We start from the raw sequence: 57,671 nt of genomic DNA, 5'->3' as shown, positions 1-57,671 counted from the left end.
AGAGCTGGAGTACGTACTTGACGAAATGAAATCGCCTTTACTCGAATTGAAAACGTGATAACTAGGTAAAGGTGGGAAAGCTAAGCCGAAAAAACAGCCCTCCATGGTGAGAAGGGCTGTTAAATGGCATTTAGAGAATTGCTTCCGCAATAACTTTATCAAGTTTGCGGATATCAACTTTCTTAGCCAAGTTCAATTTAAACTTGCCAGCTTTCGTCCAAAGCTCCAGTTCGGTGTTCAAATCAAACGTGCCGGCATTTTCCGAAGAGTACATGATGATCGATTTGAAAGGAATCGTGTAGACTTCGACTTTCTTGCCAGTCAATCCCTGTTTGTCGGAAATGATAATGCGCTTGTTCGTCACGACTGCTGTGTCGCGCACCGTCTTATAAGCGATTTGCGCTACTTCCCCTGGAACCAGCAATTCGTTGACCGAAGACGGCACATCGATTTCTTGCGTAAACGAAACTGTTAAGTGATGCAACTCAGCTTGTAAGGAGATCTGGGCTAATTGGCTCAATTACTTTCGTTTGAAATGAGCAGAACCGGGTTCCAGAAGACGACACACACCTAAAGCCATATCTCCTATGATTTTCAATTTCATGATACCAGCCTATACCGATGATTCACCTAACTATGGAAAGAACCTGTTGGACGCTTACGTACAAATCACTTGGGAATTGTGTTGCTCCCAAGTACAAGACATAACACACTAGAGAATTGCTCCTTTCATTAAAATCGTCATCAATCCAAATAGTTTAACGGTATACTATTTCATGGTAAACTAAATATATTCTTAAATAGTTAAGGGGAGATCATTATGAAATTACAGGACAAAGTAGCAATCATTACAGGCGGTGCTGGCGGCATTGGGAGTGGCATGGCGCTCGCTATGGCAAAAGAAGGCGCTAAAGTTGTGATCATTGATGTGAATGAAGAGCAGGGACATGCAATGGAGCAGGAGCTGCAGGGCATTTCTGCGGATTCGCTTTTCATCAAAGCGGATTTGACTGATCATGCGAATTTGAAGACGGTCGTGGAAACAGTTGTGGAGAAATACGGCAAGCTGGATGTTCTAGTGAATAATGCGCATGCTTCCCGCCAGACGATGTTTGCAGATGTGCCGACAGAAGAATTGGAGCTGTCGATGAATACAGGATTTTACCCGACCTGGTATTTGATGCAGGCGGCCTATCCTTATCTGAAAGAAACAAAAGGCAATGTCATTAATTTTGCATCCGGTGCTGGATTGAATGGCCATGAAACGCAGGCTGCTTATGCCGCTGCAAAAGAAGCGATCCGTGGCATTTCACGGGTAGCGGCAAACGAATGGGGCAGAGACGGCATCAATGTCAACATCATCAGTCCAATCGCTGACTCGCCAGGCGTTCGCGCATGGGCAGAAGCGCAGCCGGAATATTATGAGGCAGTTGTATCCAAAATTCCGATGGGCCGTTTTGGCCATGTGGAAGAAGACATCGGCCGCGTCGCTGTCTTCCTGGCAAGTGAAGATTCCAAATACATCACAGGCCAGACGATTATGGTCGACGGCGGATCCATTCAACTTCGGTAAACCACAGGAGGACTTGAAATGGAAAAAACGAATATTTTTCAACTCATTAACGCAATCGAACAATTGAACAATGGGAATATTGTCCTCTTCACTCGAAAGTTTTCCTACCCTTTGGGGATTTCGCCCATTTTGGTATTGGCTGAGTTAAAGAATAAAGGACCCCGCAAACAAATCGAGCTGGCCGAATTGGTCGGTTTGACCAAAGGGGCATTGACGAATATTTCAACCAAACTTGTGGATTTGTCGCTGGTTGAGCGTCTTTATGAAGAAGAAGATCGCCGCACCATCCGGTTAAAGGTTACGGAAAAAGGATTGGCGGCTTTGGAAGAAGCTCAGGCAATTGGCAATGAAATCTATACCGAGCTGTTCGAAGCTTTTTCAGAAGAGGAACTCAATGAATACCTGCGTCTGCAGAACAAATTGATTCGCAGCCGTTTAACTAATTGGGCGTAATTTTAGTGAATCCACCGTATTTTGTACAGTCAAACTAAATTTTTTGGGGGTTTTATTATGCGTTTGGAAAATAAAGTGGCCATCATTACAGGTGGTGCAAACGGAATCGGAAAAGCGATTGCCGCGGCTTATGCAAAAGAAGGTGCGAAAGTTTCACTTGCTGATTTCAATGAAGAAGCGTTGAATAATACGGTTGCAGAATTTAATTCGCAGGGATTTGAAGCCTTTGGCGTGAAAGTGGATGTCTCTTCTGAAGACGACATTCAGCGGATGGTGGACGATTCGGTGGGCCATTTCGGACGTGTCGACATTCTCGTGAACTGTACAGGGGTACTGGACAACATGCAGGCGGCGCATAATGTGGAAGATGCCATCTGGAACCGCGTTATGGATATCAACGTAGGCGGCGTGATGCGCGGATCCCGAAAAATCATCCCGCTCTTCACTAAACAAGGCGGCGGCATTATCGTGAACCTGGCTTCAATCTGCGGAATCACAGGCGGACGCGGCGGTCTAACGTATACAGCGGCGAAACATGCAGTTGCCGGCATGACGAAGAACATTGCTTCGACTTACGGTGCACAAGGCGTTCGCTGCAATGCAATCGCACCAGCACAGGTTGATACGGGGTTAACGCAGTCCATCGACAATTACGATATGTTCGGCTTGAAGCAAGCAACCCGCGGAACAGGCACGATGAACCGCAGCGCATCACCGGACGAGATCGCCAGCATCGCCCTTTTCCTGGCAAGCGGCGAATCTTCCTACATCAACGGCGTGGTCCTTGCAGCAGATGCAGGGTGGAGCGCTTACTGAGTTAGTTTTTTATAAAGAAAAATGTAAGACCTGCCATCCGATTTTAGGTGGCAGGTCTTTTTTGTCTACTGCTTTTCCATTTCTTGTTTCTTCAAATGAATTTTTGAGATTTTACCTGCAGCTGTCATGGGGAATTGCTCAAGAAATTCGAGTTCGCGTACTTTTGAATAATGGACAACGCGTTCATTCGTATAGTTTATGAGTTCTTCTTCAGACAAGCAGCTGCCTGGCTTTAAAATAACGAAAGCTTTCGGGATTTCACCAAATTTTTTCGCCGGTTTCCCAATGACAATGGCGTTTTGCACGGCGGGATGAGAGACGATAACTTCTTCGATCCGACTTGGATAAACGTTGTATCCATTGTAAATCAGCATTTCTTTTTTACGATCGACAATCGCGAGATAACCGTCTTCATCGATAATACCGATATCGCCGGTATGCAGCCAGCCATTTCGAAGTGTTACAGCTGTTTCTTCCGGCTTATTAAAATAACCCTTCATGACTTGGGGGCCATAGATGCAAATTTCTCCGGCCTGTCCTGAAGGCAGAGCTTCTTCGCTCGCCCCGTCGAGCGCTACGACTTTGATTTTGGTATTGTAAGTCGGCAATCCAACTGTTCCTGCTTTATGAACACCGCCGGCTACTATGACGCTTCCTGCGACAGAGGCAGTTCCTTCCGTCAATCCATACCCTTCACCTACACGAGCATTGGGGAACATTTCTTTTAGCAGTCCCAATTCTTTTTGTGAAAGGGGAGCCGCACCAGAACTGATGTTGCGGATTGTCGAAAAATCATACGAGTCGATTCCGGGTAAATTGAGCAATATGTTCCACATGGCGGGTGCTCCGTTAATCGAAGACACTTTGTACTTCTCGATTAAATCAAGAAATTGTGCAGGGACAAAACGATCAGGCAATAAAGTCGTAACGCCCTGTGCCATTGGAGAAACGATCATCCCGATGCCTCCTGTTATGTGAAACAAAGGAGAAGGGCTTAATCGTACTTCTTCCGCGAATGGGATGGAGTATTTTATCTTATAGGCTTCAAGGTCCTGCTCCACGGGTGCGAAACGGAGTGCGCCATCTTCATCCAAGATAGGCAAAGCACCAGCTGTCCATGCAGCGATTTGAGTGATGTTACTGACTAAATTTGCGTGTGTAATCATGACACCTTTTGGACTGCCAGTGGTTCCCCCCGTATAGGCGATATGCACAAGATCGTTTTCTGGATCAATGCCGGGATCGAATTCTTCGTCTGAAGCCGCTGCTTTTAATGCAGCAAAACTATGCCATTTTTCGTCTGCTTCCAAATTCACAGGGGTTTCGTTCGTGAAAATTTCAGAATCTCCAGTGACAATGACATGCTTGACTTGCGTATCTGCCAGTACTTCGCGTATGGAATGTGCGACGGATTCGTGTGTCACCACTACTTGAGTTTGTGAGTCGTTCAATTGATGCGTTAAATCTCCTGCTGGCAAATAAGGGTTGAGCGGGGAGTAGACCGCACCTGATAAAATAATTCCGTAATAGGCTGCGAGGTATTGAGGGCATGTCGGCAAATGAGTCGATACAACCATCCCGCGGCCAATGCCGAGTTTCCGCAATGCATTTGCAAAACGCCTGGATTGTTGATGGATCTCATTATAGGTAATTGGCGTATCACGGTATATATAAGCATTCTTTTTACCGAATTGTTTAATGCTGCCTTTTAAAATGGCGCCGGCTGATACATTTGGAATATCGAGAAAATCAGGTAAATCCGGATCATAGTTTACTGTGCTGGAAAGCTGGACATTCATCTGATCACCGCCTGTTTCAGAGTTTTAATTCAATCACGCAAGATTTTTCGCGGGAATAATCCGCAATGGAGTCTGTACCGAAGCCACTGTTTTTCGTGCCGCCAAATGGAAGTTCCGGTCCGACACGTGCGTACGTATTGACCCATACATTTCCAGCATCGAGCGCGGAAACCATACGATGCGCAAGGCTCAAGTCTTTTGTCCAAACACCTGCAGCGAGGCCGTATTCTGTGCCGTTGGCAAGGTTTAATGCCTGTTCTTCAGTGTTAAACGGAATCATCACTGCGACGGGTCCGAAGATTTCTTCCTGGCAGACGCGTAGCGTATTGGATTCCGCTTTTAATAATGTGGGCTCAATCCAGTAGCCTTCTGCTAATTCACTATGATCAGGCGCTACTTCAGCTCCTCCGGATCGGCCGCCGTAAAGCAATTCCGCGCCTTCATCCAGTCCGACTTGGATGTAGTTTCGGACGATGTCAAATTGAGATTTATTGGCCATGGGTCCGGTTGTGGTCGATGGGTCCAGTGTAGGCCCGTACATTTTATACTGTGGGTTTTTTAATCGTGAAATAACGGCTTCCGCGACTTTATCAAAGATGGCACGGTGAACGAGTAGGCGGGAACTTCCGACACAGATCTGTCCGGAATTGCCAGTAAAGATGCTGTACGTACTTATTGCGTCAGCGACTGCATCAATGTCTGCGTCCTCGAAGACAATATTGGCAGATTTTCCGCCGAGTTCTAAAATGAGCGGCTTCGGTTTGTCCGCTGTAGCCCGTGCAATAGTCGAAGCGGTCCGGCCGGATCCCGTTAAACTAATTTTATTGACGTCAGGATGACTCGTTAATACGTCACCAAGCTCAGTTCCATATCCGGAGATGACGTTAAAGACTCCACGGGGAAAAACGTCTTTTAACAACTCTGCTAAATACAATGAGGAAGCGGAAGCTTGTTCAGACGGTTTGATGATCACGGTATTTCCTGCGGCAATGGCGTTAGCGGCTTTGATTGAAAGCGTAAATAATGGAGCATTCCATGGTGTGATTCCGACAACGACTCCATACGGTTCGCGAAGCGTATAACCGAAACTGGCAGATGGCAGCGGAACGGTTTGGCCGCGATTTGCCTCCAATGCACCAGCTGCGGCGTTAAACCAAACTTGCTGCAATACGGGGATTAAGCCATATGACGTTTCTCGGATGACCCAGCCGATGTCTTGTGTTTCAAGAGCTGCCAGAGCTTCTGCGTTTTCGCCGATAAGTTCAGCGGCTTTTCGTAAAGCTGCCGCCCGTTCTTCCGCTGTTGTTTTTTTCCAAGCCGGGAAAGCGTGCTTGGCTGCGGCAACTGCCGATAAGGCATCTTCCTGGGAACTTTGAGGTATGGCTGCCCATACTTTTCCGGTAGAAGGGTCTATACTGTCAATTCTTTCGCCACCGCTTGCATCACGCAATTCGCCGCCAATTAAGTTCTTATAAACTTTTAAATCTGTTGATACGGTCATTTGGTATTCTCCTTCTTAACTAAACTTTACTTTGACTTTAGCTATATAAGTTGAACTAAAAAACTATCCTTTTATATCCCGCTTCGGTCGCTTTGGGCAGGGCTCCCGCGATGAGTCGAGAAGGCCACTCGTCTCATCGCTCCGCCTAGTCTCTGGACGCGAGCCCGAGGAAAGTGCAGCTGTTTTTTGGAATATCGGCAAGTGAAAATCATTAATTCAACATCTATAGTTTTTAAAAAACAGGTACTGGAGTTTGTTTGGTAGATTTCGTGTGCCATCCGAGTGAGTGTGCCGTTTTTTTGCGTGAGTCGCGAACAGAACCAAAATAGTTTTCGTAATAACGCGCACGTTTTAGATAAAGTTGAACATCGAGTTCTTCTGTAAATCCAATCCCACCATGAAGTTGAATGGAGTCGGCTGCTGCTTTAATGTAAGCTTTTGAAATAAAAGATCGAGCGCTATGTACAGCTGTTTGTTTATCTGCCGTATCATTTTCTACAGCCCATGCTGCGTAATAAGAAAGAGAACGCGCTGTTTCTAAATCAAGCTTCATATTAACAATGCCGTGTTTGACCGCTTGGAATCTACCGATGGGTTGATTAAACTGAACACGAATTTTTGCATATTCTGTAGTTGTATGAACAAGTTCATCCATTCCACCTACCATGCTGGAACAGAGAGCCGCGTTGAAATGGAGTAGTGCATCATCCAACATTTGAGTTGCTTCACCGAGTTCACCAAGTAATTCAGCAGGTGCTTGATCAAAGGTCAATTGTGCGATTTGCTGCGTTTCATCAATGCTAGAAAGAATTTTCCGTGATGCGACATCACTTGCTTTAATGAGGAATAGTGACTTACCTTCAGCTGTTTGTGCGCCTGTAATAAAGAAATCAGGATTTCCTAATACAGCAACTAGTGTTTTCGTTCCTGTTACGGCGTAACCACTCGTCGTTTTCCCTGCAATGGTGCTAAATGATTTTGGCGTGAGTCCACGGTTTTGTTCATACCACGCAACAGAGATGGTGCTTTCTCCTATAGCGACTTTTGAGAGCAAATTGGATTTTTGTACTTGCGTTCCGTAATTGTTAATTAACGGTACGGCTAAAGCGATTGTTTCAAGTTGGATGCCCGGCAACAGCACACGTCCGGTCTCTTCAAAAACAGGAACAAGGTCAAGTGCGCCAAGTCCAAGGCCGTCTTGCTCTTCTGAAATCGGAATCGCAGAAATCCCCATTTCTGCAAACCCTGCTGTTACGCGTGTAACGACTTCCAGTTTGCCATCAATTACTGAACGTGCAATATCTGTCTTGCCAAGATCCGTCATATATTTACGAATCGCTGTACGAAACAATTCTTGTTCTTCATTTAATGCAAAATCCATTTTCTTCACCTCTCCTAACGGTTATCGTCCCAAGTCTTTTGGAAGTCCGAGAATGCGTTCACCAATCGTGTTGCGCTGCACTTCGCTTGTGCCGCCGCCAATTGTTGCGCCGAATGAAGCGAGGTATTGAGCCTGCATATCCGAATCAAACAATGCCTCTTCTGCCATGAGAACGCCGGCATGACCTTGAATCGTCATCGCAAAGTCGAAGAGCTCTTTCGTCAATTCGCTAACGAGTAATTTATCGAGCGAACTTTCAGGACCTGGTTTGCCATTTTTTAATGTATGTGTAATGTTGCGATAGTAGTTTAGTTTGGCGCCGTTGATGCGTGTGTATAAATCGGCCAGTCCGTCTTCGACAAATGGATCTTCAATCAAAGAAACACCGCATACTTGTACCGCTTTGGCCATTTCCACAACGCGGTTAAATTGTTGTTCGAGTGTGAAAACCTGAGCCGCAATACCGGAGCGTTCGTGCAACATCAGCGCAATAAGAACTTTCCAGCCTTTGCCGACTTCGCCAACCACATCGGCGTCAGTTGCGATCGCATCTGTTAAGTAAACTTCATTAAATTCTTGGTGACCGTCCATTTGGACGATGGGAACTGTTTCAACGCCCGGTTGGTTCATATCCAGAAGGAATACCGTGATGCCGTCGTGTTTGCCTTCACTTTTTTCTGTTTTCGTTAAAAGGAAACAGCGATCTGCGACATGAGCAAAACTCGTCCAGACTTTTTGACCGTTGATCACCCATTTATCATCTTTTTTCACAGCCGTCGTTTGGATCGCAGAAAGGTCAGAGCCAGCACTTGGTTCCGAGTAACCTTGGCTCCAAACTTGCTCACCAGTTAAAATTTTCTCGATAAATTCTTCTTTTTGTGTAACCGTTCCCATTTGCATTAAAGTCGGAGCGACCATATGAATCCCGATATAGTTAATGAGAGGAGGGGATTGGACGCGAACCATTTCTTGGTGATAAACGATTTCTTCTATTAATGTTGCGTCGCGTCCGCCATATTCTTTCGGCCAAGCAATGGCAGCCCAACCACCTTCGTAAAGGGAGCGTTGCCAGTCACGTAAAAATTGAGAGTAAAGTTTTGAGTCTTCAGGAAGTTTGCGATTTCCTTTTAGCCAACCTTCGGGAAGGTTTTGTTCAAGCCATCCACGTAGTTCGCTGCGAAACTTTTCTTCTTTTTTCGTAAATGTAAAATCCATGGAGACACATCCTTTCGTTTTGTTTCATCGTTAGAAGTAAGGCTAATTTACGTTTCACTCTTTTGCGGATACCCATTGCGGTAACGCACGATCTTCGGTAATATCTACCCACGTCATTTTGAGTGGCATGCCGATTTTCACAGTTTTCGCGTCGCAATTAATAATATTCGCCATCAATTTTACTTCGGGAGCAGCATCGAGTGACGCTACTGTAATAATTGTTGGCAAGTCGTGCTGGAATCCGGGTAAGAAGGGACGATATGACACAACGTATGAATAAACAGTTGCCGAAATATCCGACCCGAGCAATTCCCATTCCGTTTCAGGGTTCCCGCAAGTAGGACACGCAGGCCCGGGTGGGTGGATAAATGAACGACATGCTGCACATTTTTGTAATTTCAATTCGTGTTGATCTGCAGCATCCCAATACGGTTGGTTGTCTCCGTTTTTTAATGGAATTGGTTTTTCATACTCAGTTTTTGTACTCATCAAGATGCCTCCTTTAGTTTCGTAAAATCATCGCACCGGCCATATCAGGACCAGCCCATCCCGTTGCTATCCCTAGCTCACAATTTTTCACTTGGCGATTGGTTTCTTTATAATCATGTCGCAATTGACGAACCAATTCTAATACATTATTCATGCCGTGGGTGTAGCCTTCAGATAACATGCCGCCCGCTGTATTCGAAGGAAGTAGACCGCCCATTTTCAAGTTGCCGGCAGCGACGAAATCACCGACTTCACCTCGTTTGGCGAATCCGTATGCTTCTAATTGGCGAAGAACAACCCAACTAAAACAGTCGTAAATCGCTGCGACTTGAATGTCTTCTGGTTTGACGCCTGCGGAACGATACAACTCTGCGGCTGCGTAGTCGGATGCAACTTCATCTACTTGAGTCCAGTAATGAACGTTGGAATGAGTCGTACGAGGAGCCATGCCGGCAATAAACACGGGCTTCGACTTACAGTTTTTTGCATTCGCTGCAGAAGTTACGATAATCGCATTTGCTTCATCTAATTCGACACAGCAATCATGAATATTAAATGGTGAACTGATGTCAGGAGTCGCTAAATACGTTTCCATATCGAGTGGTTTTCCGTGTAAGAATGCATCCGGATTTCGTTGTGCGTGTTCATAAAAACTAATACATACGTGACCGAGATGTTCTTTCGTGATGCCTGTTTGCTGCATATGACGCGTCGCGAACATACCAAACCATTGTGTAGGACTCGCCGTCCCGTAAGGCATCAGGAAACTACCACCTGGAAGCATTTCTTGTAGCATGTTTGGATCATATCCACGTCCAACTTGGTGACCCGAACTTCCATTCATTGAACGGTAAATCAAGACAGTATTCAGCATGCCTGCTTCAATTAATGCAACAGCATCAGCAATCAGTAATTCTGTACTGCTACCGCCACCGCTTACGTCTTTAACGTATTTAGGATGACAACCAAGAAACGTTGCTAGTTCATGGGAAGGACACGAGTCACCACCAGTAGAGTAATTCATAATGCCATCAAGATCGTTTGCTTCAAGGCCAGCATCTGCTAACGCATTACGTGCTGCAGTGAGTGCCATATGAAGTGGAGTTGCACCTGATTTACGTGAGCGCTTATTTTCGCCGACTCCGACGATTGCGCATTGATTTGAATAAGTTGCCATGTATGGACCTCCTTCATTAATTGCATGGATTTGTATATAAAAGAACAGCAGATCCTGTGCCAACACGCTCTCCGGGTGCTTTTTCTGCAAATAACTCGAGTTCCGCTGCCGGTTGTCCATTGATTTCAGTCAATTGCTTTACAACGCCACCACATGTAATGGCATCGCCAGGTTTTGTCATGGCGCCGAAGCGCATATTGAACTGGTGAACAAGAGACTCAGTTCCAGCAATTTCTTGGACGTATTGTCCAAGAAAGCCCATGATGAGCATGCCGTGTGCAATAACGCCATCCATTCCGATGCTTTTGGCAAAGTCATCATCTGTGTGCAGTGGGTTTAAGTCGCCAGAAGCTTGTGCGTACTGAACGAGTTGCATTTTTGTCACTGCAGGTTTTGTAAATGAAGGAAGAGCGACATTTGGTTGGAGTTCTGAAAAAGAAATGATTGTAATCGCTCTCATTTATTTCGCCTCCTTTTGTGCTTGCCGATAAATGATGGTATTCCGAGAAACGGCTACGAGTGCGCCATCTGCTGTTGTCATATTTGTGTCTAGTACAAGAAATTGCATCGTTCCGCTTTTCCCAACTCGGTCATAGACATCCGTCACGGTCATCGTGCAGTCTAATTTATCGCCGATTCGTACGGGATGGTGGTAGATGAACTCCTGCTCTCCATGCAACATGCGTTTGAAATCGAGTTTAAGGGGAAACTTAGCATTGCTTCCCAGTGCCACTAAAAAAGTAGGAGGGACAGTCGTCCCTTTGTACGCGGTTGTTTTTGCATACGCTTCATTTACATATACCGGGTTGTCATCGCCGATCGCTTGAGCAAATTGCGCTACATGCTCTTGTTCGACTACTGCACTATATGGTTCGCTGGCAATTCCGATCATGCTTTTATCTAAATCCATGAGGCACCTCCTGAATATTTGTTTGAATATTCTATCTAAATTGAATATTATATGAATTAGATTGACAGAACAATGTAGGATTCTCTATATTTACAGTAGATGCAATAGAGGTTTCTCTATTAGAAGGAGTGTAAAGCTATGAGTAATTCTATCGCAACTCTATATCATCGGATGGGGTTCGAATTGCCTTATTCGGTATGGAGAAGAAAAGGAGAGTCCGACCAATTAGAGGAGATGATGAATCCAACCAAAATGGATCCGCTTAATTTGAAGAGTGTTCGAGGAGAAGCCATTCAAACTTTTTTTGAGGATACTGAGCAAAAAGTTCAATTTACATATGCAGATGATTACTGTATCTTTCTCATTTTTACTGAAAAACGTAAAGTTAGCGAAAATGATTTAGCATTGCTTTTTGATTTTTTTTATAAAGGATATGCCGAATTCGTCGATGTTACAGGACGTGTCAAACTGGCGAAAATTGTGGATAGCATTAGTTATACAACTGCATCGCTCAATTTAGAACAAGTTTTCTCCAATATTTTGACTCATACATTAGAGGTCATTACAAATGCAGATTATGGAACGCTTTGGTTATATGATGAAACAAAAAAGAAAATCGTTTGCAAAGCATCAGAAGGCTATCGATACGAAGAAATTCGTCATATGGAGTTTGAAGTCGGAGAAGGTCCTGTTGGTCATGTTTTTGAACAAGGGACCCCAGTGTTAATTAAAGATCCCAGTGATTTGGATTTTGGCGAAGTAAAGCATATTTCGAAAGAAAACAAACAACGGTGGGGAAGGCGAGTGGAAGACATCACGAATATTCGGTCGGTGATTGCTTACCCTATTGTGGTAGAAGAGCGTATTGAATGTGTCATGTATTTAGGACAGATGCATTCGGAATATGTTTTAACCGATCGAGATTTATGGCTGCTACAAATCTTTACCACACAAGTAGGCATCGCCATTCGCAATGCCAAACAGTTTGCAAACATCCGGGAATTGAATGATACCTTAATGCAGCGAGATGCCATCCATGCGACATTGACGGATTTATCGGTTCGCAATATGGGGACTGAAAAAATGGTAGAGGAATTAAGTCGAATGGTAGGACAGCCTTTGGTGTTTGTTGATTTGCTTACAAATGAAATGGTTCCGACTATGTCCATGCTTCCGAAAGGATTATCCTTTAGTAATTTATTGCGCATCATTCAAAAAGAATCTCATGCGAAGAGAATCGAACTCAATACAAAAGAAGCCGATGTCTTATATCCAATTCGTTCAGGTTCTGTTGTGCTTGGCTGTCTCATTGCGAAGTCGCCACAAACTATAAGGCGTCTTGGTGAAGTGGCACTCGAACAAGGAAGTTCAGTACTTGCGTTGGAACGCGTTCAAAAACAAAATGTGCTGGCATTTTATTATAAAAATCAACAAGATTTGTTTGACGAATTACTTCACACTAATGATCCGGAGTTGCTCAATGAAAAAGCAGAGGCTCTCGGGATTCGAGATTCTGGAGGATTTGTCGTGGCAGTGTTACAAGTGACAGGTTGCTCTGATCCTCAAGAACTTGAAGCGCACATTTTTCGAATCATTGCGGAGTTGCGTTCCGCAGCAGGCGCACTTGTACAGACCGTGTTTGGTTGGCAAAATAAAGTCATTTTACTCGCTGGCGTAGCGGGAGCTATAGAACTCAGTTTCTTCGAAAGACAATTGAATGAAATGTTAGTGTATCGAGCAGATGGACGAAATGATTATACGTTGAATGGTGGAATTGGGTCGCTGATTCATTCCTACAGCGAGATTGAGCGATCGTATCGGGAAGCGGAAATTGCGTTAACTAACCCACTTGCAGGCAAGTTTAATCACAAGCTTGTCCGTTACACAGATATCGGAATTAGCCGTTTATTTACCAGTCGAAATACAGAAGAAGTTAGTAAGTTTTTAACAGATATTTTTAATCCATTGAGCGAAATAGATCGTTCAGGCGGCATGTTGGAACAAACACTTCTCGTTTATTTTGAAAAGAATCGTTCGGTGGGAGAAGCGGCAGAAACTTTGCATATTCATATCAACACACTTTATCAACGTCTAAAAAAAATAGAAGAAGTTTTGGGGTTGTCGTTGAAAAATGCAGATGATGCCTTACAACTTCAGTTAGCGTGTTATTTGCATCAACGTGCATAGAAAAAACCGTCCCATCGTAGAAAACCGCCTCCTTGTGTCAAACACAATTCAAGTTATACAATAGAACTGCATAAGAAATTCGCCCTATTCAACTATAGAGCGGATTTCTTTTACATAAAAATCGAAAAAGCTAAGTGAGTACGCGAAGCCGGACTGTTTCGTAATCCAGGAGCTCATCTTCGTCACCTACAATGGCATGCAGCGCTTCGGATAATTCATCAAGATCCAGGTAGTCGCCGGCAAATTGCGGAGTGTACGTGATTTGCAGCATGAAAGTTCTCTTTTGGTATTTTCTTTTACTGTAGCAAAAAACCAACGTTTGCTTAGCAAGTAGAGTAGGAATCGCCAAAAAATACAAATCGACTCAATAAAACCGCCCACACTTCCATAAGACGAAAGTGTGAGCGGTTTGCATAAGAATTATTCATCAGTTTTATCTGTCTCAGGATGTGTAGTAAAAGGTTTTTCTTCATAGTTTGATACATCATACTCTCGGATTGATTGATATTTTTCGGAGTCGAGCCATCAGGAATAGAGGCGTTCATTACGGTGAGCCTTAGAGCATCAGTAGTATTCAGGATCTGAAGCTTCTTCAACTGCAGCCAGGACTAACGCATTTCTTAAATATCCTGCGTTCTGAATTTGAATTCATGCTTACCACCCCTTTACTTAGTGCCTCAATAATATTATAAAGTGTAAGGAATCTAAGGGAATATAGGCTTTCATTAATGACTAATCCCTTTGTTTCACCCCTGCACATCTCCCTCATTATTATATCGATTTAATTCCAAAATTTTACATTAAAAACACGCCCCAGGTAAAGAAGCAATTCTAAACGATTTTGACAATACACTACAATTGCATAGCCAAACTAGCTGCCTCAACATTTCAGGTGTGGTTTTTTCATTTTATTTATTGATATAAATTGTTTGGGGATTGTGTCATTCCATGGGAAGCAGAAGTATGATTTTAATAAGTAGGTAAAAAAAAAGCGTCCCTGTGTCAAACACAATTCAAGTTATACACTAAACCTGCATAAGAAATCCGCCTATTCAACGGTAGAGCGGATTTCTTTTACATTAACATTGAAAAAGCTAAGTAGTCATGATTGTTTTGAGCACAGGGAGGAATTGGGGACTGCTGGAAATAATGATATTTGGAAGTTCAGTGCAATTATGGCTTTATTCCTGTGGATGGGTAAGGCAAGGCTGTATTTGGCAGATAAGAAATGTATATAATGGCAATTAAGAATATTCGGTTAGATGTATAAATTCTCTGCCCTATGTCGCTTGACACGGAGCCTCTGCGGGTACGATTTCACGCAAAGGAATGCGCTATGTGACTTTGCATAGCACACGAGCTTATCATACCCGCCACTCCGTATAAAGCGTTGAATATGCGGTAATTCATGCATTCCCTTAATTGCCAAACACTACATTCCTCAAATGCCAGTAACAGCAAGGCTGATCCGTTCGCTGGCACTGCAGGAGAAAGAGCTTGATTGGATCAATGCTTCAAGAACCGCGGGGAGTAACCCAATCAAAATCATATTTTCACAGATGATGCCGAACCTAATGGGTATCACCATCGCAAACGGAACATTATCAGTCGCTGCAAATATTGGCATAGAGTCAGGGCTGTCTTTCCTCGGCTTCGGTTTCCCTGAAGACTACCCGCCTCTTGGAACATTGTTTTCTTATGCGACCCAGACTCAGGCACTGCAACACAGATGGTGGGTATGGCTGCCGGCAGCATTGGAGATCTATATGTACGCAACATCGGCGAAGCATTACTCCATGCAGGGAATACGAGAAAAAGACAGGCTTCATACATCACAAAAGGCGTTGTTGTCTTTTAATAAGACATTATTACAAAAAATTGTTGGATGTCATAAAAAAGTAATATTATTATTTTATTTCAGAAAATTGTGATAACATCATTTTCAAAGGAGTTTCATATTTTTAGTTAGGATATGAAAGTCTTAATCAATTTTTGATACTGAATTTCAGGGGAAATGAACTTCAATATACATTCAGTTAAATATTTTAGAAAAGGGGAGGAAAAACGATGACGAAAATTTCGTGGTCAAGATTACTGTTCTTTACAATGCTGATCTTTGTATTGGCTTTGGCAGCATGCGGCAATGATGAAACTTCAAACGAAGAATCACCTGCTGATTCGGATGCTACAACAGAAGAAGGTGCTGACGAAGGAACTGAAACGGAAGAAAGTGCTGATGAGGGCGTTGAGGAAAGTGCAGATGGAGAATCTGCAGAAACTGAACCAAAAATTACTGAGTTTGAACCGGCATTTCCAGAACAAACAAGAGCACCTGCAGTAGTGACTGAAACAGAACTTAATGAAGAAGTTATTGTTGAGGGTCTTGGCGTGCTTTGGGGTATGGCAGAGTTTGAACCCAACCGCTTACTTGTTACGCAAAGAGATACAGCAGAACTTCTTATTGTAAACCTTAATGAGTTCGCTGTTTCAGAACCAATCGAAGGCACACCAGAAGTAAATAACTCAGGTCAGGGTGGCTTACTTGATGTAGCCGTTGCACCTGATTTTGACGAATCAAGATTAGTATTTTTGACGTTTTCTCAAGATGTCGAAGGCGGTACTGTAACTGCTCTCGGTAAAGGTGTTTTATCAGAAGATGAAGCCTCACTTGAAGATTTTGAAGTCATCTTCCAGGCGGAACCGGCATATGAGGGTGACTTACATTATGGTGGACGTATTATCTTTGATGAGGATGGCAACCTATTCTTAACAACTGGTGAGCGTTCAGATGATCCAATTCGCGAACGTGCACAAGACTTGGATGCTTACTTAGGTAAAGTCATCCACATTACACAAGATGGGGAAGCAGTAGATACGAATCCATTTATCGACGATGAAGAAGCACTGGATGGTATTTACAGCTACGGTCACCGTAATATTCAAGGTATAGACTTCCACCCTGAAACAGGAGACTTATGGATTGTTGAATTCGGTCCACAATCTGGGGATGAACTGAATATTGTTGAACCAGGCAATAATTATGGATGGCCAATTGTTTCTTATGGTATCGAGTACACAGGTGAATTGATCAATGATGGAATTTCAGAACACGAGGCGCAAGGCTTTATTGAACCAAGATATTATTGGGATCCAACAAGTGCGCCAAGTGGTAGCTCATTTTATGATAACGACGCAATTCCTGAATGGGAGAACAACTTGTTCATCGGTGGTTTAGTGTCGAGCTATATTGCACGTGTCGTTATTGAAGGTGACACCATCGTTGGAGAAGAACGTCTATTAACTGATAAAGGCGAACGTTTCCGTGATATTCTTGTAACTGAGGATGGCGCGCTTATTGCATCCACTGATGGCGGTGCGATTTATAAGATTACTGCAGCAGGTGAATGAAAACGCGCCCCTGTGTCAAAAAAGATTCCGTTGATTAACTGCAATGCATTAAGAGTAAGCCGTATCCAGAAACCTCAATGGTTAACGGATACGGCTTTCTTATTTGAATCCTACTCCTCCTATTTTTCTCGACTATGGAGCAGGCGCATTGCGAATGGCTTGCGCTAGGGATGGTTTTAACGCTCTTTCACCTTTTTATTTAAATATTCTAATATTTTTGATGTTTTTACTGGTAATCGAACATAGGTTCTGTTATATTAAATGCATACCACTATGGAATGAGGTGTATTTCGATGGTGCTTGCAATCAAAGAAGTGAACGGATTTGAAAAAGGAAAGAAATATACGAAGGAACTTGAGTTTGTTTCTTGCTTTAAAAGCGACGAATATCGAGTGATCGCTTTAATAGATAGAGATGGCAATATTGTTTATTGGACAACTACAGAAGATTCGCTTGAATATCGAAACTTCCGCAAAAAAGCTACTTACACATTTAAAGTCAGCTATATTTCTACCATAATCGGTCCTTCCAGACCAAAGGTTATTATTGCAGAATTGAATGATGTAACAGCTGAAAACGGCATGTATGGTGAAGCAGCGCAATATAAATTAAATGCTTAATATATATTTTAAAGAACCTTGACACTTTCAAGGTTCTTTTTTCTGTAGTGTCGAGTCCTATGCACATAGGATTTTCGAAAAATCCGATGAAGCTGACCGGTCAAAATTTATAAGTATGGCCTTTATTATTTCTGCCTCACTCCGCTCCAAAAGCCACAATCCCATAAGTCTCCAAATACAGTTTCAACACACGCAGCCATTGCTTTTCAGTCGCAAGCCCTACATGCCCATCCGGTCGAATCAGGTACAGCGCATCTTGCTTGAATCCTGCGTCTTTCATCTTCGCTTCCCATGGAAACTCATGGAGCTGGAGCGACTGCGAGCAGGCAAAGTCGATCAGCTCCGGCTGCGCTTTGCCGTATATGTGAATTTGCCAATCGACGGAGCGCAGCGGCGTGAAATTATCGCCTATGTCAGTTTCGATCCACGGCAAACGCATGCCGCCGTAGACCTTGCCGGCTTTGCCTTTGCTCAAGAGGCTGCTGCGGTAATTGATGTGAATTTGAGACAAGATTTTAAACGCATTTTTTGAGGGGAAGGAAAATTTGAATACGGACGGCAAGATGTAAGGTACGGCATACTCCCGCAGCAACGTGCCGGGCAGTTTTTGATTGACGATCGTTTGGAACGCTTTGTCGGTCGTCGCGATCAACCGGCGCGCAAAGGCGATGCGCTCTTGTTCGTAGGTGCTCAATATGCTTGGCGCAGCTTTGCCTTGAATCACTGCTGCGAGTTTCCACCCCAAATTGATGGCATCCCCAATGCCGGTGTTCATGCCTTGTCCGCCGGTCGGACTGTGCAGGTGGCCGGCGTCGCCCAAGATAAAGACGCGCCCTTTGGCAAATCGCTCGCTGACTCGGTTATGGACGCGGTAGGTCGAAAACCAATTGACCTTAGCCGCGCTCACGCGGATTTTGTTTTCAATGTAATTGGTGATTTCACTGTATTGGACATCGGTGCGCTCGTTGAATTCCTCGGGCACAATGCCAAGGATTCGTTTGGTGTTGGCGTTGCGGACGTTCATATACAGCATAAAGCCGTCATTGTCCATGTACATGTCCATCTTTTCCATATCGTCTACCGGCTGCTCAGTTTCGATATCAGCGACAAAAAATAAATGCTTGTACGTGCCGCCGGGAAAGTCGAGTCCCAGCCCTTTTCGGACCATGCTGCCGGCTCCGTCGCATCCGCATAAATAGGCGAACTCCGCTCTTTCTTCTGGCTGTCCTTGCTGCTGCATCACGGCGTTCACGCCAACTCCTGTGTCTTCAAACGAAAGCAAGGAGGTGTTCCATTCGACTTCGACGCCGATTTTATTTAATTCGTCCACGAGAATTTCTTCGTGTTCGTCTTGCGGCAAGCTCAAGATAAACGGAAACGGGCTCAGCCCTTTGCCCAACTTATGGAATTTTACCGTGGCTCTCACCCGTTTGCCGTCGCTGACATCCAGCGACAAAATCGGATGCCCCCGCTTGATGTTGCGTTCGGCCAGACCCAGTTGGTCGTACTGCTCCAATATGCGCGCATGCACGGCGAGTGCACGTGACGCTGTGCCGGTTCCTGCGTTTTTATCGATGATCCGAAACGGCACGCCTTGGCGCGCCAGGCTATAGGCAAGAGCCAGGCCAGTGGGGCCAGCTCCGACGATTAAGATTTGTGGGTTCATCCTAGAGACCTCCTAATGAGTATCACGCCTGCTGATCGATTTAGTTTCAAGTGCCGTGTGAAGCAATAAAATCGAGTATAGGAAAAGTTCTTATAAAAAAAACAGGTGATACCGAACGAAAAAGAGCTTGTACAGCTACTATATCCTTAATCGGCGCATTTCAAGCAAAAAAGTGTCCCCGTGCAAGAAACAATTTTAAGCGATTTTGACAGTACGCTACAATTTAAACACGGAGCAATCAGCGGGACGTGATAGAATAACAGGTAGTGGAACAGAAAAATAAACGGTATGCCTTGTCTAGCAGAAAATGCAGCATTCATGGTTGATAGATGAGTTGAAAGGAATGGGATAGCAAAATGAACAAGATGGTAGAACAAAAAATGAACGAGATGACAGAAGTATTTAACAGTTTGCCGAATTGCCGGATTGAAACCGATGAGGCCGGCCGGATATTGATCTTGAGCGATAATCCGGTTCCTTGGAGTGGCGCACTTGAGAAGAAGGACGCGCACTCGGCGTATAAAATTGGGTCCATTACGCCTCATAAAGCGGCGCTTGGCCTTTATATTGATTTCCCGCATAATCATATAGAGATTGATCGGGTAGACGACATCATCGATCCCGAATTCACATTGACTTATTATGAGCCAGGCACCAAGACATCAACAGTGAAAAGCTGGTGGAGGTTCCGATCGGACGAGAAATTCGACAGCATCCACCTGGTTCTGAGAAAAACAGAACTGGAATTGTATGATTTTAAGAGAGACGACTGGGTTGGATTGATGGGAGAGATTACGGCTGTTCATAAATGATGGATAGCTTAGCTGAATGGCGGAACTCCAATAGCGCTATTATGCCGAACAAATTTCAGGTTACTAACTATATTTACACACTTGCTGAATCAACCTGGCAGGTGTGTTTTTTTATTGTCCCGCACTCAGTAAATGGCCAGAAGGAGTGAGGAAAGTAGATTGTATCCTTTATATCTAATTGCTTAGTTAACTATACAGTACAAAGAAATGATGTATAAGGAAAGGAGTATATTTGCACCTCATTGCTTCAAAATTTTTTACATTAATTGGCATCTTTCGTTTTATTAAAAAGAATGAAGAAGCGTCTGCGTATATAGTAGCAACACCTGTGGTATAGAATAGGAAGAAACTAATACACTGAAGGCATCGGGGGATGAAAAATGAATGAGTTTATTGAGTTCAGAAATCGTGTTTATGACAATGAAAGTAATGATAGTTATCCTCTCCAATTTTTAAATGAGTACATAAATAACAGTAAGGCGATAAACTCCGATGAAGCAAGAGTGGTCGAGCAAATTCGAACGATAAAGCAACTGGAGCTGAACAAGCAACTAGGTGAAAAAGAAATAGATGAATTGATCTCGTTTTTGGGAGAGCATTCCTCTACAGACCGATTTACAGTAGATGCGGTTTTAAACTTGTTCAATGATGAGATCAAGCAAATAGTAGAGAAGAAAATAAAAGACGTACTATTGAACCAACAGTACGATGGTCAAAAGCTCTATCACGTTTTGGATATTTGTATTGAATGTGGTATCGACATTTTAGGTGATAACGATCTCTTATTTATGCTTCAGCAATACGAACTGGATTTAGAGATCACTTCTATCTTACTGGACTATATGGATCGTTTTAAAAGACCGGGATTTAAAGATGCTATATACAAATTATTGACCCTGGATTACCCTGATGGGATAAAGATCCAAGGAATCAATTTATTGATGAATTTGTATCCAATGGAGACTGTTGATCAATCCTTTGTGGAGAAGCATATAAGAAATGAGAAAAACAAAGTGTTTTTTGATAGTTATATGGACTTTCTCAAGACAGATTTTGCCTTTGAAAAGCAAGGCACTTCAATTTTGCAGGCCATGTTCTATGGGGATTTTGAAGATAGCGGGAAAGGGAATAGTGGAGGGTTAGCCGTATTATTAAAAGGTTTGGGTGAAGAGATCTCGAAAGACAGCCGCATCTCCCATGTATTTACGATTACGATCACTCAAGAATTAAACAAGCCCTTTATAAGCTTTCATGGAGATAAACACGTATTTATCAGATTGCCAATCTATTTAGATCAGTCTGTAAGGGACAAGTTCATCAAAAGAGAGTTATTTATAAAAAGACAGATAGCCAATTATTTAAATCGGTCAGAAATAAAGCCCGATGTCTTTCATATCAGATTTTTAGATAACGCGTCTAAAGCTGTGGCTCATCTAAGCAAGGATTTAAATAGTAAACTTGTCTTTACACTAACGCCAGACCCGCACCGAAACATGTTTGATGGATTGGGGCAATTAAAAGAACTTGGTTTCAACGAGCTTATTGAAAAACTGAACAAGATAAAAATAGGCGACGAATTAATCCGCACAAGCGATGGAATCGTTGGCATAGGGAATGGAGATGTGAAAACAGAACTTGCGGTCTATTTCCCTCAATTTAAAGATGACATTGTAAATGGAAAAATTGAAATGATCGGTGAAGGCATACAAACAGGCCAATCAATTGATGGAGAGGCCATCGCTGCCTATTCAAATCGCCTTATCGAATGGAATGAAACAAATAAAGGCTTTTTTGAAAAACCTGTCATCTTAAACGTCGGGAGATTAGCTGTTTTAAAAGGGCAGATGGAACTTTTAAAAGCCTGGTCAAACTCCAAGCTTTCGGAAACCCATAATCTTCTCATAATTGGTGGAGACTTGGAGAGACCGAGTAAAGAAGAAGAAATGGTGATGGAATTTTTCAAGAATTTCTTACAAAAGCATCCTCAATTCAAAGACAGGTTCATACATAAAGGTGCCATGTCGAACTTGGATATAAGACTGCTTGAAAGGGAGATTATTGAGAGAGACTTTGACTATCCTCACATCTATCTGTGCTCCAGTGTAAAAGAAGAGTTTGGCATCGCTATTTTGGAAGCGATGTCGATAGGGTTCCTAACCCTGGGCCCGATAAAAGGTGGAGTTAAAAGTTATATGGAAAATGGGGAAAATGGATTTTTGATCGACACAAGCAATGGGGAAACGATTGCCGAAGAAACGGAAAAACATCTGTATGATTCTAAAATCGACAAAGACGCAGTGAAAAAAATTCAAGCTGCAGGACAAAAAACAGTGGATGAAAACTTTTCTATTCAAAAGATCTCACATGAGTTTGTGTCATTTTATTTGTCTTTAGAAGGAGAAAAAGAAAATGAAATATAAGAAAATCTTTGTTATCAGTCCGCCTTTTTATTCGCATTTTAACCCCTTGCTCGTATTAGCCAAAAGTTTTCAAGAACAGGGTGCAGAAGTGACGTTTGGCTGCAGTATCGAATTTAAGGAAAAAATCTTAAAAGAGAATTTGGCTTTTTATGAAATCGATATAAATTCAAATAAAAATATCGGGAAAGGTGAACACGCAATACAACCGGATACCGAGAGAATCAGATTGGAAGAATTTTTTGAGTCGACAAAAAAAGGTGCAGTAGAAACACTGATTACCCAATCCCGCCACCGAAAGGCTGATATGCTTTATAATCCGCAACAGCTTATCGATAAGATAAAGTTCATAGATGAGGCCATGGATGTTGATCTGTATGTGGTCGATATATTGTCATACTCGGTTACGCTTAGCTTGTATTTTCTAGGGCTGCCTTTTGTGACATTTTGTCCGCCTCATCCCAATACCATTCCAAAAGAAGGAAGGTATTTTAATGTACCCAAAAGCTGGCCTGAGGCGATAACGGTCGAGGAAGAAGATTTGAAGATGTTAAAGCAGGTTTCCACCCAAACACAAAGGGAATTTACTGAAGTTTTCAATAGTATTATCGTTGAAAATAAGTCGATTAAAAAAATTAGCAATGCGTTCAGTTTAGTCTCTGAAATAGCGGTGATCTACAACTATTTTGATTTCAACGACATTGAAAAAAATGAAGAAAATCCGAAGGAACTATTTATCGGGAATTCATTTGAAGCGGTTTCGTTAGATGAAGAATGGATGGAAAAAATAGATACGAAAGAACAGAAAATCATGATCAGTTTAGGGACTTTTTTATCGAACAGAAAAGACGTACTTGAAAAACTCATCCTGTCGGCCAGAGAAAGTAATCCTGATGCGCTATTGATCGTTTCTGCAGGCAGCAATGCGGATGAACTTAAGAAATACAGCTCGCCCAATACAATAATCGAAGGTTTTATCCCTCAAATAGCTCTTATGCAGTATGTAGACACAGTTGTCTTTCATGGTGGATGCAACACCTTAACAGAGGCTATGTACCATGGGAAAAAGATGGTCATCTTACCATTTTCCAGCGATCAATTTAATATTGCATATGATGTTGAGAAGAATAATTTAGGGAGAGTACTGGATCCGAATAATTTCAGCACAGAAGAATTAGCAAAGGCATTTAATGATCTAGAAGAGGCTTCTAAGGACAATTTACTGCATTGGAGAAACATCTCAAGAGAAAGAGGCGCGGATTATGCAGTGAAAAAAATATTGGAGATCGAGGCTGTCGACAACGTCTAATATAAAGTTCAGTTGTCTACTACTTGCATCGAATAATATCTAAATAAAAGTGAAAAGTGGTGTTTTATGAAAGAAATAGTTGGAGCAGACACGAAGAGTAAGAATACAAATAAATACGATGTGGATGGTGTACCTCCACTAACAGAAGCCATACCTTTAGGGTTGCAGCATATTTTTGCAATGTTTTTAGGGAATGTCGCTGTCCCTATCATCATCGCAGGTGTGGTTGGCATAACAGGAACTGATTTAACGATACTGGTTCAAAGTGCAATGATCATGGCAGGAGTTGCAACGATTATCCAATGTTACCCAATATGGATGATCGGAGCACGACTCCCAGTAGTTATGGGCACTAGTTTTGGGTTTCTGTCTACAAATATCGTAATCGCAAGCTCCTATGGCATATCAGGATTATTGGGTGCAAGTCTTATAGGGGGGTTATTTGGCGGCACTTTAGGATTTTTCATAAAGAAACTAAGAAGATTCTTTCCAAAGATTGTAACAGGTACAGTAGTGCTTACGATTGGTTTGTCGCTTTTGCCTACAGGTATTGTATCGATGGCAGGAGGAAGTGGATCTGAAAATTTTGGATCGGCTAAAAACTGGATGGTGGCTTTACTGGTATTGGCCATTGTGCTCATTCTAAATAGATATGCAAAGGGAATGGCGAAAACATCCTCCATTTTAATAGGAATTTTCATTGGCTATATGGTGGCTTTGCCGCTGGGGATGGTGGAATTTTCAGCAATAAGAGAAGCTACCTGGTTTTCAGTTCCACAACCCTTTTATTTTCCCATGGAATTTTACTGGGGAGCTATACTCCCTATGTTAATTATGTTTATCGTGACATCTGTTGAGACAGTTGGAGATGTTACAGCGATGACTACTGGGGGAGCAGGCAGAGAACCCACGGAAAATGAGCTTTCCGGCTCAGTCATAGCAAATGGTTTTACCTCTTCCCTGGGAGCGATTTTTAATTCTTTGCCAAATACATCTTTTAGCCAAAATGTAGGAATGATCGCATTTACAAAAGTAATGAGCAGATATGTCGTAGCTGTTGGCGCTGCATTTTTAATATTGGCTGGTCTTATTCCTAAGATTGGAGCGCTTGTATCTACCATGCCACCAGCAGTTATTGGCGGTGCCACAGTCATTATCTTTTCTCAGATTACGTTAACAGGAATAGACATATTGACGTCAGAGCCTTTAAATGAAAGAGCAAAGATCATCATTGGATTATCTTTAGTATTTGGACTCGGATTAAGTCAAGTACCCGATGCGATGAACGCGTTCCCAGAAGTTATCAAGTTGTTGTTTGGCGGATCTGGAATAACAATCGCCTGTTTTGTTGCTATTGTATTGAACCTAGTCATTCCAGAGGATTCAATGAAGGAAGCCGCATAGACGAAATCAGGTCCCTGTGTGTTAAACCCAATTCAGTTTATTGGTAACAATAACATGGAGAAAAAGCCATATCCAGTGAGTTTAAAAATAGTAGAAAAAATGAACTTCCTATCTATATAGATGTGTATATTATGTACGTAACGTACGTTATGTGCTAATATATAAGAAAAGGAGGAATGGTGATGTTATCGACTCTTAATGCTACCGATGTCCGCAAGAATTGGGGGCAATTCAATGATGATGTCATTCGAGTAGGTCCCCGTTTTGTAAAGCGCAGCCGCGACGAATGGGCAGCTCTGAGTTCCGAACAACTTAAAGCAGCTTTTGACTCTTTTCGATTTAAAGCAGAATTTACCAGAGAAGAAGACAATAGTACAACTATGACATTAGAAGGATTTGATTTGGTTGAGAACGCGGAAACCAAAGATGAGGTAATTGATCTAATGGCTGATTCATTGGCGGATTATGCAGAAGATTATATGGCTCAATTTACATTGTATAGCAATTCTCCCAATCGTAAGAAACACTTCCCTTACTTGATGAATGTGATGGCTCAGTCTGATACTGAGGCAGTAAAGGCTTTGATAGATGCCTAGTTTCAGAGATATTGAACGTTTTTGTCGCCGAGATGGATGGGAAGAATACAAGGAAAAAGGTCATCACATCTATTTTATGAAGGTAATGGAAGACGGCACTATTAAAAGACCCAAGGTATCAAGAGGTACTGGTGAAGTTAAAGGGCATCTATGGAAAGAAATTTTGAAGAAACAACTTCAGGTTACAGAAGAAGAATTCAATAACATTAAATAAACCACTAAAAAGCAAATTATATTCGATAAATTTCCACACCCGCTGCGTCAGCATTTCGGGTGTGGATTTTTCATTTTATTCATCCTTACCCGAAAAAAATGTCCTATTCAACCTCGAACCCCTACAGGTTATAATCGATTCAGGGGGAATTCTCATGAACTTAAAAAATTTGAAAACCTACGTGCCGGCAAAGCTCTATAAGCGCGGCCTTGATTATTTTGAGCAGAACTTTGTGGAGCAGTTGACAGAAGATGCGCCCAATCGCTGGCATGCGCGGGTAGCGGGAACCCGGGATTACGAAGTGTCGATCAATTTGACGAAAGATGGCACGATTGTGGGTTCTTACTGTACCTGTCCGTTCGAATCCGATTCGCTGTGCAAACATGAAGTGGCGGTGTGTCTGGCGATCCGAGAACATAAAAAAGAAAACGGTTCGTCTGCAGTGGATGTGCTGACGCAATTAAAGGCGCTGAAAAAAGCGGAGCTGTTGGAAATCCTCGAGGAGCTGGTGGAGAAACAGCCATCCGTCCACCTCTATTTGACAGAGAAACTCTCCGATTCGAGTGATATGAATGAGGAAAAGGCGCGTCGGATCATCCGGAAGTCGGTGAACCGAGCCAGCCGCAGCGGGTTTATCGAGTGGGGACGGACGGATCAGGCACTTGAAGGGGTGTGGGAAGTCCTCGAATATATAGATGGATTGAATTTGCAGCACGATGCCGAAAGGATTATCCGCCTCAGTTTGATTGTCATTGAGGAGTGTACGGGTATCCTGCAAATGGCGGACGATTCATCCGGGGGTATCAGCTCAGCGATTGACGAAAGCTTGGAGAAAATTGACGAAACGCTGGCGAAGTGGCCGGGAGAACTGGATGAAGCGACTGTCGATCGTATACTCGTCCTGCTCTATCCACATATCCTCTTCGCGCTGGAGCAGGACATCACAGAAGCGGCGAGTTATCTGGTGGAAGCGGTTCTGCAATGGAATGAAAGAGGCGATTTCACCGAAAAGCTATATAATTATATTGCTGATTTGATTGCCAGTGACGAGATGCAAAACAAGACATACGATTACACAGAAGAGCGGTTTCGCATGTACCAGCTGGTGATGTTGCAACAGCAAGGCAAGCAGGAAGTGGTCGAAGCATTTTACGTGAAGTTCCATCGCTATCCCGCAATCCGCAAATCACAGACCCTGCAGGCGCTGGTTGCGGGTGAATTTGAAAAAGTAATCCGGTTGTGTGAAGAGTCGGAAGGGCTGGATGCGAACCTCGCAGGACTTTTGCACGATTGGAAAAAGCTGCGTTTTGCAGCCTACGAAGGAATGGGCAGCACTGCGGAAATGATCGACCTCAGCTTTGAGTTTGCGCTGGAAGGGGAGGAAGAATATTACGTTAAGCTGAGAAGTTTGGTGGATGCGGAGCAATGGCCGGAGAAGCTGGAGGCGCTTCTTGCCGAGACGAAAAACAGCCCGCGGAGTCTGCCTTTGTATCTCAAAATTCTTATTGATGAAAATAGGTTGGAGGAGCTGTTGGATTATTGCCGGAAGGATGTCTCTGCAATCGGGCACCTGTATCCGCACCTGCTAGCTGATTATCCGCATGAAGTGAATGAAATCTATACGACTTATATTTACCGCCTGATTGAGCGGGCTTCCAACCGCAAGGCATACTGGACTGCCTGCCAAAGGATCAAAGCTTTCCAGCAGGCGCTGGGGGCTGGAGCTGCGGCGGGGCTGATTGAAGAGCTGAAGTTCATGTACCCGAAACGGAAAGCGTTATTGGATGAATTGGGGAAGATTGAGTAGCAATAATTGTTTGGCTCCCTGGGAAGTGAAATCGAATTATAAATAATAGAACCTAAAACCCAATATACTCTAATTTAGACACACAAAAAACCAAGTGCGTTAACACTCGGTTGGTGCAGTGGACGCCATATAAGAGCGGCTGCCCAAATTGAAAATGTTTTTAAGCAAAAGAGTAACCACCTACAATCCTGGCTGGGAGAAGGTGGTTGCTTTTTTGAGTTGATGGCAATTGCGAATATCGCCATCTTTCAACAAATATCGAAAACGATAATATTACGACTTAATGATTTCATTATGCGATTTCGTTATTATCTAAGAACCGTTGGATATAAGGTAATTATTATATTCTATGGGAAGCGAATTCTAATCTTATATAAGTTGAACTAAAGAAATAGCATTTTATATACCACTTCGACTCTGAGAAAAAACGCTAAAGATATGGAGTAAAACAGCGAAGACTCCTGCGGCTTAGCGAGACGACCGATACACCGCAGGGAGCGCAGCGGACGAGGAGGATTGGGCGCGAGCCCGCTGGAAAGCGTAGCTGTTTTACGGAATCTCGGCTCCTACAAATCATTAGTTCAACTTATATAGATATTAGAAAATTCTGTATTTACTTATATTGGAACTCACGTATAATGAAAATAAGGAAGTAAAAAGATAGCTCCTGCGTAAAACGGTTTCCCGCTTCCGACCAGAAATAAAAAACCTGAGAAAAGGCGGTATGTGTAATGATTGAAAATCAATTTTATTCACAAGAAAACCAAGGGCCTTACGAGATTTATGACTTAGGGGATTTTGAATTGGAAGAAGGGGGACGGATACCGGACTGCAAACTGGCTTATGCGACGCATGGAGAATTGAATGAACAGAAAAACAATGTTATTTTGATTCCCACCTGGTTTTCCGGCACCAGCAAAGACTACGAGACTTACATAGGTGAAGGAAGGGCGCTGGATCCAACCAAGTACTTCATCATCGTGATCAACCAGTTTGGAAACGGCCTTTCAAGTTCGCCGCATAATAGTCCTGACCCCATCGGTATGGGTGATTTTCCAAATGTCCGCATCGGGGACGATGTCATAGCGCAGCACCGGTTTATTACAGAAAAGTTCGGGATTGAAGAGCTGGCACTGGTGGTGGGCGGTTCGATGGGAGCACAGCAAACGTATGAGTGGGCGGTCAGGTTTCCGGATATGGTGAAACGAGCGGCGCCGATTGCCGGAACGGCGAAAAACACGATCCATGATTTCTTATTTACACAGACATTGATGGATGCCATCAGGTCCGATCCGGGATGGAATGGCGGAAAATACGGATCCCATACAGAAGTGGCAGACGGGTTGAAGCGCCATGCCGATATATGGGCCGTGATGGGCTTTACTCCGGAATTTTTCAAACAGGAAAAATGGGTCTTGTTCGGTGTGGAGACTGCGGAAGAACTGGTGCAAGGTTTCCTTGAGCCATTTTTCCAGATGATGGACCCCAATGCCTTATTGACGATGGCTTGGAAATGGCAGCGCGGTGACGTCAGCCGTTTGACTGAAGGGAATCTGGAAAAAGCGCTTGGCCGCATTAAAGCCAAGTTGTATGTCATGCCGATTGATACCGATATGTTTTTCCCACCGAGTGATTGTGAATCCGAACAACAGCTGATTCCGAACAGTGAGCTGAGAGTGATCAACAGCATCGCCGGCCATTTCGGTTTGTTCGGTGGCGAAGGGGAAGGGTATCACAGCCAGATTGATGGGCATTTGAAAGAATTGCTGGAGGTTTCTGTAGAAGAAGGCGTGCTTGAATAATCTTCTTAGAGAGAATTCAAGAGCTGGAACAGGAAAGTGGAACAAAAAAAGCAGTACGCGGCCGCGTACTGCTTTTTTCATTTGATTCACGTTTAAAATAACTCCTGCGCCAACAATCGATAGACATCCAACCGTTTTTCCTGGGAATGCGGAATGCTGCAGATCATGGCTTCTTCAAAACCGTATTCAAGCTGCTCCCGCTGCAATTGATCGGCTACGTCTTTGGCGGAACCGACTAGATGGAGTTTGCGGCTTGCCTGGATCTGCATGCGGTCCATTTCCGAGAGCGCCGAGTTTTGTGCTTCTTCAGGTGTCATGAGGGGCATGATGCGTCCTTTCATCAGCATGAGGCGCGCAATGTCCTGCGGCAATGCTTCGTATTCTGCTTCTTCGGCTGTTTCAGCTGTTGTCACCAAATACGATACCGAGATTTCGGGTTTTTCCATGAAAGCGGAAGCCGTGAAATTTGCCCGGTAGGAATCTAAAATGTCTTTCGTCATGCCGCCGTTGAAGAATTGGGCAAACGAATAGCCGACACCCATTCGGCCAGCTTCCAGTGCACTGTTGCCGCTTGAACCGAGCAGCCAGGCTTCAGGTAATTGGATATGGGTTGGGGAAGCGATGGTTTTATTGTACATATTGTCTTCCGGCGTTTCGTCGTTGATCAGTTTCAGGGCCGTGTCGAATTTTCCGTACATATCGTCCGTCATGGTTCGGCGTCCTTGGGACAAGGCGTAGATGGAACTGTGGTCGCCGCCCGGAGCACGTCCCACGCCGAAATCGATGCGGCCTGGCGCCAGTGCACTCAATGTTTTAAAGACCTCCGCAAGTTTCAAAGGCGAATAATGCATCATCATCACGCCGCCAGTGCCGATTCGGATCCTCTCTGTTTTGGCGCTTAAGTATGCGGCAGTGACTTCGGGGGCAGAGCTGGAAAATGCGCCGGAGCCATGATGCTCCGCCATCCACATCCGGCTGTAGCCCAATTTGTCGGCGAGAACCGCGAGTTCCACCGCTTTTTGTATAGCCGCTTCTGCCGTGTTTCCTGTCGTGACAGGCGCTTGGTCCAATACACTTAGTTTCATCTATCTAACTTCCTTTCGTTAACTGCAGGTTTGCATATAGAGGAGTATAGCAGTCCGGGATCCTGAAATCATGCGATCTGCCTTCAGGGGTTTATGGCCGGAAATAAATAGAAAAACAGCTGTGCCGGAAACATTTCTGTTTCAAGCACAGCTGTTTTTAAGAATTCTGCAGCTCTATCACTTCTCCGCTTCCCGCGCAGCCTTCACACTATTCGGATCAAAGAAATTATCGACCAAATCATAAATGGTGATGAGCTCATAAAGAATCTTGAACTCTGGTGGGAACAGGATGGGGTGCATGGCATCGCTTGTCGAGACGCCTTTGCTGTCTTCCCAAAAGAAGTCGGTGATGATTTTTAATTGCTGCTGATGCGTTTCTTGATCGTATTCATTGGCATTCTGTAAGTCTTCCGCCAGCTCTGCAACGGCACGCATAATGATATTCCGCTCGGCCGGTGACCACTTGATGCTGTACAGCGGAATGCGAAGCAAAGCATTCAAATGGAATTCCAGGTTGTGCAAAAACAGCAATTGCCTTTCTGCCATCTGGAGTTCTGTTTCCCGATTCCGGACCCAAGGGTAGATGCTGAAATCATCCCGGTGGTACTGAATCAATGTCTCGGTCTTTCTGATTTCCGTCGTCAGCCGTTTCACCAGTTCCTGATCTTTTTGGAGGTTCGCATCACCCTCAAAGAGGACTGTGTGAAATGTGTGTTCCAGCAGTCTTCCTGCACGCCGGCTGATGCTCTCGATGTTTTTCAGAATATCTGTCCGGTAATTGGGCGGGAAAATGAGCATGTTTACCGCGGTGGATACAAGCAACCCAACTGTCGTTGTCCCCAAGCGAATGAAGAATGAAATCAGGACATGATCGTGGATGACTTCCACCATCGCGACAGAAGTCAATGTGGCAACCAGTAAGCCTGCATGCAGCTTAAGTTTGTAGCAAACCAATATGGTGAAAACAGCAGCGAGTGTATAGGTGATCGGGGAATTCCCGAAGAGTGTAATAAAAAGAACGGCGAATGCAGAACCAATCGCAGATGCCGGGAACCGTACGAGTCCCTTTTTGATGGAATCGCTGACGGTCGGCTCAATCGTCACGATGGCCGTGATGACCGCAAAGACAGGAGGCCAGCCGAACCATAAACAAATACTGGCCGTTAAAAATATGGCTATACCTGTTTTCAGAATCCGGCTGCCCTGGAAGGATCGATTCATATTTTAATCACCATCTTTTTATGTAGTTTTTTGGGCTGTAGTATAGTATATCATCTACTTTTAACTAGACGCTACGACAATTTAAATTCAATGCGAAGACACATCCGCTGTAAGACGATTGCGGATGTGTCTTTTTAGTTAGGTGATTAACATCTATTCAACCAATAAAATCGTGGAAATCCGGTGCCTGCCGTTTTCGAGTGGCTTGTTCATAAGCATAGGCCAGTTCGATTAGACGCGGTTCGCTGAAAGCTTGTGCGCTGAACGTGACGCCGATGGGATGCCCGCTGCTGGTGTAGCCGGCAGGGACGGTGATGGACGGATAGCCCGCTCTTGCCGGTTTGGCGGCGCCGCGGTTGTTTTGGAATAACAGGGCATCCAGCTGATGTTCCTTCATGACGGGGTCCAGTCCTTCGGTAGTGGAAGAACGCAAATCGATTTCTCGGTGTTCCATGTATATCGGGTCAGTTGGATCGCCGCTTAAGGATTGTGCTTTTTCCAATTCCGCCTGGCCGAATTTCATGCGGCGCTCCGGATCTTGTTTATTGAACTCGATAACATCGGCCAGTGATTTGACCAGCACTTCGTCAGGCACGGTGCGCAAATAGTCGTTGACGCCTCGCTTGAATTCATACCATAAAACGTCGGATTCGAATGTCTGTTGGGGAATCTTCACTTCTACGACAGTGGCACCAAGCAGCTTCATTTGTTCGATGGCTTCATCCATAATGGCGATTTCTTCCGGTTCTTCATCGTTCATATAGGAACGGTCAACGCCGATGCGGGCGCCTTTCAGACCGTCCGTTTTCAAATGCGGCGTGTAATCGGTCAATGCACGTCCAGCACTTCCAAGTGTTGCCGGATCCTGTTCGTCGACGCCGGTCATAGCGCCGAGCAGGATTGCAGCATCCGCCACGGTACGTGCCATCGGTCCTGCGGTATCCTGGCTTTCAGAAATCGGGATGATGCGCGAGCGGCTGATGAGCCCGACCGTCGGTTTGATGCCGACGATGGAATTGGCGCTCGCCGGACTCAAAATCGATCCGGAAGTTTCAGTGCCGACACCGACAACCGCAAAATTCGAGGCGATGGCAGCGCCTGTCCCTGAACTCGATCCACCGACATCTTCAGCTTTGAAAGTACCGACTCCATAAGGGTTCAGCACTTGGCCGCGAAGTGAACTGTAGCCGCTCACGCCGTCTTTCGACATGAAATAAGCCCATTCGCTCATGTTCACTTTTCCGAGAATAATAGCGCCGGCATTGCGTAATTGTGCGGCAACAAAGGAATCTTCTTTGGCGAAGTTGTGCTCAAGTGCAATGGCGCCGGCCGTTGTTGGCATCCGGTCCGCCGTTTCAATATTGTCTTTCAGCAACACGGGAATGCCGTATAGCGGCCCTTGTCCATCCTGGCCGCGCAACTCATCCAGCTCCGCAGCGATTTTCAAGGCATCTGGATTAACAGTTAAGACGGAATTGATCTTCGGGCCGTTCCGGTCGAATGTTTCGATGCGGTCAAGGTAAGCCTGCACCAATTCGACTGAAGTCAGCTTGTTTTCCTGGAAAGCCTGTTGAATTTCTTCTATTGTCGCTTCGATTGGTTTAAAAGAGGTTGTCTTCATCTCTGGGCTCCTAACTGGTTATGGGAATAGAGTTAAGTGTACACCAATTCTTAATTTTAAATAAAGTCCTGGCTTAACCGGAATTCTATTCAGAGCCATTTCTTTTTTCTTAGAGATTTCAGTGTGTCCAACAAGGGGCGAATCGTTTGAGTTTGCGATGGGGGAAGAGTAATCTGAAAATAGAAACGAGAGGAGTGAAGGTGAATGAATAAAGCGATACCAGAAGTGACGTTGAACGATGGAACAACCTTGCCGGTTACGGGACTCGGTACATACGGACTGTGGGGCAATGCCGGGGCGAACGCAGTCAGCAGCGGCATCAATGCGGGTTACCGGTTGATCGACACCGCCTATAATTACGAGAACGAAGGAGCGGTCGGGGAAGGCATCAAACGAAGCGGCATTTCCCGTGAAGAACTTTGGGTGACGTCCAAACTGCCGGGCCGTTACCATACTTACGACAAAGCGATGGTGGCGATTCAGGAATCGCTGTACCGTTCCAATCTGGATTATTTCGATCTCTACGTGATCCACTGGCCGCTTCCGAATCAAGATCTCTACGTAGAAGCGTGGCAGGCATTGATTGATGCGCAGAAATGGGGACTCGTCCGGTCGATTGGCGTCAGCAACTTCCTGCCGGAGCACCTGGAGCGCATTATTCAAGAGACCGGAGTGACGCCGAGTTTGAATCAGGTTGAATTGCATCCGTTCTTTAACCAGGAAGAACAGCGGCGCGTGCACGCAGAACACGGGATTCAAACGCAATCGTGGAGCCCCATTGCCAGAGCGGCAGACATTCTGTCGAATGACACGGTGCGCAAGATTGCCGAAATCCACAATAAAACAGTCCCGCAGGTTGTGCTGCGCTGGCAATACCAGATCGGTTCTGTTTCGATTCCGCGCTCCACTTCTCCTCAGCGGCAGCGGGAAAACCTGTCTATCTTTGATTTTGAATTAAGCGAAGCCGAAATGGCTGACATTGCAAAATTGTCCCGTCCGGATGGGCGGCTGTTTGGTATGGACCCGGCTACGCATGAAGAATTTTAAAATCGGTATTAGCTCTAGGTAAATAATGGCACACCTGCAGCAGCACGTTGCAGGTGTGTTTTGAATCGAAAAGGAATGATTGGAGCAGCTAACATCTTCAGAAGTAGAGAACTCCCGCTAAAAAATGGACTCGTGCTCGAAAAGATTTATTAATCGTTTTTTTACTGAAAATTCTAAATATGGTATTGACAGCGCTTTCTTTTACGTATAACTTATAGGTAACAAGTTAAAGATTGTGTTGGAGACCGAGAGATTCGCACATCAATGAGAACTTCTGACAAGGAGAGCTTTCATTGAGTGCGAATTTTTTTATGGCCTTTCAAACGGTTTTTGCTTTAAAACAGAAAAAAGGAGTGATAATTGATGTCGGAGTTTTTAGCAGAAGTGATCGGTACCATGATCCTGATTATTTTTGGTGCAGGTGTAGTCGCTGGGGTCGTATTGAAAGATTCGAAAGCTGAGAATAGTGGCTGGATCGTCATTACGATTGCTTGGGGATTGGCCGTAACGATGGGTGTTTATGCAGTCGGCGGTATTTCGGGAGCCCATTTAAATCCAGCGGTGACGCTTGGGTTTGCAGCAGTAGGGGATTTCCCATGGGCGAAAGTGCCGGTTTACATAGCAGCACAGCTTTTGGGGGCGATCATCGGGGCAACAATCGTCTTTTTGAATTACTTGCCGCATTGGAAACGGACAGAAGACCAAGGAGCAAAATTGGGCGTATTCGCCACGAGTCCTGCTGTGCGCAGTCCGTTCTCGAATTTGGTCAGTGAAATCATCGGGACTGCCGTTCTCGTGATGGGCTTATTGTTCATCGGTGCCAATGAATTCACGGAAGGCTTGAATCCGCTGATTGTCGGCGCATTGATTATTGCGATCGGGATGTCGCTCGGCGGCACGACGGGTTACGCCATCAACCCGGCACGTGACCTCGGACCGCGTATTGCGCATGCATTGCTGCCGATTCCAAATAAGGGCAGTTCAGACTGGAGCTATGCCTGGGTACCTGTAGTCGGGCCGATTTTCGGCGGTATCTATGGAGCCGTTTTCTACAAAGCCATGTTTACAGGAGACTTTAACCTGCTTTTCTGGGGACTCAGTGCAATTATGGCCTTGATATTAGTCGGAGCGGCCAACGCAGAACTGAAGAAAGGCCATACAGTGGCCAATGAAATTGAAGACACTTTAGTGGAAGATACCGAAGTGACGAAAGTCCGTTCATAAAAACATCTGAGGAGGAATAGAGAATGAGCAAAGATTACATTCTGTCGATTGACCAAGGAACAACGAGTTCACGTGCGGTATTGTTTAACCATAAAGGGGAAATTGTTGAAACAGCGCAGCAGGAATTTGAACAGTTCTTCCCGAAACCAGGCTGGGTAGAGCATGATGCCAACGAAATCTGGACGTCTGTTTTAGCTTGTATGGCGGGTGTCTTGCGGAAAGCGGATGTGGATCCGGACCAGATTGCAGGAATCGGGATTACGAACCAGCGCGAGACGGCTGTCGTTTGGGACCGCAATACAGGAAAGCCAGTCTATAAAGCGATTGTCTGGCAATCGCGCCAGACAGGCGACATCTGTAAAGAGCTGAAAGAACAAGGACATGAAGAGCTGTTCCGCAAGAAAACCGGTCTTTTGATTGATGCCTATTTCTCCGGGACAAAAGTGAAATGGATTTTGGACAATGTAGAAGGGGCACGAGAAAAAGCGGACAATGGCGATTTGATGTTCGGGACCGTTGATTCCTGGCTTGTCTACAAGTTATCAGGCGGAAAAACCCATGTGACGGATTACAGCAACGCTTCACGAACCTTAATGTACAATATCTACGATTTGGAATGGGATCAGGAACTTCTGGACATTTTGACCGTGCCGAAGAGTATGCTTCCGGAAGTCCGCCAGTCTTCAGAAGTTTATGCACATACGATTGACTACCATTTCTTCGGTCAGGAAGTGCCGATTGCCGGGATTGCCGGTGACCAGCAAGCTGCTTTGTTCGGACAAGCTTGCTTCGAAAAGGGCATGGCGAAAAACACGTATGGCACAGGATGCTTCATGCTGATGAATACTGGCGAAGAAGGCGTGGTTTCGGAGCACGGCCTATTGACCACTTTGGCTTGGGGCGTTGATGGAAAAGTGGAATATGCGCTGGAAGGCAGTATCTTCGTTGCCGGTTCCGCCATTCAATGGCTGCGTGACGGTTTGAAGATTCTGGACACTGCACCGGAAAGTGAAGCCTATGCCACGTCAGTCGAATCGACGGACGGCGTCTACATGGTGCCGGCCTTTGTCGGCCTCGGCACTCCTTACTGGGATACAGATGCCCGCGGCGCCATTTTCGGCTTGACGCGCGGTACGACGAAAGCACATTTCATCCGTGCGACACTTGAATCACTGGCTTACCAGACAAAAGATGTTGTGGATGTCATGATCAAAGATGCCGGCATTGAACTGAAAACCTTGCGCGTAGACGGCGGGGCGGTATCGAATGATTTCCTGATGCAGTTCCAAAGCGACATTCTGGATGTGCCGGTCGAGCGTCCGGTCATTCAGGAAACGACAGCACTGGGGGCAGCTTACCTGGCCGGACTCGCAGTCGGTTTCTGGAAAGACAAAGAAGAGATCGCCAAGCAATGGCAAATCGACAAGACCTTTACACGCGATATGCCAACTGAACAAAGCGAGCATCTATACGATGGCTGGACACAAGCAGTAGCGGCGACAAGAACATTCAAACAAGAAGCGAAGAAAGCGCCGATTGTCCTGTAACGGCTAGAGTATTCACGTCGTTTTGCGTTACCTATAAAGTGCTATGTTAAATGAAAAATGCCCATCCGATTTTCCGGATGGGCATTTCTTGTTGGAGCACACAGTGCCTAAGTTTTAAACGTATTTCTTATATAAGCGATGCTACGAAAATAAGGTTTTCTAATATTCCCCGTATAACGCCGTCCACGTATTCGTGCCGACAATGCCATCGACTTTCAAGCCTTTGTCTGCCTGGTATTGGCGGACGCTCTTATGGGTTTCGGGTCCAAAGATTCCATCAACCGTTGTTGTTAGTCCATATTCATTCAATGTCCATTGGAGAAGTTCTACTTCAATGCGCGCACTTCCCTGACGCAGGATAAACTGATGCTCCGGTGCAATATCCATTAAGTTCCGGAGTTCGGCGGGCAGTTCTCCTTCTGGGTCTGCAGGTTTATCATGTTCTCCGTACAGTGCGGCCCACGTATTCGTACCGACAACGCCATCAACTCTCAAGCCTTTATCGGCCTGGTATTGGCGGACGTTTTTTTCTGTTTGAGGCCCAAAGATGCCATCAACCGCGGTTTCGAGTCCGTAATGATCCAACGTCCATTGGAGAAGCTCCACTTCAATGCGTTCACTTCCGTTGCGCAAAATAAACTGATGTTCCGGGGCGATGTCCATTAAATTCGCAAGGCGGGCTGGCAGCTTATCTTCGGTGACTGCAGCTGCATGGCTTGTAGCTTCCGCCGGTTGGAAAGTGAGGGGAGAGGCAACCAATAACCCAAATGCCAGCAACGTTGGAATCCATTTCTTCTTCACGGCTGATTCCTCCAGAATTTGTATTTGCCTCCTGTCTACCCAGTTTATTTTTAAACAAAACCAGTATTCAGCCCGTTAAGGAAATAAATCTATTGGTGCCCTGTGAAAATTTTGGCTTCGTCATTGTTCTCATACAAACTTACTCTCCGACCATTCCATCGTGATCATTGTCCCGCATGTATGGATATAACCAATGATCACTCATGATGGGCATGCTGAAACCGGCTGCTTTTGCTTCTTTGATCGTCACCTGCCCATTGCCGTTTGTATCAACGCTGGATACGTCTCCGCCTGTGTCTGCAGCGGCTGACTCGACAGGTTCACTGTTTGTGGCCGCACTGAATGAAGCATCAGGCTCACTGTCGGTTAAACCGAGAGAGGCGTTTATTTCATCCGGGTTCGCGTTGTCAAAGGCATCGACGACTTGGTTCCCTTTGATCGTATAGCTGTATTGATAACTGGAAGGAATCTGCGTTTCAGTATCCGGATAGGTGATGACGGCTTCAAAATTCGTTGCTCCGCCTGCGTCACGGATGCTGTCTTCCATATAAGCTTGATCCCCGTGCCGGTTAAGTGTACTTTCTTGCGGGGTAATATTGTAGGCATTCGATACTCCTCCAAGAGAATCGGCAATGACATGCCCTTCATCCAAGATGTCGCTTTCGACGCCCGGAACCTTTGCCTCATCCGAATAATATCTGCCGGACGATAAGACAGGTTCGCTGCTGTCATCCTGTACAACGATTTCCGCAGCAACGACACGTTCTAGCTGCCCGTGTTCATTCGTAAAGGCCCAATATTCGCGGTCTCCGTATCCAATGTCAACGACGATGTTGGCTTCACGGTATCCAGACACATCGCCGCCATCCACATCAATCAGTTTATATCCTGCGAACAGTTCCTTTTTTTGCTGGGCTTCTTCTTCAGCTTTTTTCTTTTTCGCTGCCAGTTCCTGTGCTTCTTTCTCTTTCACAAGTTTCTCGGCCGCTGCTTTTTCTTCAGCTTCTTTCTTCGCTGCCAGTTCCTGCGCTTCTTTCTCTTTCGCCAGCTCCTCAGCCGCCGCTTTTTCTTCGGCTTCTTTTTCAGCTGCCAGGCGTGCTTCTTCTTTTTCTTCTGCAGCCTGGATCTCGGCTTCTTCCAGGGCGATGCGTTGTTCTTCAGCTTCTTTTTCTTTCTGCGCTTCCATTTGTTCACTTTCGACGCCAGCCGCAGTATCGACTTCGTCTGCTGTAAAGGCGACTCCAACGCCAGAACCAATTATTACTGCGAATGAAAGAGCAGCCGCAAGACCAGCCTGCTTAACAGTTAACCCTTTTTTGAACAAAGCACTGACGAGCAATAAAACAATGCTCGCAGCGAAAGCTAATAAGGCAACCAACATCAATAAAACAAATACCACATCCATTTAATATGTCCCCCTGATTTGTCTCGTTCTAGATCTATATTGCTATTTTCCAAAGATGAATATAACACGATTCAGAAGGTAAATACTAGGGAATGATAATTTTCTGTCTGGAAATATTTAGTTCCAAGTATTTTTTCGTGTATTTGTTTTAATAAAATCTGATGCTCTGAGCAGGTTTCTGTATTTTAAAATTATGGCGACAGACAAATTACACTAACGTAACTGAATAGTTTTAGTTTAGGAGAAGTAGGTGACGTCGGTTTGTAATTACTGTTAGAAGGGATCGTGTGGAGATTTTGGAATGAAGGGATTTATATTTGGGATGAATCAGAGAAGAAGTCATAAATACTGAAACATTCAAACATGCATCCAGCCCTTAATTAAACTGGGTGCATGTTTTGAATTGAAATGGGCTGTTCTACTCGACCTATTTAGCGATACAATAAATGGTAGAATCTATATCTTTTTTACATGCGGAGGCAGCTATGAAAATTCAAGCAGTGGTTGTAAATGGTCAAAAAATAATTCCATCCATAGAAGTCGGGCTTCAAAAGCAGAAAGTCATCGGCATCCAGACGAATGTTCAGCGCAAGAAAATCCTGCTGGCTGAATTGGCTGAGCAGCCGGATACGTACGTGTCACTTGTGGAGCAGGGAGAGTACAAGCGCCTTACGGTGGAAGAGCTGCTGCGTTTTATGAAAAACATCAGTGGACATGACAAACCAGTTGGCACGATGCTACGCCTGTTTCAGCTAGAGGATCTGAGGAAGATGAAAATCAGCCATTTACCTTCGTCGAAACAAATCTATTTGTCACTGCTTCGCATTTATTACGCACATCAGCAAACCATTGTATTGGAGGAACCGTATTTCCAGCTCGAAGAACAAGAGAGGCTCGTCTTTGCACGATTGCTGCAGGAGCTTTCAGCAGAAAAACGAATCATTATCCTCACGTCCAATCTGGAAGATGCGCTTATCAGCTGCGATGAAATTTTTCGTTTGGATAACGCCGGACTGCATCAGCTGGATTTTGCTGATGCAGACAGTGAGCCGCCAGTGCAGGAAGAGATTGAGGAAGCGGAATTCAAGGTTCAAAAGATCCCGACAAAAAAGAACGACAAAGTTATCCTGTTCAATCCGCCGGAAATTGATTACATTGAAAGCATCAATAGTATGGCTGTGGTACATGTCGGAGGCGAAACCTATAGTTGCGCACTGACTTTGGCCGAATTGGAAGAGCGTCTTCAGCATTACGGCTTTTTCCGTTGCCATCGCTCGTATATCGTCAATCTGCAAAAAGTACGGGAATTAATAACGTGGACGAAAAACAGCTATAGCCTGCGCCTGACAACTGGCCAGGATTCGGTCGTGCCGCTGTCACGGACTAAATTAGTGGAGTTGAAAAAGCTTCTGAACATTTAAATTTCCCAGGAAATAATTGGTCAAACCGGCGCTTTCGGGGTACAGTTCAGCCAGAATAGGGTACATTTTAGCCTGATTTAGAGGTGTTCTTCTCTTTTTCTTTATATGCTTATGCTATCAACGAAAGGGAGTGGAACACATGAACACAATTTCCGTCCAAAACATTCAAAAATCATTCGCTGGCAAACCGGCATTAAAAGATGTCTCATTTGATATTCCGAAAGGAGAGATTTTTGGTTTCCTGGGGCCGAGTGGTTCCGGCAAAACGACCTTGCTGAAAATTTTGACTGCACAACTGGATCCGACAAGTGGAAGTGCAACCGTGCTGGATAAGCCAGCCAAACTGATGCAAAAAACCGATCAAAAAAGACGCTTCGGCATTTTGACCGATAACAGTGGATTATATGAACGGCTAACGATTGAGGAAAACCTGGAACTGTTTCGTGGCTTGTACGACTTGCCGAAATCATCCATTCATAAAGTACTCAATTTCGTCAATTTGACTGCCGACCGCAAGAAGCGGATCAGTGTCCTGTCAAAAGGGATGCGCCAACGGGTCACCTTGGCATGTGCCATCATCCATGAACCGGAAATGCTGTTTTTGGATGAACCAACGTCTGCGTTGGATCCGGTGAATACCGCACATATCCATAAAGGGCTGCGCTATTTGAATGAAAACGGCACAACCATCTTTTTGACGACACATGACATGACCGAAGCGGAAACGCTGTGTGAACGGGTAGCGATTTTGCATAAAGGCGAAATCCGCGCAATCGGTGCGCCCGCTGAACTTAAAAAGACCCATCGCGACGGCACGCTGACAGTGGAATTGACGTCTGGCCAGAGCGAGCGGTTGCCGATGAACGAAAATTCGGCAACCCAGGTTGCCAACTGGATGAGCCAAGGCCAAATTGATCGCATCTATACAAATGAGCTAAGTTTAGGCGATATTTTCATTAAACTGACAGGGAGTGAATTGGTATGAACGTGTCATTGAAACGGATCCAAGCCATAATAGTCAAAGATTATAAAGAGTTTTCCAGAAACTACGCAATTTCAGTCATGATCTTATTCCCATTGCTTTTCGCCTTTATGTACCGTTCAGATGGTGCTGAACAAGCCACTATGTATGCGTTTGTCATAAACTTTTCGTTGGCGATGCTCACCAGTTTTGTCCAGGCTTGTTTGATTGCTGAGGAGAAAGAACGCAACACGCTGCGTTCGCTGATGATGACACCGGCTTCTATGCTGGATGTGCTGATTGGGAAAAGCGCACTTGTATTCATCATTTCCGCGGCCGTGCTGGCGCTTTCGACGTACATCTTCGGTTACGATACATCGAATATGATGGTGCTAGTGGCGGCGATAGGCATTTCCATTCTGCTTTATACGGCAGTCGGGACCATTTGCGGTTTGTATTCAAAAACTTTGATTGAAGCGTCCCTTTCGATTTTCCCGGTATTGATCATCTTTACCATGGGGCCATTCGCTTTGGTATTTGAAGAAGATTACCCGTTTGTGAAAGTCCTGCGCTATTTACCGAGCAGCCAATTGAGTGAATTGCTGAATGCTTTGGAAATCGGAGCGACGACCAATGAACTGATCATGAATTTGGTTATTATTTCCATATGGGCGATTGTGTTGACTGTGATTTCGTTTGTCCTGTATAAAAAACGTTTGATGGATCGTTAAAGAAATGAAGAGAGCCACTATCTGAGTTTTTTCTTTTATAGTCTCACACCCGCAACCTTCTTGTTGCGGGTGTGTTTTTTATATTCGCCTTCCTCATAACCAGAGAGACAGTTGTGTGAACCCATCCAAAATAGGGAAAGCTTTTAGTAGTAGGGTAATTCCTGGATTTGATTGAAAAAGGAGAATGTTAGTGTGACAGAAAAAAGAGACGAAATCATTTTAAGAGGGCTACAAGAAAATAACTTAAAAAACATTGATTTAAATATCCCGAAAGAGAAAATCAATGTCTTTACCGGTCTGTCGGGTTCAGGGAAAAGTTCCGTCGTCTTTGATACTTTGGCAACCGAGAGCAGAAGGCAAATGACTTTGAACTACCCGTTGTATGTCAGACACCAGATGCCGAGGTACGAAAGGCCGCATGCCGATTTGATGCAGCATTTGAGCCCGGTCGTTGTCGTGGAACAGAAACCGGTAAGAGGCAATGTGCGTTCAACGGTTGGCACGTACATGGACATTGATCCGTTGATTCGGCTGCTGTTTTCACGGATCGGCAGCCCATCGATTGGTTCAGCAACGGAGTTTTCCAGTGACAGTTCTTTTGGAAAATGTCCGGAATGCAGCGGATACGGAGAAATCGTTGCGCCGGATATCACCAAACTCATCGATCACACGAAGTCGCTCAGGGATTCCGCAGTGAGATTCAAGCCGTTGGCGCCGCCTGGCTGGCAAGGCAGATGGATGGTGGATGGCGGGTTGTTCGATCCTGATCTCCCCATCAAAGATTTCTCGGAAGAAAAATACAATCTTTTAGTCTACGGACCGCCGGAAGGCGAGCGGGCATTCAGCACTTATTATTACAAAGTAGGCAATAGAGACATCGAATGGGACGGCATCCTTCCCCGGTTTATTCGCCTGTACATTAACCGGGACCTCACGAAATTGAAAATAACGTCTCAGGAAGATGTCTTGGCAATGACCACGCACACAGCGTGTCCAACGTGCGAAGGTTCAGGATTGAATCCAAAAGTGCTGGAATGCAAAATCAACGGGTTGAATATCGCCCATTATGACCATTTGGAACTGACGGATTTGCTGGAGGAACTGGCGAAAATCCAAGATCCCGTCGGAAAATCAATTGCCCAGCAAGTATTGCCTAACGTCAGACAATTGGTGGACTTGGGCTTGGGTTATTTGAGTCTGAAACGAAAAATGGGCACACTTTCCGGTGGAGAGGCACAGCGCGTGAAAATTGCCCGCCATTTAGGAAGCAGTTTAAATAACATCACTTATATTTTCGATGAACCCAGTGCAGGGCTTCATCCGGAAGAAATCGAAATGCTGACGAAGATGCTGAAAAGTTTACGGGACAACTACAATACCGTAGTGGTCATCGAGCACAATTTAGCCGTCATCAAAACTGCAGATGAAATCATCGAAATGGGCGCCGGTGCGGGAGTGAGCGGCGGGGATGTGGTGTACCAAGGCGAACTGGAAGGCTTGAAAAAAGCTTCAGCCATCACGAATTTAGACCATAAATTGACAATCAATCAAAATCCGAGAAGAGCAGAAAACAGCTTCTCCATAAAGAATGCTTCAGCCAACAACTTAAAAGATGTAAGCGTGGAAATTCCAAAGAATGTCCTGATCTCGGTCTGCGGTGTTTCAGGTTCCGGCAAGAGTTCGTTGCTGTTTGGCGCGTTTGCAGAGAAGTATCCGGAAACCATCTTGGTGAGCCAAGGCAGCATCGGAACGTCCAGCCGTTCGACACTCGCGACCTACATGGGGATTATGGATGACATTCGATCGATTCTGTCAAAAGAAACAGGACAGCCGGTGGGATTGTTCAGCTTTAATTCAGCGGGGGCTTGCCCTGTCTGTGAAGGCAAAGGCGTCACTACACCGGACGTGGCTTTTGCAGATCCCGTTACTGTAACATGTGAAGCATGTAAAGGTACGCGGTATTCAGATGAAGCCCTGTCTTATCGATACAACGGAAAAAATATTGTGGAAATTCTGGAACTGACAATCGATGAAACCAATCAGTATTTAGATATGCCGAAAATCGTCAAGAAAGTAGATACATTAAAAGATGTCGGATTGGGGTACCTGACACTCGGGCAGACGACCAGTTCGTTGAGCGGTGGAGAAGTGCAGCGACTCAAACTGGCCAGCCACCTGAAAAAAGAAGGACAAATCTATCTGTTGGATGAACCATCTTTAGGCTTGCACACTAAAGACAATGAAAAACTATTGGACGTTTTCCAAAGGCTCGTCAACAAGGGGAATTCCGTCATCATTATTGAACACAATTTAAACTTAATCGCTGCGAGCGACTGGGTCATCGAAATGGGGCCAGGCGGAGGAAAAAATGGCGGAGAAGTCCTGTTTGAAGGAACACCGGGAGACATGCTCAAGGCCGAAACTGTGACGGCGAAGTGGCTGAGAGAAGGTATGGGAGAGTAGTTTTTTCACTAGCTGAGAAAAATGCAAGAATTGTCAGTTTGTTTGAAGCGAAAAACATTCGGGAAAGCCTAGTATTAGGATGATTTATAAACTTGAGGAGGAAATTAAAAATGGCTAAAGTGTTAGCAGTTCTATCAAGTGGACATACGGATACAGAAAATAATTACGAAACCGGCTGGTGGGCCGAAGAATTATTTGCGCCGATGGAAGTATTTCAGAACGCAGGACATCAAGTCGACCTGGCTTCACCAAAAGGTGGGAAACCGACACTTGACCAAGCGAGCATCAGTGAAGATTATGATCCAGACGGCAAATACAAAAAAATTTATGAATCGGGATTAGCAGATGACACAAAAAAACTTTCGGAAATCAATCCGGAAGAATACGACGCAATATTTATCGTCGGAGGCCATGGAGCGATGTATGACCTGGCTAAAGATGAAACCTTGCATAAAATCATCAATGCCGTTTACGACAACGGAAACATTGTTTCAGCGGTTTGCCACGGACCCGCTCCATTGCTTTGGACAACACGTCCCGATGGCAAGAGCATCATTTCCGGCTTGGACGTAACCGGGTATCCGGAAGCGGTTGAACCGGAAGGCCTTCCGGCAATCCTGCCATTCAGCTTGGAAGGTGAAATGAGCAAAGTGGCTAACTATTCCGCTGAGCAAAAAGTGGTCTGGGGCAATGATCAATTGGTGACCGGCCGTGACCCGTTTTCTTCTGAAGCACTGGCTGAGGAATTGGTGAAAGCTTTCGATAAAAGAACTAAATAGGAAATCCGGGTGATGGAACTTCTCATCAACACCAGAAATGCCGAACTTTGCGCAGAAACAGCGCGAAGTTCGGCATTTTTTTTGAAATAGCATTTGTTATGCAACTTTAAAGCCCTGATTCATCCCGGATATCTTCTTCCGTGATATTGCCCTGGGGTCCAGACCCTTTTACAGTCTCCAGATTGACACCCAGATCTTTTGCAAGCCTACGGAGCCTCGGCGATACCCGTACGAAATTATTGGATGCCTGGCTAGTAGAACTCGTTTCGACTTTGGTTTCCCGTGCCGGCTTTTCATCTTGGGCGGTTGCTCCTTTTCCAGAAACCCCGTCAGGATCAATGGTTGCCAGCACATCGCCAACTTTTGCGGAGTCTCCTCGTTTTACCGCGATTTCCTGGATGGTTCCGCTGCTTTCGGCTGTGATTTCGGAAACAGCTTTTTCGGTCTGGATTTCCACCAATGGCTGTCCTTTTTCCACGAAATCGCCAACTGACACAAACCAGAGAACCATCAGGCTTTCATTCACATCCTCCGCCAACTGCGGCAATCGGATTTCAATCATTCCAGCACCTCCAGAGTCACTAGGCTTCAGCCATCATTTTTTTTACTTGCTCATAGATTTTATTCGGTCCCGGAATCACGAAGTCTTCCAGAACGCCGCTATACGGAATCGGTACATCGGGAATGGCCAGCCGGCTGATCGGCGCTTCCATTTCAAAAAATGCTTCTTCAGCTATAATTGCTGAAACTTCTGCGGTCATACCATAGGACAGGTAATCTTCATCGACGATGAGAAGACGATGTGTTTTCTTGACGGACTCAATGATGGTGTCTTTATCAATGGGTGCCAGTGACCTTAAGTCAATGACTTCAGCTTCGATTCCTTCTTGGGCGAGGCGTTCTGCAGCTTCGACTGCGTAATGGGTCATCATTTGAATGCCGACAATCGTTACGTCTTTTCCTTCCCGGACGACTTTTGCTTTATTCAACGGAACAGTATAGGAGTCCTCAGGAACATTGTCTACGGCTGCGTCTAACTGCTCCATCCAGCCCAGTCCTTGGAGTGATTTATGGAACATGAAAACAACCGGATTGTCGTCTCGGATCGCTGACACCATCATGCCTTTTAAATCATATGGATTAGACGGTGCGACGACTTTCATCCCTGGCATATGGGCGAATGTTGCATAAAGGGTTTGCGAATGTTGTCCAGCATCCCGGTAGCCTCCGCCGACTGCAGTCATAAGCACCATCGGCAGTTTAACATTGCCGCCCGACATATAAGGGATTTTTGCCATATGGTTATAGATTTGATCCATGCATACGCCAAAAAAATCGACAAACATCAATTCTGCAATCGGCCGCATGCCTTCTGCGGCGGCGCCAATGGCAGCTCCGATAAAGGCGGTTTCGGAAATAGGAGTATCCAGCACCCGCTCAGGTCCAAATTTTTCAATCAACCCTTGTGTCGAACCAAATATACCTCCATACTTTCCGATATCTTCACCTAATACAAAGACATTTGGATCGCGCTCCATTTCCTGCGAAATTGCTTCCGCCATAGCTTTGTTGCCGGTGAGTACTCTTTTTTTTGCTGTTTCCACAATTGATCGGCTCCTTTCCTAGTTTATGAACTGAACACATCTTTCAATGCGGATTCGGGATCAGGGTAGCTGCTGTCTCTTGCAAACTGGTATGCTTCATCGACTTCTTGTTTGGCGCGCTTTTCCATTGTTTCCAGATCGGTTTCATTGATGCTCTCGGATTCAGCCAGCATCTTTCTCAGCTTGAGGAGCGGATCCATTTGGCGAAGCCCCGGCACTTCAGTTTGATCACGGTATAATTCTGGATCTCCCTGGAAGTGGCCGAGGAAACGGTAGGTTTCGATTTCGATGATGGTCGGTCCTTGGCCATTGCGTGCTCTTGAGACCGCTTCCTCAGCCACTTTGTACATGGCGATTGGATCATTGTCTTTTACGTAAGCACCTGCAATTCCGTAAGCAGACGCCCGTAAGTCATTTGATTCTACGGATGTAGATGATTTTTTCGGTACTGAAATGCCGTATGAGTTGTCTTCAACTACTACAATAAGCGGTAAATTCCACACGGCTGCCAAGTTCAGTGATTCGTGGAAAGCTCCGGCATTCGCTGCACCTTCACCGATGAAAGCGACAGCTACCCAATCTTTTCCTTTCATTTTGCTGGTCATCGCAGCGCCAACTGCGTGTGGAATACCGGCACCGACGATTCCGCCGCAAGAAAATTTCACTTCAGGATCAAAAAGATGCATATGTCCGCCTTTCCCTTTGCCCAGACCGGTTTCCTTTCCGAAAATTTCAGCCGTCATTTTCTTTAAATCGACGCCTTTGGCAATAGCGTGATGATGGGGGCGATGGGGAGCCGTCACCGTGTCGTCTTTTGTCAAATGTACACAGATTCCGACTGCGGCCGGTTCTTGTCCAGTGGCCAGATGCATTTCACCTGGTACCGTCCCAGCTCCAATATTGAATACTGGTGTTTTGCCTTCCATATACACTTCTGCCATCTGGTCTTCGTAGTAACGAATTTTCACCATCTGTTCGTACATCCATACCATTTTTTCCATGGATACTGCGGGCTGTTTTTCTTCAAACATAGTCACTCCTTTTCCTCCTTTCGAATGATTAACAAGTTGCATCCAATGGCAGGCGGCACATTTAAATGTGTCTAAACATCTTTATAGTAACATCTTTTCTTTAATTTATGTAAATATTCAGTTTATTTAAATTAGCCATCCTAAATATGTATCCATTTCACGGAATTTATACTGGATCCTGCGCTCCAGGCGGACGCTTTCCGCGGGATTGCGCCGAAGCTAGCGAAGCGATGCAGGAGCATATCTTTGCCCTTCGCCGCCTTGCGCTCCGGATCCTTGAATGATGTGATTATCGGTCAAGTTATTTTTATATTGTTGCCTAGCTTGTCTTCCCTTTTTTGAAACCAAACGCTTCCAACCGGAATTCATCTGGATTAGACTTTTTCTACAGTCTGATTTAACTATTATTGATACATGCTATTAGAAGCACTATAATAAAACTAAAAAAACAACCAATAGGCACCTATTCAATAAACGAATCCCCGATACATAGTATAAATCGAAAGAAGGGGTTTAACATGTCGTTTCTATTGACTGGTAGAAGGTTGTTAAGTCTATCGACACCGCTGATTGTCACTGTCCTATTCGTCAATGGATGTCAAGATGCCCTCGGAATATCCAATTCAGATCCCATCAGTGAGGAAGGCTCAGGAGAAGAGGTTGATTTGGAACCACAAAGCGACTGGGACCATTACGAAAAACATACCAAACCCGAAATCGAACGTATCCGGGAACAGTTCAATCAAAGTTGGCAAGATCATTTTGAACCGTACGTTTCAGACCTAAGTGCGGATAAAGCAGATGTTTTGATGGAAGAGTTGGAGGAATTCGAGGCAGAATACGGAGAGGTTCGCTTGGCCCTCGGTAGCTTAGAGTTTAAAGGAACGATTGAAGAAGTTCAAACGCTAAATGCATATCGCGGCAGTATGTTGGATGCCGTCAACAATCGCTTAAGAGCAGCGGATGAAGTCCAATACGGAGCAGCACACAAGGTCGAAGATGGTGATATATCTTGGGATTTAGCCCGTGCCGAAGTCGAAGCGTCTCATGCCAGCGTCGTAGAAGCAGATGAGTTTTTATCCATATTCGAATCCGGAGTGTTATTGTTTGAATGATGAATTTGTAAGCTTGCGAAGGAAAGTGAAAAGACGTGGCCAATCTTCAAAAGTATAAAAGAAGACTATTGATTCGGAGCATATTCTGTTTTGAAGCGCTAAACTCAAAATCCCCCCTTTAGACGTACTAGAATGAATCATTGTTTATTTTTAAGAAACCTCAATCGGTGAGAAAAAGAAGGATGAGGATTGATATTTTAGTCTCTTTTGTTACGCTAGAGTTCACACGCTTCGGAAGGGAGTCTTCAAATGGAGTCGTTGATGGAAATTATCCTCATAGTCTTGCCTATTGTGTTTGTAGGAGCGATTGCTATATTTGTAATCACCCGGCTTAAAATCAAACAAAAGCGGGGCACGCTCGGCAAGAAAGAACCAGCAGAAGCTCAAACGATGTTGGACAGTTTGATTCCCCTCGGTATGATTTTCGGTAGCGCACTCGGTGTAGTTGTTGGGATCATTTTCAGCATTTCGTTGGGCAACGCCATTGTATTAGGGTCAGGAATTGGCATGCTGGTCGGCTATTTTGCATACGAATTTTACAGTAAAGAAGAGAGCCGTTCATGATTGCTGCTTTTGCTATAGCCTCTTTAGCATAGTCCGGGTTGCTGAAACTTTTAGGTCTCACTTGCGTATTAGAATCAACAAGTCTAATGAAACAAGGAGGTAATTTCATGGTTGCAGTCATTCCAGCATTGTTGGTTATCTTTTTAGGCGCTTATGCTGCTTCATCAAAAAAGAACAAACAACTCCATTAAATTATTTTCTTATTTCGATGCTCTTTCTATTTACTCACTAGAATTTCAAGTCAATAAAACCGTATTTCGGAGCCTTAAAGGTTTCGGGATACGGTTTTTTCATTGAGCAAAAATATAGAGAAATTACTTAAAGAAAAAATCTCTCATATAGTCTCCCGTTAAATAGTTGAATCTTTTTCAGCATAGCTTCCGTATAATTAAAGCGATAAGGCAAAAACAAATCTGCGCCTTTAACTGGCTTTACTTGGTTCAATGGCTTTTTAACGTTTCTACTTACTCTTCACGAAAGGCATGATTAAATGGGTACCGTTTCACTTGTTATCTTCCTCTTTATTCTTCCATGCGCATGGTTTTTCTGGACGAGCATGGATTTGAAAAACGGCAAAAAGAATAAAACACATTGGAAAATATCTCTGGCCGCTCTCTTTGCAGTGGTCCTGATCAGCGTCGGTTTAAATTATTATTTCTCCAATGCCTATCAGCTTTCTTTTTTTCAGAATGGATCTGAAAGCATAGTTGCACTCATTCTTTGTGCCGCATTCCTGCTGGTGATTGTCATCGTCAATCTGATCACCAGCCGTCTGTTTAAAGGTGCACCTAAATCAGTCCACAATCCTAAGGCAGTCAGGCGTTTCATGGCAGTATTCTGTGCTGTTATTTTGTTTTTCACCATGTGGGTGTATCCGTTGGCGGAGAAGGCATCGTATATCAACAAAATTGAAAATGCTCTAGCATTGTCCGAACAACAACAAGGCGATGAGGAAATCACAGTGTTGTTTATGAGCTCTGAAAGAAAATGCATGCGGACGAATACATCGAATTGCCATTCCCAATCCTACCAAAACGCATTCTTTCTTAAAAACAACTTAAGTACACAAAAAGAAGTCCAAGTGCGGATTCGAGCACTTGATTCCGAACAAAATGAATTGAAGGTAATCGATTCGGATATCATGACGCTGGAAGCAGGCGAATTAAAGTTGGTCGAAACGGAGGAATCATTTGATGAAGCGAGCATCTGGAGCCGCTCTTCCTTTGAAACGGATCGCCGAGTCCAATCTTATGAATCTCTCTACAGGTACCGTGATCGGGAATAACTCACACTTTCTTAGCTTAATGGAAATGGAGCGGGAGAAAACCAGCTTATGACATACCACCACGTTTCGCTGAAATCTGGTAAACTTAGCGATATTGGTAGGTAAATACTATAGAACACTGCAAAAAGAGCTTTTCAGGAAACTGGAAAGCTCTTTAAAAAACTTGGTGTTTCAATATAGCTGTCTTTAAAAAGCTTAAAAGAAATGAGGGATAAGATATGGAAAACATCTTTCTATTATCAGCTGCCTTAGCCATTTTATTGGTAATGGTTATTGTTATTTATTTCCGCAGAAAAAACAGGATCGTTCCAGAGGGTGACCAAATATCGCCCCAAGAAAGTGGCGCGCCAATCGACAATGACAAACCGGATGTGGAAGAAGATGCAAATGAACCCTTCCTGCCCCAAGTTACAGAAGTTCAAAATGAAGAAAGCGTAAAATCCAAATACAAAAAAATTGAAATTCCATCAGTGTTAAAGATGGATATCCAACAAACCCTTGCTGCTGGATCAATGATCATCGAAGATTATAAAACGTATAAAGTGGAATTCAGCCCTGAAGTTGTAAAAGGCTTGAAGGATAAAAGCATGACGCTGATTGAAAAGGCCAATGGCAAAGGCTATCTTCCAGCAGTAAACAAAGAAGGTGTGAAAGGGATATATAAGCAAGGGGTATTGGTAAGGAAAATCAATCCAGGATTGGTGGCACATGCGAGTTACGGTTTGTTGGCAGCTGTTGTCGGACAACAACAATTGGCGGAGATCCAAAGTTCGCTGAAAAGCATTGAAAGGAAATTAGATGCTCTTGTTCAAAATAGAGATAATGATTTTGCCGGAAAAATCGAATCGAGATTTGGTTATTTTAAAGAAGTCATCGAACGTTTTCGGAGAAACGGGATTACCCTTGGCGGAGTGGAAGACCATAAAATAGAAGGGTTTTACGCAGACACTCTCCAAGATTTGAAAGTTTTAATGAAAGACCTTAAAGCGATTGGCAATCAGATTGAAGGGTTAAAGGAATATGAAAACATTCGCAAATGGGGTGAAGCCCCGGTAAAAAAAGAGTATGAAACCCTCATTGAACAGTTTGAAAAGAAGCAAGAGCTGGTTCGATTAAATATAAAGTTTATCGAAGAATGTTACGAGACCTATCTCAGCACCATACGGAATTACGGGGAAGTCAATGTGAAATCACAAACCTTGTCTGACTTGATAGTCGAGAACCATTCAATTATCAATAACATTGAAGACAAAGTCAGAAGTATTGAAGAAAATTACAAAGTAAAGATCAACTTAGGCATAAAAGCTTTGAAATACCGGGATTTGGGAAGCTTAAAAGAACTTGTGCCGGCAAGAATCGATCAGCAAAAAGACATGGCTCAAGAAGTCCCTTCAGAAATATTAGTGGAGACGGCCGATGGAGGCAAGGTATATGCGTATATTCCAAAGTGAAAATCGGAAACCCGATCCAGAAAAGATGCAATACTAAGAGAACCCGCAACGTAAAAGCCCCTCTTTTACGTTGCGGGTTTTACTGTTTATCTTAGCTTTTGACTCTGTCCAACACCCCGAAATAATTCCCCTTCGTCAGCTGAAAAATTAAAGTTTTTGCCAACATCTTATCTATAAAAATATCATTGAAAAAAGTTTTTTGATATGATGGAAAACTTAGATAATTTATATGCGAATATGGTATTATCAAATTAAAAAATGCAGCACTGTTTTATATTTTGACACGAAGAAAGGGAGGTGGCTTTCAGGAAATATGAATGGTTTACTGGCTGAAAGCACCCCTCATTTATTAGAAAGGCCAAGCCACTGGGGATTGCCCATTTCTTTGATCTCGAGATTTAGTTGTGTTTAAAAAAGGAGGGGAAGATGAAATGACACTTGTGTCGAAATCGTTAATGCCTGATATCTTTTTCTTGCCGGAATGGGGAAAAATTTATGCGAGACAGGAAAAGGGCGAACATGAAGTTTTTGATTTCGCAACGGATTATGGACAGGTGTCTTATCAGTTTGTGGTGCGGCCGATTCCAATTGATGTAGGAGGCGTCAGGTACTACGATACCATCACCCCTTTTGGACCATGTGGGCCGGTGACTATCCGGTGTGCTGATGGCAGAAGAGCTGAACTCGCGGCGTCATTCGATGCAGCATTCCAGGAATACTGCAATGACCACAACATTGTTTCTGAATACGTCCGCTTCAATACATGGGTGAAGAATACTGAAGACTTCGAGAACATCTACAGCCTCGACAACCGAGGAATATCAACGTGTATTGACTTGACTGTGGATGATTATTTTATGGACGAATTCACTTCCAAAACGCGTGGGCAAGTTCGCCGAGCCTTAAAAAACAATGTGGAAATCGAGTATGATTACACGGGTTCCACCGTCGGCGAGTTTCATCGGCTTTATGAAATCATGGCGAAGCGCAACGACATTCCGGATCATTACCGTTTCTCAAAAGAGCTGCTGGCCGAATCGTTCTCTTTGCTGGAAGGAAAACAATTCATCGTCTATGCGAAATACAACGGGAATTATATTTCGGGTTCTTTGTATGCGCATCATGGGGATTTACTGCATTACCATCTGACAGCGAATGACCCTGATTTTTTCCATGTCGCGGGCAATAGCCTGGTGCTGAACGAAGGGTGCCGCTGGGGAGTTGAGCATGGCATGAAGCACGTACATCTCGGCGGCTCTACCGGAGAAGAACTGTACCGCTTCAAGCGAGGGTTTACGAAAACCGAGCCACTCGACATCCTGACTGGCAAGAAAATCCGCAATGAAACGATCTATAAGCTCCTGTCGGATTATCAATTGAGCAGAGGCGACGTTGAAAATCCCAACTACTTTCCGCTTTACCGAGGATGACGCAAGCTTAAGCGTTTTGATGCCACAGGCTTGTCTGGAATAAATACACTGCCGCACTGAAGGAATCCATTTTCCTCGGTGCGGCATTTTTTATGATGTGCTCGGATTATTTAAAGGATTGGTGCTGAAAAGAGGATGGCACGTTATACTTCATCGCTATTTTATTTCCATAGAACGATGGTTTCTTTGATCCGGTTTTCCAATCCCCGTGCCAGCCGCGCGATGATTACTAGCAGTACTGCCAAACTCACGATCAACACAACAAGATTCGGTGTGCTCTTCGAATACAAATCATTGATATTCGATACCATGAGCCATTGCGGGAAAAATGGATTCATGAAGCTTTGATAGACGGCGATCAGGTTGTTAGCGATATGGAGCAAAATCGGCACGAGCAGATTGCCGGTCTTTAAGTAGAGGAGCGAAGCGACCACCGCGAATAGGAATGCGCCGAAGAAGTTGACGTGGAAAAGGGCGAAAATCATACTCGACAAACCGAGACCGCTCCAAAAGCCTAATGCTGCCATCAATCGGCTTAAAATCAGTCCCCGAAATACGAACTCTTCTGCGATCGGTGCGATGATCGACAAGATGAAGCTGGTCGCGATTAAGTACCACAAAGCATCAGGGAACGGCTGCGGCGTCAGCGCGAAATTGACCGTAGCGGGAGCGATGGGCAGGAGTGCTCTTAACTGCAGCCAGTAGACACTCATGGAAAATGCCAATACCAGCGCGGTAAGGCCAAAAATCGGCAATACCCACTGGAGGATGTTGTGGAAGAAAACCAGTTGGCGCAGTTTGACGCCCCGGTTTTTAAAATGATAGCTAAGAAATGACACAGGCAAAACGATATAGAAAATCAATTGAAGTGCGACACTGATAAGGAGCACGTTTTGTGTAGCCTGCAGTATGATGAAAATCGCCACAATGAATGCACCCGCCATCCAGCCGTGTACAAATCGGGATCTTTTTTCCTCGAACATCGTCAACGCCGCCTTTCGTTTCAGGTTGCAATCGATAGATACCATGAAAAATATAAATGATTTCGCAATGTGCTTTTGAGAGAAAAATATCATTAAGTCAAATTAATAACTTTAATTTATTTTAATAATAGCATGGCTTTAGACTTTAAAAATATTTATCCGACTCTAAATGGGCGATAAAAAAGTTCTGTAGTAGAAGAACCTTAAATTTGTTTTGCTTGATCTCGTAAGCCCAAACAACAAAAGGATAGATTGGCGGTTTTCGTATCTGGACTGTTGGTTTACAAAATTAGGTTCCATTGGTATATTGAGCGTGAATGCGATAGTCCGCAAATACGAATAAGGAAAAGAGGTTGGAAGAATGGATGTAAAATTCCCTATTGGAAAATTAGAAGTTCCTGAAAACGTGAAAGCTGAGCATATCGAGGAATGGCTCGGGAAAATCGGAAATTATACCGTGCGGTTGCGGGAAGTGGTCGATTCTTTGAGTGAAGAGCAATTGGGCAAAAAGTATCGGGAGGGCAGCTGGACAGTTCGTCAGCTTGTGCATCATATTGCAGATTCCCAACTCAATATGTACCAGCGCCTGAGACTGGCTTTGACGGATGACAATCCAACGGTTCCCGCTTTCAATCAGGAAAAGTGGGCGGAACTTCCGGACAATGAATTGCCGGTGGAAAGCTCGATCCGCATCCTGGAAGGGCTGAACGAACGGATTGTGGCACTTGGGCAGCAACTGGATGAAAAGCAATTGGACCGTGTCTTTACCCACGAAACGAACGGTGAAATCAGTGTCGCTACCAAACTGGCGAAACTCTGCTGGCATGAAGAGCATCATTTTGAGCATATCAAGATCGCTTTGGGAAAATGAGTTCTTCCTTTATTTCAATCGACATTAAGGCTTAACAAGGAATGGGCATTTACGTGATTCCGCACAAGAGCTGAAAGCCGCTAAACAACTCTAATCGAATGCTTACGCAAACGAAAATTCATATTCTTAACTTTCCACACCTGAGGCAGTACACTATCAGGTGTGTTTTTTTATTCATGTGATAACATTCAAGGTTCTGAAAAAGAATGCTCGTACACATTTTCGTTTCTTTTGCAGAGATCAGTTTTACGGATTAACTAATTAGGGAAGAGAGAATGTAGAAGGCTTGTATAAGGAATGTTTCAGATTGACTGGATTCGGCTGTGTATAGCGATCTTCATGGAACAATAGAAAAAACGACTGAAAGGATGCGTTAAGATGAATGAAAGTACGGTGAAAAAAACCACGATCTTCACCATAGTGAATTTGGTTTTATATTTTTTGACGCTTGGCGTTAATTACCTCGGTTCTTCCGGATTTTTCAATGGCCAGAGCCAAGGAGATATCTCCGACCAATACTTGACGCTGATCTCACCAGCGCCTTTTACGTTTTCGATTTGGGGCGTCATCTATAGTCTGGTGCTGATTACGTTGGTCTATATGTTTATTAAACGGAAAGATGCAAAAGTCATCAAGCTGGTCTTGTTGATCACGCCATGGTTTGTCTTGCTTTCGCTGTGCAACATGGGCTGGATCATTGCGTTTTCCTATGAGCGATTGGGCATTTCCACGGTTCTGATCATCGGCATGTTGTTCTCTTTGCTTGTTATCATCGGGAAAATCTATACGCATCGCTTTGAAGTTCCATCGACGCTTGCAGGACTAAGTTTCACGTTCTACTGTGCATGGGTGACCATCGCGACCGTCGTCAATGTCTCGTTGCTTTTGGTTCAGCTGGAATGGAACGGTTTCGGCATTTCTTATTCGGTTTGGACGCTGATCATCTTGGCGGTTGCTGTCGCATTTGTCCTCATTTATTTGACGAAGTATAAAAATGCGGCCTATCCACTGCCTTTAGCATGGGCGTTTTTCGGAATTTATGGTTCGTATGCGAGCGGTCGGGTCAATCCGGAATTAGCGGCGGCCATCCAAGGCTTTTTGATTGCCGGCATCGTGATTTTCCTGATTGCGGCAATCTGGAGATTCATTAAGAACGGAAACTCTCTCTTCTTGAGACATTCGGATCAATAAAGTCTTTAAAAATAAAAGCAGACACAAAAGCTCTTTTCAGGAGTTTTGTGTCTGCTTTTTCTTTCTGTCCAATTAATGAATATCCCGTTTCCTGAAACTTCCGCCTCGAACTTCGGCTACATCGTAAACTGCAACGAATGCGTTCTTGTCAATTTCAAAAATGATTTCTTTCATTTTGCTGTCTTCCAGCCGGTTGATGATGCACGTAACTTCTTTATACTGTTCGTTCGTGTAGGCACCTTTTACGAAACTATAAGTGGCATTGCGTCCAAGCCGGTCGTAGA

General features: G+C 44.5%; 51 protein-coding genes (1 of these 51 only partly in view). 30 read left to right on the top strand and 21 right to left on the bottom strand.

The annotated features are described in order from the left end of the window. Positions 1-130: 130 nt before the first annotated feature. A complete protein-coding gene (locus tag H9630_RS15110; RefSeq protein ID WP_404825539.1) occupies positions 131-451 on the bottom strand; it encodes a PH domain-containing protein in 321 nt (106 codons plus the stop codon). Positions 452-817: 366 nt separating this feature from the next. Between H9630_RS15110 and H9630_RS15105 the strand changes: the two genes are divergently transcribed. From H9630_RS15105 to H9630_RS15095, 3 genes are read left to right on the top strand one after another with little or no spacing between them, the layout of a single operon-like run. Then, complete coding sequence (locus tag H9630_RS15105) at positions 818-1,573, top strand: SDR family NAD(P)-dependent oxidoreductase (RefSeq protein WP_191716466.1); 756 nt, start codon at positions 818-820, stop codon at positions 1,571-1,573. An 18-nt stretch (positions 1,574-1,591) separates the two neighbouring features. Beyond that, positions 1,592-2,026 (top strand): MarR family winged helix-turn-helix transcriptional regulator, encoded by a 435-nt coding sequence (locus H9630_RS15100; protein ID WP_191716327.1) that lies wholly within the window; start codon positions 1,592-1,594, stop codon positions 2,024-2,026. A gap of 57 nt (positions 2,027-2,083) precedes the next feature. After that, complete coding sequence (locus tag H9630_RS15095) at positions 2,084-2,842, top strand: SDR family oxidoreductase (RefSeq protein ID WP_191716326.1); 759 nt, start codon at positions 2,084-2,086, stop codon at positions 2,840-2,842. Positions 2,843-2,907: 65 nt separating this feature from the next. Here the strand turns inward: H9630_RS15095 and H9630_RS15090 are convergent, their stop codons facing one another. From H9630_RS15090 to H9630_RS15055, 8 genes are all read right to left on the bottom strand, one after another. Next, the gene (locus H9630_RS15090; RefSeq protein WP_191716325.1) at positions 2,908-4,641 is read right to left on the bottom strand and encodes an AMP-binding protein; all 1,734 of its coding nucleotides are present in this window, start codon (positions 4,639-4,641) and stop codon (positions 2,908-2,910) included. A gap of 16 nt (positions 4,642-4,657) precedes the next feature. Further along, the gene (locus H9630_RS15085; RefSeq protein ID WP_191716324.1) at positions 4,658-6,142 is read right to left on the bottom strand and encodes an aldehyde dehydrogenase family protein; all 1,485 of its coding nucleotides are present in this window, start codon (positions 6,140-6,142) and stop codon (positions 4,658-4,660) included. Between the two features lie 232 nt (positions 6,143-6,374). Then, positions 6,375-7,523, bottom strand: coding sequence for an acyl-CoA dehydrogenase family protein (locus H9630_RS15080; protein WP_191716323.1), 1,149 nt, complete (start codon positions 7,521-7,523; stop codon positions 6,375-6,377). Between the two features lie 21 nt (positions 7,524-7,544). Then, positions 7,545-8,738, bottom strand: coding sequence for an acyl-CoA dehydrogenase family protein (locus H9630_RS15075; protein ID WP_191716322.1), 1,194 nt, complete (start codon positions 8,736-8,738; stop codon positions 7,545-7,547). A 54-nt stretch (positions 8,739-8,792) separates the two neighbouring features. Beyond that, on the bottom strand, positions 8,793-9,227 hold the full coding sequence (locus tag H9630_RS15070; RefSeq protein WP_191716321.1) for a Zn-ribbon domain-containing OB-fold protein: 435 nt from the start codon (positions 9,225-9,227) through the stop codon (positions 8,793-8,795). 13 nt (positions 9,228-9,240) lie between these two features. Next, positions 9,241-10,404, bottom strand: coding sequence for a thiolase C-terminal domain-containing protein (locus H9630_RS15065; protein ID WP_191716320.1), 1,164 nt, complete (start codon positions 10,402-10,404; stop codon positions 9,241-9,243). A gap of 16 nt (positions 10,405-10,420) precedes the next feature. Then, a complete protein-coding gene (locus H9630_RS15060; protein ID WP_191716319.1) occupies positions 10,421-10,864 on the bottom strand; it encodes a MaoC/PaaZ C-terminal domain-containing protein in 444 nt (147 codons plus the stop codon). Then, entirely contained in the window at positions 10,865-11,314 is a 450-nt protein-coding gene (locus tag H9630_RS15055; protein ID WP_191716318.1) for a MaoC family dehydratase N-terminal domain-containing protein, read from the bottom strand. Between the two features lie 138 nt (positions 11,315-11,452). Between H9630_RS15055 and H9630_RS15050 the strand changes: the two genes are divergently transcribed. Beyond that, the gene (locus H9630_RS15050; RefSeq protein WP_191716317.1) at positions 11,453-13,501 is read left to right on the top strand and encodes a helix-turn-helix domain-containing protein; all 2,049 of its coding nucleotides are present in this window, start codon (positions 11,453-11,455) and stop codon (positions 13,499-13,501) included. 130 nt (positions 13,502-13,631) lie between these two features. Here the strand turns inward: H9630_RS15050 and H9630_RS15045 are convergent, their stop codons facing one another. Further along, on the bottom strand, positions 13,632-13,772 hold the full coding sequence (locus tag H9630_RS15045; RefSeq protein ID WP_191716316.1) for a DUF6904 family protein: 141 nt from the start codon (positions 13,770-13,772) through the stop codon (positions 13,632-13,634). Positions 13,773-14,946: 1,174 nt separating this feature from the next. Here H9630_RS15045 and H9630_RS15040 point away from each other — a divergent pair. From H9630_RS15040 to H9630_RS15030, 3 genes are all read left to right on the top strand, one after another. Continuing rightward, the gene (locus H9630_RS15040) at positions 14,947-15,432 is read left to right on the top strand and encodes an ABC transporter permease subunit (protein ID WP_225218579.1); all 486 of its coding nucleotides are present in this window, start codon (positions 14,947-14,949) and stop codon (positions 15,430-15,432) included. Between the two features lie 136 nt (positions 15,433-15,568). After that, entirely contained in the window at positions 15,569-16,909 is a 1,341-nt protein-coding gene (locus H9630_RS15035) for a PQQ-dependent sugar dehydrogenase (RefSeq protein ID WP_191716315.1), read from the top strand. Between the two features lie 293 nt (positions 16,910-17,202). Continuing rightward, positions 17,203-17,529 (top strand): hypothetical protein, encoded by a 327-nt coding sequence (locus tag H9630_RS15030; protein ID WP_191716314.1) that lies wholly within the window; start codon positions 17,203-17,205, stop codon positions 17,527-17,529. 136 nt (positions 17,530-17,665) lie between these two features. Here the strand turns inward: H9630_RS15030 and H9630_RS15025 are convergent, their stop codons facing one another. Continuing rightward, complete coding sequence (locus tag H9630_RS15025) at positions 17,666-19,195, bottom strand: FAD-dependent monooxygenase (RefSeq protein ID WP_191716313.1); 1,530 nt, start codon at positions 19,193-19,195, stop codon at positions 17,666-17,668. Between the two features lie 356 nt (positions 19,196-19,551). Here H9630_RS15025 and H9630_RS15020 point away from each other — a divergent pair, with 356 nt between their 5' ends. From H9630_RS15020 to H9630_RS14985, 8 genes are all read left to right on the top strand, one after another. After that, positions 19,552-20,007 carry a hypothetical protein gene (locus H9630_RS15020; RefSeq protein ID WP_191716312.1) on the top strand — a complete coding sequence of 152 codons (456 nt, stop codon included), beginning with the start codon at positions 19,552-19,554 and terminating at the stop codon, positions 20,005-20,007. A gap of 380 nt (positions 20,008-20,387) precedes the next feature. After that, the gene (locus tag H9630_RS15015; protein WP_191716311.1) at positions 20,388-22,427 is read left to right on the top strand and encodes a glycosyltransferase family 4 protein; all 2,040 of its coding nucleotides are present in this window, start codon (positions 20,388-20,390) and stop codon (positions 22,425-22,427) included. Beyond that, positions 22,417-23,733, top strand: a complete 1,317-nt coding sequence (locus H9630_RS15010) for a glycosyltransferase (RefSeq protein WP_191716310.1) — start codon at positions 22,417-22,419, stop codon at positions 23,731-23,733. The genes H9630_RS15015 and H9630_RS15010 overlap by 11 nt, the downstream gene beginning before the upstream one ends. 66 nt (positions 23,734-23,799) lie before the next feature. After that, positions 23,800-25,137 carry a uracil-xanthine permease family protein gene (locus H9630_RS15005; RefSeq protein WP_191716309.1) on the top strand — a complete coding sequence of 446 codons (1,338 nt, stop codon included), beginning with the start codon at positions 23,800-23,802 and terminating at the stop codon, positions 25,135-25,137. 182 nt (positions 25,138-25,319) lie between these two features. Next, the gene (locus tag H9630_RS15000; protein WP_191716308.1) at positions 25,320-25,733 is read left to right on the top strand and encodes a hypothetical protein; all 414 of its coding nucleotides are present in this window, start codon (positions 25,320-25,322) and stop codon (positions 25,731-25,733) included. Further along, positions 25,726-25,947 (top strand): type II toxin-antitoxin system HicA family toxin, encoded by a 222-nt coding sequence (locus tag H9630_RS14995; RefSeq protein ID WP_191716307.1) that lies wholly within the window; start codon positions 25,726-25,728, stop codon positions 25,945-25,947. The genes H9630_RS15000 and H9630_RS14995 overlap by 8 nt, the downstream gene beginning before the upstream one ends. 154 nt (positions 25,948-26,101) lie before the next feature. Further along, positions 26,102-27,754, top strand: a complete 1,653-nt coding sequence (locus H9630_RS14990; protein ID WP_191716306.1) for an SWIM zinc finger family protein — start codon at positions 26,102-26,104, stop codon at positions 27,752-27,754. Positions 27,755-28,485: 731 nt separating this feature from the next. Beyond that, entirely contained in the window at positions 28,486-29,556 is a 1,071-nt protein-coding gene (locus tag H9630_RS14985) for an alpha/beta fold hydrolase (RefSeq protein ID WP_191716305.1), read from the top strand. A gap of 92 nt (positions 29,557-29,648) precedes the next feature. Here H9630_RS14985 and H9630_RS14980 read toward each other — a convergent pair whose 3' ends face one another. The 3 genes from H9630_RS14980 to H9630_RS14970 form a co-directional block, all read right to left on the bottom strand. Then, positions 29,649-30,641 (bottom strand): MsnO8 family LLM class oxidoreductase, encoded by a 993-nt coding sequence (locus H9630_RS14980; protein WP_191716304.1) that lies wholly within the window; start codon positions 30,639-30,641, stop codon positions 29,649-29,651. Positions 30,642-30,818: 177 nt separating this feature from the next. Continuing rightward, positions 30,819-31,862 (bottom strand): FUSC family protein, encoded by a 1,044-nt coding sequence (locus H9630_RS14975; RefSeq protein WP_191716303.1) that lies wholly within the window; start codon positions 31,860-31,862, stop codon positions 30,819-30,821. 157 nt (positions 31,863-32,019) lie between these two features. Continuing rightward, positions 32,020-33,483 carry an amidase family protein gene (locus tag H9630_RS14970; RefSeq protein WP_191716302.1) on the bottom strand — a complete coding sequence of 488 codons (1,464 nt, stop codon included), beginning with the start codon at positions 33,481-33,483 and terminating at the stop codon, positions 32,020-32,022. Between the two features lie 204 nt (positions 33,484-33,687). Here H9630_RS14970 and H9630_RS14965 point away from each other — a divergent pair, with 204 nt between their 5' ends. The 3 genes from H9630_RS14965 (at position 33,688) to glpK (ending at position 37,301) form a co-directional block, all read left to right on the top strand. Next, positions 33,688-34,530: an aldo/keto reductase gene (locus H9630_RS14965; RefSeq protein ID WP_191716301.1), complete on the top strand. Its 843-nt coding sequence runs from the start codon at positions 33,688-33,690 to the stop codon at positions 34,528-34,530. A gap of 363 nt (positions 34,531-34,893) precedes the next feature. Continuing rightward, entirely contained in the window at positions 34,894-35,754 is an 861-nt protein-coding gene (locus tag H9630_RS14960; RefSeq protein WP_191716300.1) for an MIP/aquaporin family protein, read from the top strand. 23 nt (positions 35,755-35,777) lie between these two features. Beyond that, positions 35,778-37,301, top strand: a complete 1,524-nt coding sequence (gene glpK / locus H9630_RS14955) for a glycerol kinase GlpK (protein WP_191716299.1) — start codon at positions 35,778-35,780, stop codon at positions 37,299-37,301. 159 nt (positions 37,302-37,460) lie between these two features. On the opposite strand, the gene H9630_RS14950 is transcribed toward glpK, so the two are convergent. Continuing rightward, positions 37,461-38,102 carry a peptidoglycan-binding domain-containing protein gene (locus tag H9630_RS14950; RefSeq protein WP_191716298.1) on the bottom strand — a complete coding sequence of 214 codons (642 nt, stop codon included), beginning with the start codon at positions 38,100-38,102 and terminating at the stop codon, positions 37,461-37,463. Positions 38,103-38,241: 139 nt separating this feature from the next. Then, positions 38,242-39,195 carry a DNA/RNA non-specific endonuclease gene (locus H9630_RS14945; protein WP_404825538.1) on the bottom strand — a complete coding sequence of 318 codons (954 nt, stop codon included), beginning with the start codon at positions 39,193-39,195 and terminating at the stop codon, positions 38,242-38,244. A gap of 797 nt (positions 39,196-39,992) precedes the next feature. Between H9630_RS14945 and H9630_RS14940 the strand changes: the two genes are divergently transcribed. The 5 genes from H9630_RS14940 to H9630_RS14920 all read left to right on the top strand — a co-directional run bounded on the left by H9630_RS14940 (position 39,993) and on the right by H9630_RS14920 (position 45,862). Further along, on the top strand, positions 39,993-40,928 hold the full coding sequence (locus H9630_RS14940) for a LytTR family transcriptional regulator DNA-binding domain-containing protein (protein WP_191716296.1): 936 nt from the start codon (positions 39,993-39,995) through the stop codon (positions 40,926-40,928). Positions 40,929-41,067: 139 nt separating this feature from the next. Then, a complete protein-coding gene (locus tag H9630_RS14935) occupies positions 41,068-41,913 on the top strand; it encodes an ABC transporter ATP-binding protein (protein ID WP_191716295.1) in 846 nt (281 codons plus the stop codon). Further along, on the top strand, positions 41,910-42,620 hold the full coding sequence (locus H9630_RS14930; RefSeq protein ID WP_191716294.1) for an ABC transporter permease: 711 nt from the start codon (positions 41,910-41,912) through the stop codon (positions 42,618-42,620). The genes H9630_RS14935 and H9630_RS14930 overlap by 4 nt, the downstream gene beginning before the upstream one ends. A 192-nt stretch (positions 42,621-42,812) precedes the next feature. Continuing rightward, a complete protein-coding gene (locus tag H9630_RS14925; protein WP_191716293.1) occupies positions 42,813-45,083 on the top strand; it encodes an excinuclease ABC subunit UvrA in 2,271 nt (756 codons plus the stop codon). Between the two features lie 110 nt (positions 45,084-45,193). Next, positions 45,194-45,862 (top strand): type 1 glutamine amidotransferase domain-containing protein, encoded by a 669-nt coding sequence (locus H9630_RS14920; protein WP_191716292.1) that lies wholly within the window; start codon positions 45,194-45,196, stop codon positions 45,860-45,862. Between the two features lie 106 nt (positions 45,863-45,968). On the opposite strand, the gene H9630_RS14915 is transcribed toward H9630_RS14920, so the two are convergent. Genes H9630_RS14915 through H9630_RS14905 form a run of 3 tightly spaced genes read right to left on the bottom strand, consistent with a single transcriptional unit; the run spans position 45,969 to position 48,497 of the window. Then, the gene (locus tag H9630_RS14915; protein WP_191716291.1) at positions 45,969-46,424 is read right to left on the bottom strand and encodes a biotin/lipoyl-containing protein; all 456 of its coding nucleotides are present in this window, start codon (positions 46,422-46,424) and stop codon (positions 45,969-45,971) included. 19 nt (positions 46,425-46,443) lie between these two features. Further along, entirely contained in the window at positions 46,444-47,466 is a 1,023-nt protein-coding gene (locus H9630_RS14910; protein ID WP_191716290.1) for an alpha-ketoacid dehydrogenase subunit beta, read from the bottom strand. A gap of 23 nt (positions 47,467-47,489) precedes the next feature. After that, positions 47,490-48,497 carry a thiamine pyrophosphate-dependent dehydrogenase E1 component subunit alpha gene (locus H9630_RS14905; protein ID WP_191716465.1) on the bottom strand — a complete coding sequence of 336 codons (1,008 nt, stop codon included), beginning with the start codon at positions 48,495-48,497 and terminating at the stop codon, positions 47,490-47,492. A gap of 518 nt (positions 48,498-49,015) precedes the next feature. On the opposite strand from H9630_RS14905, the gene H9630_RS14900 reads away from it, so the two are divergent. The 5 genes from H9630_RS14900 to H9630_RS14880 all read left to right on the top strand — a co-directional run bounded on the left by H9630_RS14900 (position 49,016) and on the right by H9630_RS14880 (position 54,342). Beyond that, on the top strand, positions 49,016-49,612 hold the full coding sequence (locus H9630_RS14900) for a hypothetical protein (protein WP_191716289.1): 597 nt from the start codon (positions 49,016-49,018) through the stop codon (positions 49,610-49,612). Between the two features lie 261 nt (positions 49,613-49,873). Continuing rightward, a complete protein-coding gene (locus tag H9630_RS14895; protein WP_394120475.1) occupies positions 49,874-50,176 on the top strand; it encodes a hypothetical protein in 303 nt (100 codons plus the stop codon). 562 nt (positions 50,177-50,738) lie between these two features. Then, positions 50,739-51,461 (top strand): hypothetical protein, encoded by a 723-nt coding sequence (locus H9630_RS14890; RefSeq protein WP_191716287.1) that lies wholly within the window; start codon positions 50,739-50,741, stop codon positions 51,459-51,461. 218 nt (positions 51,462-51,679) lie between these two features. Beyond that, positions 51,680-52,912, top strand: a complete 1,233-nt coding sequence (locus H9630_RS14885; RefSeq protein WP_191716286.1) for a DUF1572 domain-containing protein — start codon at positions 51,680-51,682, stop codon at positions 52,910-52,912. A 431-nt stretch (positions 52,913-53,343) separates the two neighbouring features. Next, on the top strand, positions 53,344-54,342 hold the full coding sequence (locus tag H9630_RS14880; RefSeq protein ID WP_191716285.1) for a GNAT family N-acetyltransferase: 999 nt from the start codon (positions 53,344-53,346) through the stop codon (positions 54,340-54,342). Between the two features lie 161 nt (positions 54,343-54,503). On the opposite strand, the gene H9630_RS14875 is transcribed toward H9630_RS14880, so the two are convergent. Beyond that, positions 54,504-55,325, bottom strand: coding sequence for a CPBP family intramembrane glutamic endopeptidase (locus H9630_RS14875; protein ID WP_191716284.1), 822 nt, complete (start codon positions 55,323-55,325; stop codon positions 54,504-54,506). A 361-nt stretch (positions 55,326-55,686) separates the two neighbouring features. On the opposite strand from H9630_RS14875, the gene H9630_RS14870 reads away from it, so the two are divergent. After that, on the top strand, positions 55,687-56,196 hold the full coding sequence (locus tag H9630_RS14870; RefSeq protein WP_191716283.1) for a YfiT family bacillithiol transferase: 510 nt from the start codon (positions 55,687-55,689) through the stop codon (positions 56,194-56,196). Positions 56,197-56,574: 378 nt separating this feature from the next. Next, entirely contained in the window at positions 56,575-57,387 is an 813-nt protein-coding gene (locus H9630_RS14865) for a TspO/MBR family protein (RefSeq protein ID WP_191716282.1), read from the top strand. A gap of 72 nt (positions 57,388-57,459) precedes the next feature. On the opposite strand, the gene H9630_RS14860 is transcribed toward H9630_RS14865, so the two are convergent. After that, positions 57,460-57,671, bottom strand: the 3' portion of a protein-coding gene (locus tag H9630_RS14860; protein WP_191716281.1) for a YitT family protein. Its footprint extends 664 nt past the window's final position; 212 of the gene's 876 nt are visible here — the last part of the coding sequence; its start codon lies off the right edge, out of view; its stop codon occupies positions 57,460-57,462.

It is taken from the genome of Planococcus wigleyi, assembly GCF_014836985.1.
Classification (GTDB): Bacteria; Bacillota; Bacilli; order Bacillales_A; family Planococcaceae; genus Planococcus; species Planococcus notacanthi.
This window is presented reverse-complemented; position numbering and strand designations above follow the sequence as displayed.

Coding starts and splice junctions, on each gene's coding strand:
- H9630_RS14985 (WP_191716305.1), top strand. CDS start 28,486: ATGATTGAAAATCAATTTTATTCACAAGAAAACCAAGGGCCTTACGAG.
- H9630_RS15075 (WP_191716322.1), bottom strand. CDS start 8,738: ATGGATTTTACATTTACGAAAAAAGAAGAAAAGTTTCGCAGCGAACTA.
- H9630_RS14900 (WP_191716289.1), top strand. CDS start 49,016: ATGTCGTTTCTATTGACTGGTAGAAGGTTGTTAAGTCTATCGACACCG.
- H9630_RS15085 (WP_191716324.1), bottom strand. CDS start 6,142: ATGACCGTATCAACAGATTTAAAAGTTTATAAGAACTTAATTGGCGGC.
- H9630_RS15065 (WP_191716320.1), bottom strand. CDS start 10,404: ATGGCAACTTATTCAAATCAATGCGCAATCGTCGGAGTCGGCGAAAAT.
- H9630_RS14915 (WP_191716291.1), bottom strand. CDS start 46,424: ATGATTGAAATCCGATTGCCGCAGTTGGCGGAGGATGTGAATGAAAGC.
- H9630_RS15095 (WP_191716326.1), top strand. CDS start 2,084: ATGCGTTTGGAAAATAAAGTGGCCATCATTACAGGTGGTGCAAACGGA.
- H9630_RS15100 (WP_191716327.1), top strand. CDS start 1,592: ATGGAAAAAACGAATATTTTTCAACTCATTAACGCAATCGAACAATTG.
- H9630_RS15025 (WP_191716313.1), bottom strand. CDS start 19,195: ATGAACCCACAAATCTTAATCGTCGGAGCTGGCCCCACTGGCCTGGCT.
- H9630_RS14960 (WP_191716300.1), top strand. CDS start 34,894: ATGTCGGAGTTTTTAGCAGAAGTGATCGGTACCATGATCCTGATTATT.
- H9630_RS15000 (WP_191716308.1), top strand. CDS start 25,320: ATGTTATCGACTCTTAATGCTACCGATGTCCGCAAGAATTGGGGGCAA.
- H9630_RS15050 (WP_191716317.1), top strand. CDS start 11,453: ATGAGTAATTCTATCGCAACTCTATATCATCGGATGGGGTTCGAATTG.
- H9630_RS14895 (WP_394120475.1), top strand. CDS start 49,874: ATGGAAATTATCCTCATAGTCTTGCCTATTGTGTTTGTAGGAGCGATT.
- H9630_RS14965 (WP_191716301.1), top strand. CDS start 33,688: ATGAATAAAGCGATACCAGAAGTGACGTTGAACGATGGAACAACCTTG.
- H9630_RS14880 (WP_191716285.1), top strand. CDS start 53,344: ATGACACTTGTGTCGAAATCGTTAATGCCTGATATCTTTTTCTTGCCG.
- H9630_RS14885 (WP_191716286.1), top strand. CDS start 51,680: ATGGAAAACATCTTTCTATTATCAGCTGCCTTAGCCATTTTATTGGTA.
- H9630_RS15015 (WP_191716311.1), top strand. CDS start 20,388: ATGAATGAGTTTATTGAGTTCAGAAATCGTGTTTATGACAATGAAAGT.
- H9630_RS14905 (WP_191716465.1), bottom strand. CDS start 48,497: ATGTTTGAAGAAAAACAGCCCGCAGTATCCATGGAAAAAATGGTATGG.
- H9630_RS14930 (WP_191716294.1), top strand. CDS start 41,910: ATGAACGTGTCATTGAAACGGATCCAAGCCATAATAGTCAAAGATTAT.
- H9630_RS15070 (WP_191716321.1), bottom strand. CDS start 9,227: ATGAGTACAAAAACTGAGTATGAAAAACCAATTCCATTAAAAAACGGA.
- H9630_RS15080 (WP_191716323.1), bottom strand. CDS start 7,523: ATGGATTTTGCATTAAATGAAGAACAAGAATTGTTTCGTACAGCGATT.
- H9630_RS15010 (WP_191716310.1), top strand. CDS start 22,417: ATGAAATATAAGAAAATCTTTGTTATCAGTCCGCCTTTTTATTCGCAT.
- H9630_RS15060 (WP_191716319.1), bottom strand. CDS start 10,864: ATGAGAGCGATTACAATCATTTCTTTTTCAGAACTCCAACCAAATGTC.
- H9630_RS14920 (WP_191716292.1), top strand. CDS start 45,194: ATGGCTAAAGTGTTAGCAGTTCTATCAAGTGGACATACGGATACAGAA.
- H9630_RS14990 (WP_191716306.1), top strand. CDS start 26,102: ATGAACTTAAAAAATTTGAAAACCTACGTGCCGGCAAAGCTCTATAAG.
- H9630_RS14995 (WP_191716307.1), top strand. CDS start 25,726: ATGCCTAGTTTCAGAGATATTGAACGTTTTTGTCGCCGAGATGGATGG.
- H9630_RS15005 (WP_191716309.1), top strand. CDS start 23,800: ATGAAAGAAATAGTTGGAGCAGACACGAAGAGTAAGAATACAAATAAA.
- H9630_RS14935 (WP_191716295.1), top strand. CDS start 41,068: ATGAACACAATTTCCGTCCAAAACATTCAAAAATCATTCGCTGGCAAA.
- H9630_RS14870 (WP_191716283.1), top strand. CDS start 55,687: ATGGATGTAAAATTCCCTATTGGAAAATTAGAAGTTCCTGAAAACGTG.
- H9630_RS14875 (WP_191716284.1), bottom strand. CDS start 55,325: ATGTTCGAGGAAAAAAGATCCCGATTTGTACACGGCTGGATGGCGGGT.
- H9630_RS15035 (WP_191716315.1), top strand. CDS start 15,569: ATGACGAAAATTTCGTGGTCAAGATTACTGTTCTTTACAATGCTGATC.
- H9630_RS14970 (WP_191716302.1), bottom strand. CDS start 33,483: ATGAAGACAACCTCTTTTAAACCAATCGAAGCGACAATAGAAGAAATT.
- H9630_RS15020 (WP_191716312.1), top strand. CDS start 19,552: ATGAACAAGATGGTAGAACAAAAAATGAACGAGATGACAGAAGTATTT.
- glpK (WP_191716299.1), top strand. CDS start 35,778: ATGAGCAAAGATTACATTCTGTCGATTGACCAAGGAACAACGAGTTCA.
- H9630_RS15055 (WP_191716318.1), bottom strand. CDS start 11,314: ATGGATTTAGATAAAAGCATGATCGGAATTGCCAGCGAACCATATAGT.
- H9630_RS14865 (WP_191716282.1), top strand. CDS start 56,575: ATGAATGAAAGTACGGTGAAAAAAACCACGATCTTCACCATAGTGAAT.
- H9630_RS15040 (WP_225218579.1), top strand. CDS start 14,947: ATGCCAGTAACAGCAAGGCTGATCCGTTCGCTGGCACTGCAGGAGAAA.
- H9630_RS14940 (WP_191716296.1), top strand. CDS start 39,993: ATGAAAATTCAAGCAGTGGTTGTAAATGGTCAAAAAATAATTCCATCC.
- H9630_RS15090 (WP_191716325.1), bottom strand. CDS start 4,641: ATGAATGTCCAGCTTTCCAGCACAGTAAACTATGATCCGGATTTACCT.
- H9630_RS15030 (WP_191716314.1), top strand. CDS start 17,203: ATGGTGCTTGCAATCAAAGAAGTGAACGGATTTGAAAAAGGAAAGAAA.
- H9630_RS15045 (WP_191716316.1), bottom strand. CDS start 13,772: ATGCTGCAAATCACGTACACTCCGCAATTTGCCGGCGACTACCTGGAT.
- H9630_RS14980 (WP_191716304.1), bottom strand. CDS start 30,641: ATGAAACTAAGTGTATTGGACCAAGCGCCTGTCACGACAGGAAACACG.
- H9630_RS14975 (WP_191716303.1), bottom strand. CDS start 31,862: ATGAATCGATCCTTCCAGGGCAGCCGGATTCTGAAAACAGGTATAGCC.